General features: G+C 39.3%; 52 protein-coding genes, 1 CRISPR repeat array and 1 riboswitch (2 of these 54 cut by a window edge). Of the genes, 14 read left to right on the top strand and 38 right to left on the bottom strand.

Annotated elements, in window-relative coordinates; translation table 11 throughout:
* Window positions 1-302 carry the start of a glycosyl hydrolase gene (locus BQ2683_RS07290; RefSeq protein WP_069988351.1) on the bottom strand. Its footprint begins 3,520 nt before the window's first position, so 302 of the gene's 3,822 nt are visible here — the first part of the coding sequence; its start codon is at window positions 300-302; its stop codon lies off the left edge, out of view.
* Window positions 303-468: 166 nt separating this feature from the next.
* On the opposite strand from BQ2683_RS07290, the gene BQ2683_RS07285 reads away from it, so the two are divergent.
* The gene (locus BQ2683_RS07285) at window positions 469-1,506 is read left to right on the top strand and encodes an AraC family transcriptional regulator (RefSeq protein ID WP_069988350.1); all 1,038 of its coding nucleotides are present in this window, start codon (window positions 469-471) and stop codon (window positions 1,504-1,506) included.
* Between the two features lie 74 nt (window positions 1,507-1,580).
* Here the strand turns inward: BQ2683_RS07285 and BQ2683_RS07280 are convergent, their stop codons facing one another.
* Window positions 1,581-6,617: a family 78 glycoside hydrolase catalytic domain gene (locus BQ2683_RS07280; protein WP_069988349.1), complete on the bottom strand. Its 5,037-nt coding sequence runs from the start codon at window positions 6,615-6,617 to the stop codon at window positions 1,581-1,583.
* 355 nt (window positions 6,618-6,972) lie between these two features.
* Here BQ2683_RS07280 and BQ2683_RS07275 point away from each other — a divergent pair, with 355 nt between their 5' ends.
* A complete protein-coding gene (locus BQ2683_RS07275; protein WP_069988348.1) occupies window positions 6,973-8,013 on the top strand; it encodes an AraC family transcriptional regulator in 1,041 nt (346 codons plus the stop codon).
* A 228-nt stretch (window positions 8,014-8,241) separates the two neighbouring features.
* On the opposite strand, the gene BQ2683_RS07270 is transcribed toward BQ2683_RS07275, so the two are convergent.
* The 3 genes from BQ2683_RS07270 to BQ2683_RS07260 all read right to left on the bottom strand — a co-directional run bounded on the left by BQ2683_RS07270 (window position 8,242) and on the right by BQ2683_RS07260 (window position 13,639).
* Window positions 8,242-11,391: a glycosyl hydrolase gene (locus BQ2683_RS07270; RefSeq protein ID WP_069988347.1), complete on the bottom strand. Its 3,150-nt coding sequence runs from the start codon at window positions 11,389-11,391 to the stop codon at window positions 8,242-8,244.
* Window positions 11,392-11,470: 79 nt separating this feature from the next.
* Complete coding sequence (locus tag BQ2683_RS07265; RefSeq protein WP_069988346.1) at window positions 11,471-12,517, bottom strand: AraC family transcriptional regulator; 1,047 nt, start codon at window positions 12,515-12,517, stop codon at window positions 11,471-11,473.
* A gap of 345 nt (window positions 12,518-12,862) precedes the next feature.
* A complete protein-coding gene (locus BQ2683_RS07260) occupies window positions 12,863-13,639 on the bottom strand; it encodes a DeoR/GlpR family DNA-binding transcription regulator (protein ID WP_069988345.1) in 777 nt (258 codons plus the stop codon).
* Between the two features lie 394 nt (window positions 13,640-14,033).
* On the opposite strand from BQ2683_RS07260, the gene spoIIID reads away from it, so the two are divergent.
* Window positions 14,034-14,282: a sporulation transcriptional regulator SpoIIID gene (gene spoIIID, locus BQ2683_RS07255; protein WP_069988344.1), complete on the top strand. Its 249-nt coding sequence runs from the start codon at window positions 14,034-14,036 to the stop codon at window positions 14,280-14,282.
* A 111-nt stretch (window positions 14,283-14,393) separates the two neighbouring features.
* Here the strand turns inward: spoIIID and BQ2683_RS07250 are convergent, their stop codons facing one another.
* Window positions 14,394-15,788, bottom strand: a complete 1,395-nt coding sequence (locus BQ2683_RS07250; RefSeq protein ID WP_338061265.1) for an MATE family efflux transporter — start codon at window positions 15,786-15,788, stop codon at window positions 14,394-14,396.
* 245 nt (window positions 15,789-16,033) lie between these two features.
* On the opposite strand from BQ2683_RS07250, the gene BQ2683_RS07245 reads away from it, so the two are divergent.
* From BQ2683_RS07245 to BQ2683_RS07230, 4 genes are all read left to right on the top strand, one after another.
* Window positions 16,034-16,852 carry a M15 family metallopeptidase gene (locus BQ2683_RS07245; RefSeq protein WP_235843900.1) on the top strand — a complete coding sequence of 273 codons (819 nt, stop codon included), beginning with the start codon at window positions 16,034-16,036 and terminating at the stop codon, window positions 16,850-16,852.
* Window positions 16,853-16,894: 42 nt separating this feature from the next.
* Window positions 16,895-17,440, top strand: a complete 546-nt coding sequence (locus BQ2683_RS07240; RefSeq protein WP_268873771.1) for a GNAT family N-acetyltransferase — start codon at window positions 16,895-16,897, stop codon at window positions 17,438-17,440.
* 401 nt (window positions 17,441-17,841) lie between these two features.
* A complete protein-coding gene (locus tag BQ2683_RS07235; RefSeq protein ID WP_069988343.1) occupies window positions 17,842-18,354 on the top strand; it encodes a ferritin in 513 nt (170 codons plus the stop codon).
* A gap of 36 nt (window positions 18,355-18,390) precedes the next feature.
* The gene (locus BQ2683_RS07230) at window positions 18,391-19,182 is read left to right on the top strand and encodes a ZIP family metal transporter (RefSeq protein WP_069988342.1); all 792 of its coding nucleotides are present in this window, start codon (window positions 18,391-18,393) and stop codon (window positions 19,180-19,182) included.
* Between the two features lie 64 nt (window positions 19,183-19,246).
* On the opposite strand, the gene BQ2683_RS07225 is transcribed toward BQ2683_RS07230, so the two are convergent.
* Window positions 19,247-20,728 carry an N-6 DNA methylase gene (locus BQ2683_RS07225; RefSeq protein WP_069988341.1) on the bottom strand — a complete coding sequence of 494 codons (1,482 nt, stop codon included), beginning with the start codon at window positions 20,726-20,728 and terminating at the stop codon, window positions 19,247-19,249.
* Between the two features lie 194 nt (window positions 20,729-20,922).
* On the opposite strand from BQ2683_RS07225, the gene BQ2683_RS13640 reads away from it, so the two are divergent.
* Both BQ2683_RS13640 and BQ2683_RS07215 read left to right on the top strand, forming a co-directional pair.
* Window positions 20,923-21,564: a hypothetical protein gene (locus BQ2683_RS13640; RefSeq protein ID WP_069988340.1), complete on the top strand. Its 642-nt coding sequence runs from the start codon at window positions 20,923-20,925 to the stop codon at window positions 21,562-21,564.
* Between the two features lie 84 nt (window positions 21,565-21,648).
* The gene (locus BQ2683_RS07215) at window positions 21,649-22,614 is read left to right on the top strand and encodes an alpha/beta hydrolase (RefSeq protein WP_069988339.1); all 966 of its coding nucleotides are present in this window, start codon (window positions 21,649-21,651) and stop codon (window positions 22,612-22,614) included.
* 527 nt (window positions 22,615-23,141) lie between these two features.
* Window positions 23,142-23,634: direct repeats of the CRISPR family, unit length 32 nt; unit sequence GTTACAATACACACCCGCCAGGGTACGGAAAT.
* Window positions 23,635-24,012: 378 nt separating this feature from the next.
* On the opposite strand, the gene BQ2683_RS07210 is transcribed toward BQ2683_RS07215, so the two are convergent.
* Window positions 24,013-24,555 carry a GNAT family N-acetyltransferase gene (locus BQ2683_RS07210; protein WP_069988338.1) on the bottom strand — a complete coding sequence of 181 codons (543 nt, stop codon included), beginning with the start codon at window positions 24,553-24,555 and terminating at the stop codon, window positions 24,013-24,015.
* Window positions 24,556-24,672: 117 nt separating this feature from the next.
* Window positions 24,673-25,590 carry a thioredoxin-disulfide reductase gene (trxB, locus tag BQ2683_RS07205; RefSeq protein ID WP_069988337.1) on the bottom strand — a complete coding sequence of 306 codons (918 nt, stop codon included), beginning with the start codon at window positions 25,588-25,590 and terminating at the stop codon, window positions 24,673-24,675.
* A gap of 379 nt (window positions 25,591-25,969) precedes the next feature.
* On the opposite strand from trxB, the gene nth reads away from it, so the two are divergent.
* Together nth and BQ2683_RS07195 are read left to right on the top strand one after the other, a co-directional pair.
* Entirely contained in the window at window positions 25,970-26,605 is a 636-nt protein-coding gene (gene nth, locus BQ2683_RS07200) for an endonuclease III (protein WP_069988336.1), read from the top strand.
* Window positions 26,606-26,640: 35 nt separating this feature from the next.
* A riboswitch (TPP riboswitch) is annotated at window positions 26,641-26,740 on the top strand.
* A gap of 102 nt (window positions 26,741-26,842) precedes the next feature.
* Entirely contained in the window at window positions 26,843-27,397 is a 555-nt protein-coding gene (locus tag BQ2683_RS07195) for an energy-coupled thiamine transporter ThiT (protein ID WP_069988335.1), read from the top strand.
* 95 nt (window positions 27,398-27,492) lie between these two features.
* Here BQ2683_RS07195 and BQ2683_RS13225 read toward each other — a convergent pair whose 3' ends face one another.
* The 3 genes from BQ2683_RS13225 to BQ2683_RS13735 form a co-directional block, all read right to left on the bottom strand.
* Window positions 27,493-27,738 carry a manganese catalase family protein gene (locus BQ2683_RS13225; RefSeq protein ID WP_069988334.1) on the bottom strand — a complete coding sequence of 82 codons (246 nt, stop codon included), beginning with the start codon at window positions 27,736-27,738 and terminating at the stop codon, window positions 27,493-27,495.
* A 2-nt stretch (window positions 27,739-27,740) separates the two neighbouring features.
* Window positions 27,741-29,318, bottom strand: coding sequence for a recombinase family protein (locus BQ2683_RS07185; protein WP_069988333.1), 1,578 nt, complete (start codon window positions 29,316-29,318; stop codon window positions 27,741-27,743).
* 79 nt (window positions 29,319-29,397) lie between these two features.
* Window positions 29,398-29,532: a hypothetical protein gene (locus tag BQ2683_RS13735; RefSeq protein ID WP_268873770.1), complete on the bottom strand. Its 135-nt coding sequence runs from the start codon at window positions 29,530-29,532 to the stop codon at window positions 29,398-29,400.
* A gap of 373 nt (window positions 29,533-29,905) precedes the next feature.
* Between BQ2683_RS13735 and BQ2683_RS07180 the strand changes: the two genes are divergently transcribed.
* Window positions 29,906-30,319: an N-terminal phage integrase SAM-like domain-containing protein gene (locus BQ2683_RS07180; protein WP_069988332.1), complete on the top strand. Its 414-nt coding sequence runs from the start codon at window positions 29,906-29,908 to the stop codon at window positions 30,317-30,319.
* On the top strand, window positions 30,313-31,035 hold the full coding sequence (locus BQ2683_RS07175; RefSeq protein ID WP_069988331.1) for a tyrosine-type recombinase/integrase: 723 nt from the start codon (window positions 30,313-30,315) through the stop codon (window positions 31,033-31,035). Before BQ2683_RS07180 ends, BQ2683_RS07175 begins: the two co-directional genes overlap by 7 nt.
* Here BQ2683_RS07175 and BQ2683_RS07170 read toward each other — a convergent pair.
* From BQ2683_RS07170 to BQ2683_RS07080, 18 genes are all read right to left on the bottom strand, one after another.
* A complete protein-coding gene (locus tag BQ2683_RS07170; protein ID WP_069988330.1) occupies window positions 30,981-32,504 on the bottom strand; it encodes a recombinase family protein in 1,524 nt (507 codons plus the stop codon). The genes BQ2683_RS07175 and BQ2683_RS07170 overlap by 55 nt on opposite strands.
* Window positions 32,501-34,144, bottom strand: coding sequence for a recombinase family protein (locus BQ2683_RS07165; RefSeq protein ID WP_069988329.1), 1,644 nt, complete (start codon window positions 34,142-34,144; stop codon window positions 32,501-32,503). Before BQ2683_RS07165 ends, BQ2683_RS07170 begins: the two co-directional genes overlap by 4 nt.
* A gap of 1 nt (window position 34,145) precedes the next feature.
* Window positions 34,146-35,765, bottom strand: coding sequence for a recombinase family protein (locus BQ2683_RS07160; protein WP_069988328.1), 1,620 nt, complete (start codon window positions 35,763-35,765; stop codon window positions 34,146-34,148).
* A 136-nt stretch (window positions 35,766-35,901) separates the two neighbouring features.
* A complete protein-coding gene (locus BQ2683_RS07155; protein ID WP_476703390.1) occupies window positions 35,902-36,144 on the bottom strand; it encodes a DUF6870 family protein in 243 nt (80 codons plus the stop codon).
* A gap of 566 nt (window positions 36,145-36,710) precedes the next feature.
* Window positions 36,711-37,136 carry an RNA polymerase sigma factor gene (locus BQ2683_RS07140; RefSeq protein WP_069988324.1) on the bottom strand — a complete coding sequence of 142 codons (426 nt, stop codon included), beginning with the start codon at window positions 37,134-37,136 and terminating at the stop codon, window positions 36,711-36,713.
* A gap of 493 nt (window positions 37,137-37,629) precedes the next feature.
* Window positions 37,630-37,860, bottom strand: a complete 231-nt coding sequence (locus tag BQ2683_RS13815) for a helix-turn-helix domain-containing protein (RefSeq protein WP_338061264.1) — start codon at window positions 37,858-37,860, stop codon at window positions 37,630-37,632.
* 294 nt (window positions 37,861-38,154) lie between these two features.
* Window positions 38,155-38,784 carry an ATP-binding cassette domain-containing protein gene (locus tag BQ2683_RS07130; RefSeq protein ID WP_069988322.1) on the bottom strand — a complete coding sequence of 210 codons (630 nt, stop codon included), beginning with the start codon at window positions 38,782-38,784 and terminating at the stop codon, window positions 38,155-38,157.
* 17 nt (window positions 38,785-38,801) lie between these two features.
* Entirely contained in the window at window positions 38,802-40,019 is a 1,218-nt protein-coding gene (locus BQ2683_RS07125; protein ID WP_235843899.1) for an ABC transporter permease, read from the bottom strand.
* Window positions 40,020-40,113: 94 nt separating this feature from the next.
* Entirely contained in the window at window positions 40,114-41,466 is a 1,353-nt protein-coding gene (locus tag BQ2683_RS07120; RefSeq protein ID WP_069988320.1) for an FtsX-like permease family protein, read from the bottom strand.
* A 127-nt stretch (window positions 41,467-41,593) separates the two neighbouring features.
* Window positions 41,594-42,976 (bottom strand): sensor histidine kinase, encoded by a 1,383-nt coding sequence (locus BQ2683_RS07115; protein WP_069988319.1) that lies wholly within the window; start codon window positions 42,974-42,976, stop codon window positions 41,594-41,596.
* Window positions 42,960-43,637 carry a response regulator transcription factor gene (locus BQ2683_RS07110; protein ID WP_069988318.1) on the bottom strand — a complete coding sequence of 226 codons (678 nt, stop codon included), beginning with the start codon at window positions 43,635-43,637 and terminating at the stop codon, window positions 42,960-42,962. Before BQ2683_RS07110 ends, BQ2683_RS07115 begins: the two co-directional genes overlap by 17 nt.
* Window positions 43,638-43,896: 259 nt before the next feature.
* Complete coding sequence (locus BQ2683_RS07105) at window positions 43,897-44,370, bottom strand: winged helix-turn-helix domain-containing protein (RefSeq protein WP_476703389.1); 474 nt, start codon at window positions 44,368-44,370, stop codon at window positions 43,897-43,899.
* Between the two features lie 57 nt (window positions 44,371-44,427).
* On the bottom strand, window positions 44,428-44,796 hold the full coding sequence (locus tag BQ2683_RS07100; protein WP_069988317.1) for a response regulator: 369 nt from the start codon (window positions 44,794-44,796) through the stop codon (window positions 44,428-44,430).
* Between the two features lie 204 nt (window positions 44,797-45,000).
* Window positions 45,001-45,132 carry an LPXTG cell wall anchor domain-containing protein gene (locus tag BQ2683_RS13220; protein ID WP_141720194.1) on the bottom strand — a complete coding sequence of 44 codons (132 nt, stop codon included), beginning with the start codon at window positions 45,130-45,132 and terminating at the stop codon, window positions 45,001-45,003.
* A gap of 3 nt (window positions 45,133-45,135) precedes the next feature.
* Window positions 45,136-47,151, bottom strand: a complete 2,016-nt coding sequence (locus BQ2683_RS07095; protein ID WP_069988316.1) for an FtsX-like permease family protein — start codon at window positions 47,149-47,151, stop codon at window positions 45,136-45,138.
* Window positions 47,138-47,908, bottom strand: a complete 771-nt coding sequence (locus BQ2683_RS07090) for an ABC transporter ATP-binding protein (protein WP_069988315.1) — start codon at window positions 47,906-47,908, stop codon at window positions 47,138-47,140. Before BQ2683_RS07090 ends, BQ2683_RS07095 begins: the two co-directional genes overlap by 14 nt.
* 126 nt (window positions 47,909-48,034) lie before the next feature.
* Window positions 48,035-49,051, bottom strand: coding sequence for a sensor histidine kinase (locus BQ2683_RS07085; RefSeq protein ID WP_069988314.1), 1,017 nt, complete (start codon window positions 49,049-49,051; stop codon window positions 48,035-48,037).
* Window positions 49,048-49,710: a response regulator transcription factor gene (locus BQ2683_RS07080; RefSeq protein ID WP_069988313.1), complete on the bottom strand. Its 663-nt coding sequence runs from the start codon at window positions 49,708-49,710 to the stop codon at window positions 49,048-49,050. Before BQ2683_RS07080 ends, BQ2683_RS07085 begins: the two co-directional genes overlap by 4 nt.
* A 317-nt stretch (window positions 49,711-50,027) precedes the next feature.
* Between BQ2683_RS07080 and BQ2683_RS07075 the strand changes: the two genes are divergently transcribed.
* The gene (locus BQ2683_RS07075; protein ID WP_069988312.1) at window positions 50,028-51,275 is read left to right on the top strand and encodes an IS110 family RNA-guided transposase; all 1,248 of its coding nucleotides are present in this window, start codon (window positions 50,028-50,030) and stop codon (window positions 51,273-51,275) included.
* A gap of 134 nt (window positions 51,276-51,409) precedes the next feature.
* On the opposite strand, the gene BQ2683_RS07070 is transcribed toward BQ2683_RS07075, so the two are convergent.
* The 8 genes from BQ2683_RS07070 to ltrA form a co-directional block, all read right to left on the bottom strand.
* Window positions 51,410-52,765, bottom strand: a complete 1,356-nt coding sequence (locus tag BQ2683_RS07070) for a sensor histidine kinase (RefSeq protein WP_069988311.1) — start codon at window positions 52,763-52,765, stop codon at window positions 51,410-51,412.
* Entirely contained in the window at window positions 52,756-53,415 is a 660-nt protein-coding gene (locus BQ2683_RS07065; RefSeq protein ID WP_069988310.1) for a response regulator transcription factor, read from the bottom strand. The genes BQ2683_RS07070 and BQ2683_RS07065 overlap by 10 nt, the downstream gene beginning before the upstream one ends.
* A 17-nt stretch (window positions 53,416-53,432) precedes the next feature.
* The gene (locus BQ2683_RS07060; RefSeq protein ID WP_069988309.1) at window positions 53,433-53,798 is read right to left on the bottom strand and encodes a YccF domain-containing protein; all 366 of its coding nucleotides are present in this window, start codon (window positions 53,796-53,798) and stop codon (window positions 53,433-53,435) included.
* Window positions 53,799-53,815: 17 nt separating this feature from the next.
* On the bottom strand, window positions 53,816-54,562 hold the full coding sequence (locus BQ2683_RS07055; RefSeq protein ID WP_069988308.1) for a lantibiotic immunity ABC transporter MutG family permease subunit: 747 nt from the start codon (window positions 54,560-54,562) through the stop codon (window positions 53,816-53,818).
* Window positions 54,555-55,286: a lantibiotic immunity ABC transporter MutE/EpiE family permease subunit gene (locus BQ2683_RS07050; protein ID WP_069988307.1), complete on the bottom strand. Its 732-nt coding sequence runs from the start codon at window positions 55,284-55,286 to the stop codon at window positions 54,555-54,557. The genes BQ2683_RS07055 and BQ2683_RS07050 overlap by 8 nt, the downstream gene beginning before the upstream one ends.
* A gap of 3 nt (window positions 55,287-55,289) precedes the next feature.
* Complete coding sequence (locus tag BQ2683_RS07045; protein WP_069988306.1) at window positions 55,290-55,991, bottom strand: lantibiotic protection ABC transporter ATP-binding protein; 702 nt, start codon at window positions 55,989-55,991, stop codon at window positions 55,290-55,292.
* Between the two features lie 233 nt (window positions 55,992-56,224).
* Window positions 56,225-57,118, bottom strand: coding sequence for a hypothetical protein (locus tag BQ2683_RS07040; RefSeq protein WP_420806771.1), 894 nt, complete (start codon window positions 57,116-57,118; stop codon window positions 56,225-56,227).
* A 210-nt stretch (window positions 57,119-57,328) separates the two neighbouring features.
* Window positions 57,329-57,671, bottom strand: the final stretch of a protein-coding gene (gene ltrA / locus BQ2683_RS07035; protein WP_002610947.1) for a group II intron reverse transcriptase/maturase. 1,475 nt of this gene lie beyond the right edge of the window; the window shows 343 of its 1,818 coding nt (coding positions 1,476-1,818); its start codon lies off the right edge, out of view; it ends in the stop codon at window positions 57,329-57,331.

Genomic DNA, 57,671 nt, shown 5'->3' with positions numbered 1-57,671 from the left:
GTGCCCCAATCAATGGAATCACCACCTTCTCCACCAGTAGAAACTGGTACAATTTCTGCACCGCCAAATCCAGCTTCAGACATGGATTTGATTTCTGTTTCAATTTCTGATTTTGTCATATGGGAACCTGGAACCCACCACCTTGTCTTTGGGCGATTTTCGCCGGATGGGTCCTTAAATTCTTGTAAAAAGGAATTTTCTGTTGTTGAATTGGAAGAATCTACTGCAAATACAGAAGTAGTAGAGCCTACCATTAGAGCAGCTAAGCAGATAGCAACCCCTTTTTTAACCATATTCTTCATTTATTTTCCCTCACATTCATAAAAAATTACCTGATCAGGATTGCTTGTAGTTTATAAACGATTTCTGTTGACATGTCTTTGTTTGTATTATACAATAATTACAATTAGAAAGATATTTCTTAACCAGAAAACATTTATATCATTTTCGGAAATTTGAGGATAAAAAATGGAACAAATATTTAAAGAGGTAAGAGAATATATTGCACAAAACAAAAATGAATATGGACCACCAGTCAAATTTGATTTTTCTAAAATCGATTATGGCACTATTATGGAAAATTTTTTGCAAAAAAATAAAGTCCCCTATTTTATTTTTTCAGAAAAACAATATTTTTTGAAACATGAATTAATCCACATTAGTATAGATCAAATAACCAATAGGGATTTAAAATATAATTTGGCGGGACGGCAGAACATGGTTCATCAACATGAATTTTTTGAGCTATTTTATGTTTATTCTGGAAAATGCATTAGTACAATTGATGAAGTACCAGTGGAATTCCACCAAGGAGATATTGGTCTTTATTCTCCAAAGGCCATCCACAGTATGAGAACACCGGATGATGGAGATGTAGTCATCAATATTTTAATCCGGAAAAAATTATTTGAACAAACCTTTTTGAGTATGGTGGATAATAATGATTTAATTACTGGGTTCTTCATGGATGCCTTGTATAACCCAAATAGTAACCAGAAACACGTTGTTTTTAAAAAAGAACAGACTACCATTGCCCCAATGATTGTTATACAAATGTTGTATGAATACAAAAAGAATGATAGTTTTAGCCAGGATATATTGGCATCTTATTTTAGTTGCCTATTATCTGACCTGGCAAGAAGTTATACACATAAATTATCTCGTACCATAATGCGCCGAAACAATATTGATATTTCTATTCTGCTTACTTATATTAATGTCCACTATCAAACAATTACATTAGAAAAACTGGCAGAACATTTTCACTATTCTTCACGTTCAATCAGCGACTTTATTTTAAAGGAAACGGGTAGAACATTTCGGGAAACCTTGCAAAATTATCGTCTCGTCCATGCATGTCAGTATCTTTCCAAAACGGATATTTCACTGAATGATCTGCCAGAATTAGTTGGATATTCCCAAAGAAGTACTTTTGAGCGGGCGTTTAAAGAATATTTCCATTGTACGCCAGCACAGTATCGGAAAAACCACCAATCATACGGATAAAATAGTAGCAAAAAATAAGGGAATCCATATTGGATTCCCTTATTTTTATTTAAAAAGAGAAAGAGAAGATAAAACTATTTTTTCTTTCTGGAAAGGATCAATGTCATACCAGCGATTGCTATTGTTGCAATACCTGCAATTGGGGCAAAGTCTCCTGTTTTTGCTGCATTCGCTTTGGTTGTCGTCGTTTCCTGTCCTGTCTGTACTCCTTCTTCTGTTGGTTTTGTAGATGGTGTTTCTGTTGTTCCACCTTCTACTGCTACTAAGCCATCCATGGCAGCCCGTATATTTGCTACTGCTGTATTTACTTCTTCTTGGCTTGCATTTTCATTTGCCATTACTTCATTCGCTTCCGCTATTGCTGTTTGTAATACTGCATAGCTTTCTTCTGTGTATGCGTTCGCATCTATCTTATTGGCTTCTGCAAGTACTTCTTCCAGGATGGATTTATCTGCTTTGTATCTCAGATTCAACATTGCGTTTAACAGGTTGTCCGCTGCTTCATTTACTTCTGTCTGCATAGCGTCTCCATCTTGGTATACTGCTTGTGCCGCTTCTAATGCTGCTGTAAATTCTGCTTTGCCTGTTTCTACATAACGGTCAAGTTCCGCGTTGATTCCGTTTGCTGCTTCGATTAAGGATGCCAATGTTGTTTTATCCCCTGCTACAAAGCCTAGTTTGTGAATTTCATTCAACAGGGTTTTCCATGCTTGGTTAATTGTTTCCTGGCTTGCATTATGATCTGCTGCTATTGTTTTTGCTTCTTCCAATGCTTTATCAAAGGACTTTTGTACCGATTCGATGGCATTGTCATATTCTCCACTTGCTTTTGCATTTTCTGCATAGGTAATCACAGCATCTAGGATTGTTTTATCTGTATCGGATGGTTCAGCATCCTCTGTTACATAGCCATCCGCAATCGAAGCTACTACTTTTCCATTCTGTACAGCAAAATCATATCCACCGGATACTAATTCAAACTGTGCTACTTCAATTCCATTATGTTCTGTCATTCCCACAAAAGTAACACCAGAAATTGCTGTAAAGCCTTCCATCTTATCAGCAGAAACTGGTAAATACAACGTAGAAGTTGTGTTTGCTGGAATTACTGCGTGATAAGTAGACAGTTGATTCTGGTCAGAAGTCCAGTTAGATTCAATCAGACCATAATAAGAATCGTATGACCCATTTACAGTATTAATTCTGTTTTGATCATTGTATTTTTCTCCAGTATCCAAAGTTGGTTGCAGGATAATGTGTTTAAATCCTGGATTTTCAATATCGGAATCAATTCCCACCATATATTGGTACATCCATTCCGCAACAGAACCGTAAGAAAAATGGTTAAATGAATTCATTTCTTGGTCGCCAAATCCATTTTCAGGATCGTAAGAGTTCCAGCGTTCCCAAATCGTAGTTGCTCCTGCTTTTACTTCAAATAACCAGGATGGCATAGAATCATTCAATAACAAATCATAAGATACATCAGAGTATCCACTATCGGTTAAAACAGGTGTAATTACATTAGAACCTAAGAACCCTACCGACAACGTATTTTCACCATATTTGGCACGGATACTGCTTGGGTCTGGATCTTCATTTTTAATATTTTTTACCAGTAAACGGATCGCTTCATCTTTCATGTCGTCACTAGTATAGTAACCTAATTTTAGCATCCACAACAATGCAGTTTGGGAATTATCCTCATATTTTCCACCTTTGTTTTGCATTACTGGGCTACCAGTTCCAGATTTAATCACCAATTTATCTGCTGGTTTGTTATCGGTTGCAAAACGTCCAATGGTAGTCCAATCGGTACCATTTGAAGAAACTTCAATCGTATAATCTTTTGGATAGTTTACACAAACACCTGTCTCCATGGATTTATCATAGTTACGGCAAGTAATACCAATCTGGTTAAAGGTTTGTTCCTGACCTAAATCAACTGTAACTGTAATTGGATTTCCAGTGAGAGTATTTCCACCGTTATTCACAGAAGAATAACCAGTTTCTGTGTTGCCATCGGTTAAATAAGCATTCCCCCAAGAAGTACCCCAATCAAAGGTGTTGGAAGCTTCTACTGATTTACCAAGAGCATAGTTCTCTCCACCATCTTTGGATACATTGAGTTCCATCATTTGTAGGCAGTATTCATTATCATCCGAAGTACCTGGTCCTGTTCTGGAAACAGTAAACCGTACATACTTAGCTGTAGTTTCATTAAAGGTATTGGTAATGATATTGCTAGTACCAGGATTATCTGTAGTTGGTTGTTCAAAAATAGTAGGATCTAATTGTGGCTCATCATTAAAAGAAACATGAGTATTTAAAAAGGTTTGTTTCAAATTTTCGAAACGTTCGCTATAATAGCTTTGTTTTTCAGCATCTCCTAAAATACCCGCCATTTGTTCCATTAACTGGGTAACATAACCATAATAGTAATCCGCGATTACTTCATATCCTGTTCCCTGGAATGCAAGCCAGTCACCAAAGCCATTTCTCTGGATAGCCGGTGCCTGATAGGAAGCTCTTTCATTATTTTTCAACCAATCCATATAGTGGTTCATTTCTTCCCAATTGGTTTCTAAAACAGAACGGTCACCTGTTTGCTGATACAGTATCCATGGATAAATCACCTGGACATCGCTCCATCCAGAAGCCCAGTGATTAAACCATCCCCACTGGGAAGTAACCGCACCAGGATAGCCTTGCTTCATTGTCAATTCAGAAAGCATATCTTGATAACCAATCATAAAGGATGCGGCGTCAAAATTGTAGATACCAGTTTGAGCGAATACTTGGGCATCCCCTGTCCAACCTTTTCTTTCGTCACGTTGTGGACAGTCAGTTGGGATGGTAAAGTAGTTACTCAATTGTCCATATAAAGCGTTTAAGAATAGACGGTTAACATCTTCGTTGTTAGTTGTAATATGTCCAGTTTGTTCACTAATCGAAGAAAGTGCTCTGGAACGCATGGAATAAATGGTTACATCCTCCGTTGCGGTAATTTGGACATACTGGTAACCGAAGAAAGACATCTTGGTCTGATAAGTTTCTATCGCATTGGTGGCAAAGGTATAATGTGCTTCTGAGCGTGCGGAACGCAAACTCTTGGTATATAAGGAACCTTTTGGACCATTTGCCTGGAAAGCTCCATTTCCCACAGAACTGCCGTCATTGAGCATTTCCGCAAACTTCATGCTTACAGTTGCACCTGGAACAGATTGAAAACTGATTTCAGGAATTGCAGTCATATTCTGTCCAATGTTTACAATCATGGTCTGACCTTTTTTTAGGGTAATACCATTTTCAAAAATTGGTTGTCCTTCTGGCACCTGTACAAAACCATTCTGATACAGTTCATCCTCAGAAGGTTGATATGCATAATAGTTATCTACTGCAATTTCTCCACCTTCGTATTGGGACTCAGCTGCTTCCCCTGTATATAAGGTAACGGAAACTGGTTGATGTTCAAACGCATCTACAATTTGTCCAGAATCACCACGGCTGGCAATAATTTGTCCAGGATATTCTGTTGTAGTAATACCGGTTGTTTGCAGGAAAGAATTCTCTACACGGCCAGCATCGTAATCTGTTACAACATCTCTCCAGTTCTGACCATCATCTGAAACCTGGATGGAGTAAACCTTTGCATAGTTTGGGCAAACCCCATTAGTAACAGAGGCGATACCAGTACGGCAATATAGTTTTAAACTTGCCAATTCAGTTGGTTGATCAAACGCAAAATCCACTGTTAAAGGTGGATCTGAATGGAAAGCTTCCAGGCCTTCTGTTCCGAGGATAGCGGAAGTATAACCATAGTCTGTTTTGGTTCCATCGTCACCATCTGTCATATTGGCGACATTCCATTGATCCCCTACTTCCTGGTTGCTGCTCACTGTTGCAAGCTTGCCTTTTACAACATTGTTGCCAGCAGTATCCAGAGCCTCCAATTCCATAATCTGCAAACGGTTTTCTTTATCGTTGCTGGTTGCTGGGCCGGTTTCTGAAACTGAAAGGCGGAGGTGTTTGGTAGTTACAGGAGCAAATGTATTCGTGAGAATATGGCTATCTGTCTGTTCTTTAGAACCGGAAGAAAGCCAGTTACTATCATCGTAACCCACATTTTTATAATCACCCAAGGCTGCTTCTTTACGAGCATCATAATCTTCCCCATAAAAAACGCCGTTTACAGTGATTGGACCATCCAGTGTCCCCTTCCAATCCTCTGTATTGGTAGCAACTTTTTTCTGTTGCTGGTTGCCATCTTTATCGGTATAATTGATTACCATCATGGCTTTTACTGCTGGCTGTCCAGAAGTGCTTCCCATGGCGCCATCGCCTTTTCCATCGTTCCAACCAGTGCCAGCCAAAATAGAAAGTGCGAATGGAGCATCATCGTTTAAATACGAGGTAACATCATAGGTTTCATATCCAATCGTGGTAGTCCCATTTCCATAACCAGGGTTCATATGGTGGTATGTAGTGGTTCCATCTTTATTTATTTTCCCTACTTGTTCTCCATTGATGTATGCTTCATACACACCAATCGCAGTAATATACAAACGGGCGGAGTCTACAGTACCATCCACTGTTTGCTCTGTGCGAAAAATAGGTGCTGCGGAACTTACTGGAAGTTGGATAAACTCTGCGGCATTCCAATCCTGTTCATTGGTAACACCTGTTTCAAAATAAGCTGGGTCAGAAACATATGTTTTACCTTGTTCGTCCCAAACAGTTACCACCCAATTGTAGCCTGTAGTGGCATCTAACGGTTCTCCGTTATAGAGAATCCCAGTAGAAACGCCATCGTCTACTTTACCGGTTGTCCAAATTGCTTTGGAACTATCACTAGCTTTATAAAGGTTGATTTCATATGCAGCCTGTTGCTGACCAATCAGGTTGGATTCCATTCTCCAGCCAAAACGCAGGGAATCCGTATCAATCCCAATTGGATTTTCACGGTAGTTGGTGGTAGTATCCACAATGCTGGTTAGCGCAACACTGTAGTTGGCACCTGCTGCATTTGCAACAGTTGGTACCGCAACCGTTGCCATTAAACAGGATGCAACAATGCATGCCGCCAACTTTTTTACAAATTTTGAGTTCAATTGCCTCTCCTCCATTTTTAAATATTTATAACCTTAGGTTTTTTAATTGATCTTAAATCCCCTATTGTTACCCTCCAAATACGCCCTTTATCAGCATAAAAAATATATACAAATAGTATGCTTTATCGTTCTATAGAAAAACAGGAGAAAAAGCCTTATTTTCTATAGAATTTTTTACTAAATTTGATATGAAAGATAAAGTATAATTCTACATAATTTCTTATTGAAATCTTATATTTTTTAGTATATCATAGTAATAAACAAATAGCTATGTCGTATTTTTTCTATTTTTATGTTCTAATCAATACAAAACATAGCAATTTATTAAAACAGAAGAAAAGGAAACCATGTAAAAATGTACGATTGCTTAAAACAGGAAGTAGAACAGCTAATTGCTGCTATGAAGCAAAACCCTACTCATATCCTGCGGTGGAGAAAACAAGAAGAAGAACTAAAAAAAACACCCGAACTTTATTTGGAACACAAAAATATTTATTCCGAAGAATTTGTATTCCAACCAGAAGAAGACATTATGGTGTACCCTGATTTTCCTTATATAGGCTATCCTGTAACTGACTTGGAAGAACAAAAAAAGTTTGAACAGACCTATTTCCATCGCCACGAATTTTTTGAGCTTTTTTATATTTATGAAGGAACATGCTATTGCTACTTTAACGAAAAAGAATATGTATTGGAAAAAGGTTCCACATGGATTTTTAATACCCAGTGTCGCCACGCAATTGTTGTCCCCAATGATGGAAGCCTGCTAGTTAATATCATTGTCCGTAAATCCACCTTTATCGCCACTATGCTAAATATCATCCAGCAAAACGACCTATTTTTAGAGTTTTTCTTGAACTCTATTTACAGTAACCAGGATCAGCCACGTTATATGAAGTTCAATATCCATCCTGGCGACATGGCTGAGTTTTATATCTTTAATATCATACGGGAGTATTACCAAAAATCAAGGTATAGTCAGAGCGCGATGAAGCTCTCTTTTTCATCGCTGTTAATCGAACTATCTAGGCTGTATTACGAAACTCACCACTTAATTAAAAATGATGTAAAACTGAATATTGTGGAGATTATTTCTTATATCAGTGACCATTTTTCAACTGTCACATTAAAATCTCTCTCTGAGCATTTTCATTATTCCACAGCATATCTTTCCCGCTGCATTTCCAACTACACAAACATGACTTTTTCAGAATATGTGAATCAATATAAAATGGATAAAGCACGCTATTTATTAAAAAACTCCGAGCTCCCTATTGATCAAATTGCCCATCTGCTGGGATATCATCAAAGAAGTTCCTTTGAAAAAGAATTTAAAAAACTGGCGGGTAAGACCCCAAGCCAATACCGTAAAATTTTTTCCGATACGTACCTATAAAAGCGGAAATTGGGGTAATTTAAGTGCCACAAAAGCGATTGCTCAACTCAAAATTATTTTCATACTAGCAAATATGACATACCAATCTACGTATTCTTGCGATATTTTCATGGTTTTTAAGTTTTAAGTAATCATAATTTTTGGATATCCCATCTAACTTATTTATCAAAATAAGTACAACAAAAATAAGGCTCAAAATTGAGCCTTATTTTTATTTAGAAAATGTTTTTATTTGCGTTTTTTGAAAACGGTAAGGATAGTTGTTCCAGCAATCCCTGCAAATACAATACCAAACAATACATTGGTATCGCCTGTTTGTGGAATAGAAGGATTAACCGGATTGGTTGGATCAACTGGATTTGGACTAATTGCCGGTTGAATTGCCACTACTTTATACGGGGAAATTGTAGTTGTACCAATAATCCCATATTCTTTTGGATCGCCATTTGTTCCAACAGCGTTCTGTAAAGAAGAAGCTACCACTACAGTCAAAGTATTTTCCCCTTCTTTTAAATAACCACCCAAATCAATTTCTTTGGTTACCTGGTTTGCGGCAGGCAATTTCTCTCCATTTAAATATACTTGAAAGGTTTCCCCAATTGCTTCAAAGGAAAGGGTTGCTCCATATCGCTCCACATTCTTCATGGTAAAGGTTGTAGTATAGGTCCCAATACCAGAAACATCTTTGCCTACTTCTGGAATCTCACTCCAAGCTACTGCCTCTGTCTGATCATGGTAGATGATATCTTTTGCAGTTACTGCCGCATCATTTGGATCTCCTGATGTCCAACTTTCTACCTGTAAATTCCATTCATGAATTGGAGTGGATGCAGGAACATCAGTACATTCTTCGCTATACAATTTTCCATCATTTGTTTGTACTGAATAACTTCCATTTTGCTCAATATGGGCAACTAAAACACCGTCCTGGTAAGTAACAGCGGTATTGCTATCTACAGCATGGACATCATATCCTGTTCCAAAAGCAGAACCAATCCCAAACAAAATGGCATCATTGCCCGCTAATGTAATTGTAGTTGTAACAGTAGAACCATCCGTGATATAGTTTGCAAGTGGAAGAATTTCCCCTGTCCAAGTATCTAGGACAAATGGTGCTCCATCTCCTTGCATCGTTACGGTTACAGACTGTTCTTCTTCTGATGTATTATAGAAGAAATAAATTTCCCCATCTTCCATAGAACGATGGATTGGCAAAATAGAGGTATCCTGTTCCGCTTTGTCTGCGGATGGAACAACCCCCAATTGAGCCAAGGCGTTCCCTACCTTTTCAGTGGAGTCCACATGGATTACATTTTCTTTTTCCAGTAAAGTGTCCATCAATGCAGTAATCTCTGTATTATCCTCTGTATAAGAAGTAGAGATACATGGCAGCTGGTTCGCAAATACTAACGCAAGGCCATTATCTGCAAATTCCACCAATTTTTTCATGGCATCTACCGAGATAGCGGTTTCATTATCAATGACCATTGCCTTGTAAGCTGGTCCATTTTCATTTAAAACGCCATTTGTAACTTTGGCAGAATCCATTGTTAACAATCCTGGAGTAAATAGTTGATAAGAATATCCTTGCGCTGTAATAGAACTACCGTCATAGAAAGGTCCACCGCCCTGAGCATTTCCTAAGCTTTCATATACAGCTACATCAGTTTTTTGAACTCCCTGCTGCAACGCATATTGGGTACGACGAAGATTTCCAGATAATTCATCAATCTGAGTCCATTGTGGATCACGGGAACTCCAAGTACCAGAACAGGAATTTCCAAAAGCATTAAAACCTGGCCATTGGGACTCTGGAGAATACATATAACTATAACCATGGAATACCAATGAGTTGACGCCAGCGGAATAATCTTTATACGCTGCTTTCATCATATCATCCCAAGCATATCCATAAGCTCCGCCTACGCTAAAGCTTGCACCAAATTCAGAAGTCAGCATAGAGGTGGTTCCTCCCATATCCCTGCCGGCTGCCAACATACTAAATCCGTCGAACTGGTCTGAAAATCCAATTGTTTCCCCTTCTGGAACAGTAACATTGGCAGCACATAATCCTGTATCAATACTGCCGCCATAAGTTTGGGTACGGAATCCCATACCAAAGGTTTGTTCTGCCCATTCCTTGATGGTTGCGATATGCTGGTTTAAATAACAGCTTGCCCAGGAATCAATCATATCCGCACGGATACGGTTGTATTTGTATTCCGTGTCATTGGCAATGACAAACGGAGCAGTAGATTCCAAATCAATTCCAGTGCTGTTCCGTTCGGAAGAATGCCCATTGGATGGAATCCCTAGTGTATATGGTAGAACATCCATCATATCATAGCCACAATTTTGGTTAAAAGTATCCACTAAACTGGAAGTCCAAATATTTTTTGCACTATAGCTAAAATTGTCTTCAAAGAAATTCCCACCTACTTCTTTTAGCAACTGAGTAATTTCATCATCCATAACATGTTCCTCAAAATATCGGATAAATTCTTCCACACCAGCGGTATTATACATATCCAAACAATAGCCAGTATATCCTGTATCCGGATTGTTATAAGTGCTGTATTTAATCGTTGCGCCGGTGGAATGCTCATAGACTTCCATCACTACGTAATGATCATCTGGAGCGGTAAAATGATATTTTCCATTTTCATCTGGTTCCAAACGGGTTAAGGTGCTGTCATCAACCGCATATTGCGTCCATGTGGTTGTAGTAACATTATCGCCATAACCAGATGTTTTACTGCATTCCTTGGTACTCTCAAATTTTGCAGCATATACACCCAACAAATTAACAGAAGCGTTACTCTGTGTGATTTCTACATAATCCCTCTGCAAATCCGTGTATTCCTGCCCCGCTTTTAATTCAGTTACTGAGTAAACAGCTTCTTTCATCACAGCGTCGCTTTCCAAGCCAACTTCATCCGAAGCGGCAGGCCAATGGGGTCCCATGGTAACATCTACTGTCATCCCATATTTTTTCGCAGATTTCAATACCTGGCGCAAGGTTTCTTTCCAATAGGAGCTCCCAAACAGATAACTTTCAGTTCCATCCCCTTGTTCCAAAGTCTCGTATTCGCTATCGGTTAGGTGTTCATACACATTCGCTACTTCTACTGTACTATACCCCGCATCGGACAGTTCCTTCATTTCACGGTCAATCTCCTGCAATAGTTCAGGAGAGGACGCTGGATAACCGGATGGAATCCAATACCTTACCTTTAACATCGAATTTTCTTCTAATGGATTGGCAAATGTAGTGGCAAAATTGGACTGTTGTGCCGATACTGGTATCGTAGTAGAAATACAAGTAGCTACCATAGCAACAGACAACAAAGCCGCCAACATTTTACGTATGCGTTTCATTCTTTTTTTCCTCCTTAATTTAGAATATAGTAGCAATTATTTTTTGTTGCTATAATTTATTTTAGCAAAAACAACCAATTTATTTTAGTGGATTTTTTATGTTATTTTTGGCTTTTTTTAAGGTATTGTTCTGTTTTCGATATTGGTTAGGAGAAACTCCATATTTTTGTTTAAATACACGGTAAAAATGGCTAACATCTGTATAGCCTACAAGTTCAACTACCTGGTCAATTGGCAATGAAGAATAGCCAAGATACCGGCAGGCGTATTGTAAGCGGATTTCCTGTAACAAGGTAGAAAATTTTTTTTGGAATTGCTGTTGTATCAGTTTGGAAAGATAGCTTGGGGTATAATGAAAAAATTCCGCCATTGAAGACAATGTAGCTGTACTGTAATTTTGTTCCAAATATGTTTCGATCTGCACCATCAATTGGTAAGAATCCGTCTCACCTAATTCTCTATTCTGCTGCTTATGCATTCTGGAAAGTCTTGAGAATAATTCTGTTAATTTGGATTTAATAATACTTTGATAAAACTCCTGTTGACCAAAATATTCCTCAATCATACTATGGATTAAGGAGATCAAAACATTATCGCATTCAAAAAAGAGGTAAGGCTTTTGCTGCCGTACATTATATAGGGAATCCAGAAAAAACCGGCAGACTGGTTCAGATTCCGAAAACATCTGCAAAAAAATATTTTCTATTAATTCCCTCTTAATTAAAAAATTAAAGACAATATCTTGATGGTTCACAGTATCACAGCAGTGTTTTGCCTGGGGGGAAAGCAAAACAAGAGTATTTTCTGGCTGCTTAATGGTATATCCTTCTATTGTATTATGAAATGCCCCACGATAAACATAGCTCATCTCAAAAAAATCGTGGTTATGTGGATACTCGTTTTCTTTATGGTATTTCTTTTCTTCCCATGGACATCCATGCATCATAATAAAAATTGGACTTCCAAACACAAACCATTCTTCATCTGGTATGGTGCTGTAACCATATTTTTTATTTTGTTCTTCTGCTCTTTTGCGATTGTCAATTCCTCTGTCCGCCATTATCTTCTGATATTCCTGGATTTGTTTTTGTGCTGCCTGTAAGTAATTGTTAATATCCTGTATCACCTTTTACTCTCCTCCTTCCTTCTTATCATATCATAGAAAGTAAATGGATGGTAGGAGGGTTGGTTTGTCCAAATTTTGTTGTTTTGTTGATAATATATTTCACAAATTTAGTGGTTCACCTATTTAGCTTATTTCGCATATTTTAAATAGGTCTTATTTTCTATCTACATAGCAAAACGACATGATAAAAAACCAGAATTCTTTTATTTATGTACACTTATGGAGTAAGATAATCAAAAGTACCCTGTTTCACAGGAATAAAAACGATTCCTATGGAACAGGGTTTTCTTATACAAAAATAAAAAACTGCCTAATGTGAAATTTCACATTAGGCAGTTTTTTCATTTAATGATCATCTGCTGGATCGGGATAAATCAACTGGCAGCCATCCTGTTCAAACTGCTCCATATAATTCTGCGGAGGTTTTTGGTCAGTAATAATATAATCCAGTTTTTTAATATCACATGTCTTACTAAAAAACCGGTTTCCAAATTTGGTATGGTCACACAGTAAAACTTTGATTTCCGCTCGGTCTAACATTGCATCTTTATATCTAGACTGCCCTACAGTCGCCTCAGTAACACCATCTAACGTAAGGCCAGTACAGGAAATAAACGCAATATTGGCATAAAATCGAAAAATATCATCTATAGTATCGCTTCCTGTTGTACTCCCAGATTGTACTTCTATTTTTCCAGATGGAAAAAAGATATCCCAATTTGTCTGTTGGGAAAGCAACAATGCACAATTTAAACCATTGGTAATCACAGTTAATCCACAAATATGTAACAAACTGGATGCAGTATAATAAACGGTACTGCTACAATCTAAAAATACAGTACTACAATCCTTTACTAAGGTTGCAGCTAACTCGCCAATTCTACGTTTTCCATATATATTTTTGTTTTGCCGGATCGAAGCAGCTGGCTCGTTGCTATCGCTTTCGTATAAAACAGCTCCCCCATGCACTCTCCTGATTAAATGGCATTTTTCTAGGGTCGATAAATCTCGACGTATGGTAGCAGGGCTAGCATATAGCAGTTCGCAAAGCTGTTGTACAGTAACCGCCTTTTTCTCTTGGATATAATCTAAAATTTGACGATAACGTTGTGTTAAGACCAATGAACTTCCTCCTTAAATTTATTCCCTCTCTTTTCATTAAAACGATCAATTTGTTATGCAGAAAATAGTACTCATGATACAAGACGGTTTATAGTTGTAAAATTGACATTCTCAATCAACTATCCTATTTTATCCTGATATGCCATTACATAATTAGATAAAACGGTCAATTATACTGGTTACATTCACTATTTTGTACCAATTCGTCCCAAACTTATATCCTTATTATATAATTTAATGTAATATTTGTCAAATAAAATCATAAAAATATTACACAAAATTACGCTAATATTTTTTGTTATCTTTTTTGAAAAGCAGCCCTTCCCTTGCATACTATTACAACTTTTTACATAAATATGAATAAATGCAAACTGACAGGAAAGGGTGAAACCATGTGAACATCAATACAGATGACAGATGCGTCCTGCTAGGAAGATATATCGCCGAACATCGGGCAACAGTACGCACAACGGCAAAAGTATTTGGAATCAGTAAAAGTACCGTACATAAAGATGTATCTGAAAATTTAAAAAAGGTAAATCCACAACTATATAAGCAAGTGAAAAAAATCCTAGAAATCAATAAACAGGAACGGCACATTCGAGGAGGCATAGCTACCCGTAAAAAATATAAGGGAGTTTAATAAAATACCCTACTATAAAAATTCTAATATTGTATTTTTTTGACAAAAAGGTCAAATCAATGAAAAAACAAAAACAGGTATCAGTTAAATCAATCTGATACCTGTTTTTTATTAAGATAAGCTGCTATTTTGTGATTCGTATTTCCGATAAGTACATCTTAATAAAATATAAGCTACAACTGTAGCGATACATTCCGATATTGGGAAAGAAATCCAGATTCCTAAAGGCCCTATCCATTGGGATAACAGAAATCCTAGTGGAATAATAATTACAAATTGACGTAATAACGAAATAGTAAGAGACTCTTTTCCTTTTCCCAAAGCCTCAAAAGTACCAGAATATACCACCCCAACAGAAGAAACAAGAAATCCAAGGCTGATTACTTGCAACGCAACCACACCATATTCGATTAGTTTTGAATCGGAATTAAAAATAGTTAAAATCTGTTGTGGAAAAGCCAATGCCCCTATTGTTCCAATCAGCATAATAACGGCAACAATCAACAAACTGTAATTGACGGTTTTCTTGACACGATGGATTTCTCCTGCGCCATAATTATAGCTAACAATTGGACGCATCCCCTGTACAACACCGCTAGCAGGCATATAAATAAACGTTTGCAATTTAAAATAAATCCCCAATACAGCAACATATACTTGGTTAAACTGCGCCAAAATCCCATTTAATATTCCCACCAAAACCGATGGCAATGCCAACATAATCGAAGAAGGAATCCCTACAAAATAAATCTGTTTTATAATCGCTTTGTCAAAACACAGATATTTTCTATGAATTTGCACACTAATTCTTTTCTTTTTATAAACTATAATATATAAAAAGAAAGCGCAAATTTGCCCAATAACAGTAGCAACTGCAGCACCAGCTACTTCCATTTTAAGCACAAAAATAAAAATTGGATCTAAAATAATATTGATAATACATCCACTTCCCATTAAAAGCATGGTAGTTGTCATATCCCCAATTGCCTGGAAAATCTTTTCCATCGCAATTTGCAGTAATTGCCCAAAGGAGCAACATAATACAATATAGGTATACTGGCTTGCCCATTGCATAGTTTGGACATCTTTTGTAAACATACTTAAAAATGGATGGGTAATCAATAAGCCAAAAATAACAAATAAGACACAATGGATTAGTGTTAAAAACATTCCAATTGTCGCGGCCTTATTGGCATTCTCATATTTTTTCGCTCCCAGATTTATCGCGATGGCTGAGTTAATCCCCACACCAATACCAACTGAGACAGAAAGTAGTGCATTTTGTAAAGGAAACGCCAGCGAAACAGCTGTTAAGGCATCCGTCCCTAGCTTTGCTACATAAATACTATCCACAATATTATACAATGATTGGATAAACATGGAGAGCATCATCGGAACTGCCATAGAAACTAACATTCGAAAAACAGGCTTTGTCCGCATAAATTCCTGTTTTGTATCCACCAAATCAACATCCTTTCTTCTATAACCACTCAATAAAAAAGCCATATGTTTCCCTGTATCTTCAGGCATACATATGGTCTTTTATAATAATATTACTATAAAGATTGAAAAAGGTCAAGTAATTGGTTATAATGATATAAATAAAAATTTATTTGGTATACTATAACATGTCTTATAAACCGTTACAGATTATTGATAAAAAGGCTACAGCTTGGTCAGTTTTCCGCAAAGAACCCGTTATATCCATCTGATATTATTATAATATGATAAAAGAGATAGGAGGAACCATCGTGAGTCAATATCCTAGCCGTCCCCCAAAGAAAAAGAAAAAAAATAATAGCTCTAAAATTTTTTGGCCTATTGCAATGGTCATTACTGTTTGCGTCGCCGTATATTTTATTGGGACCAACTATCTAATTCATAATTTAGACCAAAAATTGGATATCCAAACATCCAGCCAATCCTCCCAAAATGACCAATCATCCAAGACACAACAATCGGAATCCAATTCTACCAAAGATACCCAAGATTGGAAGCTGACTCTCGTAAACCAAAACAATTTAATTCCAGAAAACTATACAATAGAAGTAACCGAATTAAATAATGGACAAGCTATTGATAAACGCGCCTACCCTTATTTACAGGAAATGATGGACGATGCTCGAGCAGCGGGATTATCCCCTATCATCTGTTCTTCCTACCGCAGTATGGAAAAGCAAACCCGACTGTTTGACGAACAGGTAAAAGGCTTACAAAACCAAGGAAAAGATTATGTAGACGCAGTAGCGGAAGCGAAAACAGCTGTTGCCTATCCTGGCACCAGTGAACATCAATTGGGGTTAGCGGTAGATATTGTTTCAGAAGATTATCAATTATTGGATGAAAAGCAGGAAGAAACCCCAGAATATATCTGGCTATCCAAAAATTGCAGTAAATATGGGTTTATTGTCCGGTATCCAAACGGAAAAACTGATATTACAGGCGTTATTTATGAGCCATGGCACTTCCGTTATGTTGGAAAAGAAGCTGCACAGGAAATTATGAGCAAAGGGATCTGCTTAGAAGAATACTTGGAAGGTTCCTCTTCTTCCAGCTCAGCGAAAAGCTAACTATGCTCTGGTTTTAAACGAAAAATAAAAGAAGATGATTGCATGGAACTTGAAATTAGAAAACTGAGAAAAAAGGACGCTAAAAAAGCGATTGAATTTGCTATTGTGGGTATGCATTTTAATTGGTACATGGACAACAAATTATTACTAAATTTGTATGGACGATACTTTTGGTATTTAGAAGTGACCCGTGCCACACAGATCATTGCTGTATACGCAGGAGACCAATTAGCTGGGATATTGCTTGCGGAAATAAAAGGAGAACACAAAAAATACTCTTCATTTTGGAAATCGTGTTATATTAAGGCCTTCCATCTTTTACAAAATCTTTTTGTAAAAGGCGGTGTGGATGTTTATAATCAGGCAAATAAAGAAATGTTTTTGCAGTATTGCCATAATAACAATCCAGATGGTGAGATTATCTTCCTGGCGGCAAACCCGAACATAAAAGCCAAAGGTATTGGTAGCATTCTACTCGCTGAATTAGAACGCAGGGAAAAAGGGAAAAAATTATATTTATATACTGACAACGCCTGCACTTATCAATTTTATGAACACAGAGGATTTGAATGTGTTGGAAAAAAATAAATTGTGTTAAAATTAGGATACAAAAGGGTACCACTCCAATGTTTTTTATATAGTAAAACTATTGGTAAATAGTTAAAAAAGTAATACCTGTTTTTTAAGATTTAAAAGCTATAATAGGTGTTACTTTTTTATTTAGGTATATTATAATTTCAATTTATATGATTTAGTAGAGAAATCAGCGTTTTAATGAAAATAAGTAAAATTTAAATTATCAATATCCAATATTTTATTCTATGTTTCTCTTTATGATAAAATAATGTAATTTATCCTTTTTAACATCAAAAATAGGAGCCATTATTGACATTGCTATATCATAGTGATATGATATGTTTAAGAGAAAAATTAGTTTTCCTCTTAGAATAATGATTTTATTTGAAAAATTAGAAAGAAGGCATTTGTTTATGTTAAACCAAAAAGTAGTAGCATTATTAAATGACCAGGTGAATAAAGAGTTTTTTTCCGCTTATTTGTACTTAGATTTTTCTAATTTTTATGAGGATAAAGGATTAGAAGGATTTGCTAATTGGTATAAAGTACAGGCACAAGAAGAAAGAGACCATGCCATGCTGTTTTATCAATACCTGCAGAATAACAACGAAAAGGTTCAATTAGAGGCAATTGCGAAGCCCGATCAAACTTTAGTTGAATTAATGGATCCATTAAAAGCAGGATTACAACATGAAGAATATGTAACAGGTTTGATTTACAATATATACGCTGCGGCGCAAGAGGTACATGATTTCCGCACCATGCAGTTTTTAGATTGGTTTATTAAAGAACAAGGCGAAGAAGAAACCAATGCCCATGATTTAATTACAAAAATGGATTTATTTGGAAATGATCCAAAAAGCCTTTATATGCTGGATAATGAATTAAAATCCCGTGTATACGCAGCGCCTTCCTTGGTATTATAAAAAAATTTTTGAAAGTATAATAGAAAAGAGGCGATTATGAATACTGCGATTACATGGGCTGCTATCGGCACAGGTTTTACCTTTTTAATGACAACATTAGGTTCGGCATTGGTATTTTTCTTTAAAAACGCAATTAATCCTAAAATACAACGGATTTTTCTTGGTTTTGCCGCTGGAGTAATGATAGCGGCATCTGTATGGAGTTTGTTAATACCCGCAATTGATCAAGCGGAAGCTTCGGGTGTTCCCGGCTGGCTACCTGCTGCTGGTGGTTTTATTTTAGGAATTGCCTTTTTAATGTTAATGGATACCTTGCTTCCTCATTTACATCCAGGCTCTGTTTCTCCAGAGGGGCATTCTTCTTCCTGGAAAAGAACCACCTTGTTGGTAATGGCAGTTACTTTACATAATATTCCAGAAGGAATGGCTGTTGGATTATCTTTTGCGTTAGCCGCACAAAATGATCCTTCCGCTTCCATTTCAGCCGCAATGGCCTTAGCCTTGGGAATTGGAATTCAAAATTTTCCAGAAGGCGCCGCCATTTCGTTACCGTTACGTCAGGAAGGAGTTTCTAGAATCAGGTCATTTGTATACGGAAGCCTATCCGGCATTGTAGAACCGATTTTCGGAATCTTAGTTGTGTTGGTAGCGGGATTTTTACAGCCTGTTATGCCTTGGTTATTAAGCTTTGCAGCCGGTGCAATGGTATATGTTGTTGTAGAAGAATTAATTCCCGAAGCGCATTTGGGAGAACACTCCAATGTTGGAACCCTAGGTGTTATGGGTGGATTCCTTGTGATGATGATTTTAGATGTTGCGTTGGGATAATAAATTTTAATAACAGAAAAACACCTTACTATTTTTATCGTAAGGTGTTTTTTATTACAAAAATTTATTCTGTAAGTTCTAACTGCCCTAACTCCTGTTCATAAAAGTGAATTTGCTCTAATAAAGTTTGATGTTGCGCCAAAAAATCTGCCTGTTGGGAAAGGGTTGGTAAATAAAAAATTTGATTTTGAATCATAGATTGGGTAATGTATTGTTGTCCCCCACCACGTCTTTTGTTTTGAAAATGGGCGGAGTACAATAACAAAAAAAGGAAATCAGGTATCACTTTTTCTCGGTCTGGTTCTACCCAAATGGCATTATTGGAAAGGAATCCTGGCTGGCAAGTCCAATACACGTTTCCACAAAAGTTCCCTACACGACCGATAACAATTCCGGTACTTTGCGGAATATTACAAGTATTTGTACTGCCATAGATCCCACCAGCGCCATAGCAGGGATATTTTCCATTTTTATGGTCAGTAGGACATAAATCCCCTGTTTTTAAATGGGCTAGTGATTTTCCCATTTCTTTGGTAGGCTGGATATGCCCACAATAGAGCAACAATTCACATTCTAAAAGGCCATAGCCAGTTTGAATTAATTTTTTCAATTGGCCTTTTCTGGTGGAAACACACTGGGCAGTATTGAAGATACTGGTTTGACCGTAATGATCTTCGTATAAACGAGAATCCTGATTTTTTTGTAGTTCGCTCCATAATGCGTGTAAAGATTTTTTTCGGGATGGAATTTCCTCAAAGTCAAACGATTTTGAAGGGATATACTCTTCTGGGAGAAAACAATATTGGTGTTCTTCTAATTCTTGTTGTTCTAATTGCCAGTTTGGTTCCGAAGAACGATATAATTTGAGAAAACTGTTTATATTCTTTTTATTACGGAAATCGTATAACGGAATCTTCTTAGCTGGCGCTGTTTTGGAAAAATATAAAACAGAAGTAAAAATTTCAGAAGTAGAAAGGATTGATTTCGGCAATAAAATGATAGATTGCAAATGGTGATTTAACGAAATATTTTTTCTAAGCTGGATATTATCAAAAGATTGACGCCCCAAAAATCCGTTGGGGAGAAAAGCAGTACAGAATCCACCCTCTTTTAGACAATTTAACGCATGGGATAAAAACAGATTTTCCAAACGTTCTTTCTTTTTTTCAATATTAGAATAACCAAATGGAGGGTTTAACATAACGTAATCAAAAGTTTCTGTTATGCCTTGCATCCATTCTGTTAAAGGGATGTTTTTGATTTCCAGTTGATCCGATTTCATATTGCAACAAAAAATTGTTTCCGTTTTTGGATTCCAGCTTTCTATCCTCATCTCAGTACCTTGCTCTAACTGCCTCCAATAAAATGAAGTTTGGGCTATTATTTTGTTAGTTCCGTAGTATGGATTTAAAATCTCTTTTATCGGATTTAATGGAAATAGTAGTAATTCCGTAACCTGCTCAGGAATATTTCCACAGAGGGCGTTCTCTTTATGATTCTGCTCTAAATAAGATGCATAGATAGCGGATAAATAATTTAAGTTCAAGTGACTCACCTCTGTACGATCTCAAAATTTATATCTATATATATTATATCTTATGATTTTGTTAGAATCAATAAATATATCATTTTAAAGTTTATATAAAACATAAATGTCGTTTTTTGTAGATTTCGATTCAAATTAATGGTATAATATAAATAAATAAAAAGTTGAAAAATTATAAAAAGAAGGTGCTATCAATGAAAAGAAAGCAACATAGAATTATAGCCTTTATTTTGGCTTTTATCACGGTAATACTCATGGGATGTTCTAGCACATCATATCACAACGATTTAACAGAAAAACCTGTTATTTATCTTTATCCTGAGGATATAACAGAAGTATCCGTCCAGTTAGAATACAGCGGTGAGTTAACCTGTAGCTATCCTCAATATCAAAATGGCTGGAATGTAACTGCTTATCCGGATGGGAAACTCATAAATCATTCGGATAAAAAGGAGTATTCCTATCTGTTTTGGGAAGGCGTTGACCAAATCCAATATGATATGAGGAAAGGATTTGTGGTTAAAGGAGAAGATACCGCTAATTTTTTAAGGGAAAAATTGGAGTATATAGGACTGACTCCCTCAGAATACAACGAGTTTATTGTGTATTGGCTCCCTAAAATGCAGGATAACCCCTATAATCTGATTACATTTCAGGGGGAAACTTACACGGAAAACGCCAAACTGAATATTACACCAGAGCCAGACAGTATACTAAGGGTTTTTATGGTGTATCAACCATTGGAAAATCCTATTTTAGTGGAGGAACCAATCTTGCAACCTATGAAAAGACAAGGATTTACAGTGGTAGAATGGGGCGGTACAAGGATAGCATAGAAGGGATTGAGTTCACACTTTTTCACATGAATTCGTATATCGGAATAGATTAAAACAAGATCTATTTTGGAAAGGTGTGACCATATGAACCGGCGTATACCATTAGAAAAAGCTGCTGAACAGATTTGCATAGAAAATTCCAATCCACCATTTATTTTCCAGCTTCCACCTGAACAAGGAAGAAAAATTTTGGATAAAGTACAGGATACCCCTGTATATAAATTTCCTGCTCATATTACAAAACTGGAAGTAAATGCTGGATATTGGGGAAAAATTAACGTTTACCTTATTGTGCCTGAGGAACTTTTGGATCCCGCAAATGTCATTTTATATTTACATGGCGCTGGATGGGTATTTGGCAATCTACATACTCATGAAAAACTCGTGCGGGAATTAGCTGCACGAACCCGTTCAGTTGTTGTGTTTCCAGAATACAATCGAGCCCCTGAAGCGAAATATCCAATTGCCATAGAGCAATGCTATGCTACCTTATGCCAATTAACCCAAATTACGGAACAGGTTCATATCAAGATGAACCCTAATACACTGACTGTAGCTGGAGATAGCGCAGGAGGAAATTTAGCTATTGCTATGACAATCTTAGCAAAGCGACGGAACGGTCCAAAGATACAAAAACAACTATTGTATTACCCGGTGACAAATGCCCGTTTCGATACTAGTACATATCAAAAATTTGCCTGTGGCTATTATCTTTACCGTACTGGTATGAAATGGTTTTGGAGCCAATACGCAAATTTTGAATCAGACCGAAAAGAAACTACAGCATCCCCTTTACGATCGACTATTGCGGAATTGAAAGGCCTTCCAACCGCAATGATAATCAATGGGGAAGCAGATGTTTTGCGGGATGATGGAGAAGGATATGCGAAAAAACTTCGGATTGCCGGAGTAGAGGTAACCTCCATTCGGATACAGGGTACGATTCATGACTTTGTGATGTTAAATGCCTTGGACCAGACTGATGCCTGTCGCACCGCAATGGATGCGTCTACTGCTTGGATTAATCGGAAAAATTGTGAAAACAATTGAATTATGATTCTTATCTTAAGCCTTTTTTGCAAATGGACAAAAAGGGCTTTATTTTATAAAAATCACCAATGATATCCAAGGAGGAGTTCCATAAAAATTCCCAATTTCACTATTGAGCATAGCAAGCTGTCCATAGTCTAATAATGGAAAATTTCCAGCAGAGCAACGCTTCCTCCTCACAAGACATGTAACACACCTTAGCAGTGGATAATTAAACCGTAAAAACTAAAAAATATAGCTGGATAGAATCGTCTATCAAAAATTGCTTGCACTTTTTAACATTTAAGATTATAATAAACAGAGATAAAATTTTTGATTAAATAAAGATTATTATATCCAATTTTAAACATCATTGCCAGTGCGAATGGTAAGTAACCATAAAAAATACGTATTGTTCGCACTAGCTATAACTTGTAGCTTTGTGAGTAACAAGTCGATTTATTTAGGTTAAAAGGAAAGTGGAAATGATCAAGTTCGCACTATAATGGCTGTGAACCCCCGAAAATCAAGGGCGCATTCATGCCGCAGTTACAATACACACCCGCCAGGGTACGGAAATTTCTTCCGTTAGTTTATGACCAATTTCTCTTTTTGTTACAATACACACCCGCCAGGGTACGGAAATCATTATTCGCATCCTCCTTTTGCTGATCTGTAAGTTACAATACACACCCGCCAGGGTACGGAAATAGCTCTATGTATAACCCATGATATGCACCACGGGGTTACAATACACACCCGCCAGGGTACGGAAATCTTTCGATTAAAATAATTTACACTAAAAAGAACAGGTTACAATACACACCCGCCAGGGTACGGAAATTACACCCCAGAAGGCCAGGAACGCCAGGCGGATGTTACAATACACACCCGCCAGGGTACGGAAAACTGAAGTAAGTAAAGCAAATATGAACCAAAGTGGTTACAATACACACCCGCCAGGGTACGGAAACTTAGCCATTTTTCCTGTCTCCCAAAATGAGAGCGAGTTACAATACACACCCGCCAGGGTGCAGTCTCATTAGATTAGAGATACACCATCTCGAAAAGAAGCTTTTTAACCCTTTTTATCTCCACATTAAAAAGCTACTGATAAGTTTAAGATTAAGCCTTCCATGGATGACAGATCACATTTTAGGCAGCAAAAAAGCTGGTATTACAATTTTGTAATGCCAGCTTTTTTGCGTTGTCCATATAGATAATTGTTATGCCACTCCACCTTATACAATAACCCAAAATCGAACATAGACCTTTTTCCTACAAAATATAAAGGTAAGCTAAATGAAATATTCCTAGATTTTTATCGTGTTTTTTTATTGTAGTATCAATAAATGATTGAAAGTAAGGAAAAGTAAATTTATCTTTTGCTATAAAATTATACCAAGAAATCAATTCATTTCATTCTTTCTTATTGATGTATTCTTCTTTTAATATTGAAAAACACAGGTGGTCTTTTATATCAGTTGGGGAAACTTGCTCTGCCATACGTAAATACCCCTCATAATAAAATCCAGATTTCTCTAAAACACGTTTTGAAGCAGGATTATCTGGATAACAATTGGCAGAAATCAAATCCAATCCCATGACCGAAAAGCCGTAGTATAATACAGCCAGTACACTTTCCGTCATATAACCATTGCCCCAGTAAGTCTTACTTAGGGAATATCCTATCATCCTACTGTTCGGAAAATTCCGGCTTATATCCGGAACCAACCCAATCGTACCAATCAATTTATTCTTTTCCGGAAAGATAATCCCCCATACTGATTCCTGGTTTAAAAAAATTTTTTTCATAATTTTATAGCTCTCTTTTTTGCTTTGATGGGGTAGCCATCCGGCTTTTGGTCCTACTTCCGGTTGACTGCAATATTCATAAAAATCATCCAAATCTCCCTTTACCATTGGACGCAACAACAATCTTTTTGTACGTAATACAGCCATTAATTTCTCCTTTTTCCATCATTGTTTCATGATACTATTAGCAATCTCTTTCTTATCATCCTATTTTTACTATACAAAACAAAAAGGCATAGTTTTGCACCATACCTTTCCGATTATTTAAAAAAATGAATGGCTAATGAAGTTTGCGCATCCAGTTGCTGCTACTGCTCCATCAGCTGCCGCAGTAACTAACTGACGTACTTTTTTGGTACGAGTATCCCCTGCCACAAAAACACCTGGAATATTGGTCTTACAATCTTCCCCTGCCACAATATAGCCATACTTGTCCATCTCAACCCAGCGGGAAAACATTCCATTGTTTGGTTGAGAACCAATTGCTACAAATACACCTACTACTGAAAGGCTTTCTTCCTGCCCTTTATGGGAAATCATTACCTGCTGCACTTGATCCGTTCCCGAAATCTTTGTAACTTCATATTCTAGATGGAATACAATATTATTGGTATTTTGTGCTTGCTGTACATACATAGGGCTTGCTTTGAACTGTTTGCTACGATGGATTAAATGTACAGTACGGCAAAATTTCGATAAATATAGAGCATCCTCTAAAGCGGTATTGCCACCCCCTACGACACACACGTCCTGTCCCTGAAAAAAGTTTCCGTCACAAATAGCACAATAGGAAACCCCTCTACCTTTCCATTCTTCTTCTCCAGCACAACCTAAATCCCGGTGTTTTGCTCCGGTTGCAATAATAATTGTTTTCGCATAATAAGTTTGAGTACCAGCAGTAATCGTTTTTATTCTCCCCAATAAATTAAGGTCGGAAATCTCTTCATAAATAATTTTTGCCCCTAAATTAGTTGCATGTTGGTATAGTTGGTTTGCAAACTCATACCCAGATATTTTTTCAATTCCAGGATAGTTTACAATATCCGGTGTATTAATAATTTGTCCTCCGTGCATCTGGCTTTCAACCACTAAAACGGAAAGGCCTGCACGCACACCATAAATAGCGGCAGAAAGCCCCGCTGTACCTGCTCCAATAATCACAATATCATAGTTAGAATTCAAAGTATATTCACCTCAGTTACGATTGATATTTTTATAAAAAGATGTAGTTTGTCCAACATGTTAACGACATACTAAAAAATTGTAGAAGCCAAATAGTATTCAAAGCATCTCGTTCGATGGTATCGTGTTCATATTATAACAGCTTTACCATACACTAGAATCGCTTATATAGAAAGACATAGATTTGTATGAAACAAATTGTTACTTTATATTATACTACAAACAAACAAAAACAATCAAGAAAAATTTTAACTAGCCTTATGATACCAATATTTTTGCAAAAATAATCATATTATGTCGATAAAAAATAACTTGTGTAACTTTTTTCATTATGGTATAATAAATAATAATAATTACTAGTTTAAAAGAAGGTGGACATATGACAAAAAAAGACCGTGCGTTAAAAGCAGTGGAATTATTAAAACAACGGTATCCAGACGCTATTTGTTCCTTAACATACCAGCATCCTTATCAGCTCTTATTAGCAACCCGGCTTTCTGCCCAATGCACCGATGCAAGAGTAAATATTGTAACAAAAGATTTATTTGAACAATATCCCACCATGGAATCCATTGCTCAAGCGGATGTAAATGATATTATAGCGATTGTCAAACCCTGCGGATTGGGAAATACAAAAGGAAAAGATTTGGTAGGAATTTGTCAAAAATTAATCAGCGATTATCATGGCGAATTGCCCGATTCTATTGAAGAACTTACAAAATTACCAGGGGTAGGAAGAAAAACGGCAAACCTAATTATGGGGGATGTTTTCCATAAACCTGCTGTTGTAACCGATACCCATCTAATCCGTATTTCCAATCGTTTGGGGCTAGTTTCAGTAAAAGAACCAAAAAAGGTAGAAATGGAACTACGCAAAATACTGCCACCAGAGGAAAGCAGTGATTTTTGCCACCGTACAGTATTATTTGGGCGGGATGTTTGTAAAGCACGGGGACCAAAATGTGAAGGCTGTGACTTAGCCGAAATTTGTAAATCTGCTGGGAAAACAGGTTAAACTTGACAAATCATCCAAAAAAAGATAAACTAATAATTAGAAATCGGGGGTGCCATAGGGCTGAGAAGGAACTATTTCCTAACCCTTATACCTGATCTGGGTCATGCCAGCGTAGGGAGTATTATGCTGTAAAAATTCCAGCCTTTCTGCGTATTTGTAGAAAGGCTATTTTTATTGTTTTTTAATACAGCAAAATCTGTTCCGATTTCAAAAAATCATATGAACAGGAGAATTACTATGAAAAAACTCTTTTCTGTCAAATTAACTGTTAAAAATATGGCTTATATGGCGCTACTTTTAGCAATGCAAGTAGTGCTAACCTATGTAGACAATGTTATTCCAGAAATGCCACAAGGCGGTTCCTGGATATCATTTGCAATCATTCCAATCTTTTTAACCAGTTATTTAATGGGGGTTGGCTATGGAGTTATCGTTGGTTGTTTAGGTGCCATAATGCAATTTATTTTAGGATTAGCAAAATATTTTGGCCCTTGGTCTGTATTGTTGGATTACTTGCTTCCATTAGCTGTTTGTGGCTTAGCTGCCCTTTTACCAAATATTAAATTAAAAAAACGGGAAATATGTATCGGAGTAGTATTATCAATGGTTTTAAAATTTTTAAGCCATTACCTTTCTGGCGCGTTGCTTTTTGCTAGCTCTGCTCCAGAAGGACAAAATCCATTTTGGTATTCGTTTTATTATAACCTTCCTTACAATGCTATTACATTAGTTTCCAGTATTATTATTGTATCCTTGATTTATCCTCCGCTTAAAAAAGCAATTAAATTATAACAATACAATAGCATGCAAAAAGGGCCTTTCATCGATGAATAAACCCAATAAAATGGGTCTATTCAAAGATGATAAGGCTCTTTGTATATCTCAAGCTACTTTCTTTTCTTCTTGCGGTCAAATGCAGGGTTAAACGCATAGAAATTCTTGCTATTTAATTCATCTTGCACTTTTCTCAAGCTTTCACCAAAGCGTTGGAAATGTACAATTTCCCTAGCACGCAAAAATTTTAATGGATCCCTTACATCTGGATCATCAACTAAACGTAAAAGGTTATCATAGGTGGTCCGTGCTTTTTCTTCTATAGCTATTAGAAATGACCAACAAAAAAGTAAAATCAAGGTTAAAAATTCCAATGAATTACAATCGGACGGATTCTCGTCCCTTTTTTTCTTGAACCGATTTCTATGTAGTCTATTAGTGTTACGACCATATCTCTTGTTAATTCTTGAACATTACTATACTGTTCAATTAGTTGTTGTTTGCTGGTGCTTTCTTCTTTTTGATTTTCAATTTTTTCAATATTAACTAATACATCAGTTGCGAGTTTTTCATACTTCATTTGTTCTTTTTCAAAATCGCTTATAATCTCATCTAAATCAATGGATTGTATAACCCCGTTTAATTTATCCAAATAAACCTGTTTGATGGAAGTTTTACATTTATCAATCTGTTTGTGATAAAGTTCTAAAAGTTTTTTATTTTCATCTAGTTTCGTTTTTGTTTTGTCCTCTAGTTCCAGTTTTCTTTCCAATTCGTCTTTGTCCAGAAATTCTTTTGCTAATTTATGAATTTCATTTAATATGTAATTAGAGAGCCTTTTTTCAGAAATCATAGAACCAGAGCAGGATTTTTTATCATAAAATCTGGAGGAACATCTTAAATATCTCTCATCATGATATTTCGCAGCTCGCATTGTATAACCACAGTTTAAGCATTTTACTTTCTTACTAAACAGCCCAATTTTCCCAGTGGTGTCAAATGCTTTTGATTTCAATTGGATTAATTTTTGCGCCCTGTTCCATAAATCAATATCAATAATCGGTTCATGGGTATTTGGTACAATAACCCAATCTTCTTTCGGTATCATTACCTTTTTACGGCATTTATAGGAAAGGTTTTTCTGACGGCTCTGCACCATATTGCCGATATACATTTCATTTGTCAACATATTGGAGATGGAAAAATATTTCCATAAATGTCCACAACTACCGCCATTAATTTTAAATCTAAGCCCCTGCTGTCGTTTATACTCGCTGGGGTTTGGAATTCCCTTTTCATTCAAATATCTAGCAATCGCTGTCTTTCCCATTCCGTCAACAAATAATTGAAAAACCAATCTGACAACTTGGGCGGCTTCCTCATCAATAATCAAGTGCCCTTTGTGTTCTGGGTCTTTTTTATATCCATATACAGCAAAGGAACCAATATGTATACCCTCCCTCTTTTTGTGGTCAAAAACTTTACGAATATTAATAGAAGTGTCTTCCAAAAACCATTCATTTACTAGACCATTTACTTGACGCTGTTTTTTATTATATGGGTCTTCGGTGTCCGCATGGTCTACAATGCTGACAAATCGAATTCCCCATAATAAAAATTTTTCATGAATAATATCTTCAACAATTTTAATTTCTCTAGTAAATCTGGATTGGGACTTGCAGAGTACAATATCAAATTTTCTTTCTTCCGCATCTTTTAACAACCTGTTAAATTCTGGTCTATCACGGTCGGCACCGCTATAATCTTCATCACAGTAAATGTCATAAATATTCCATCCTTGGTCGGAAGCATATTTGATTAGCATATTTTTTTGATTGATAATGCTTTCGCTTTCATCACCTTCTTTTTTAAACCTATCTTCATCGGATAAACGGGGATAAATCGCAACCAACGGTGTTCTATTTTTATAACTTTTCATATCAGGTTGTTTCTCCTTTCAAAGAAACAATCCCACTAAATATTATTATACAACAATATTTTGCGGGTTTGCAACAATATTAAACATTTTTTTTAGACTTTTGAGCATGGCTTATAATGTCAAACATTTTTTGATTGAATTTTATTTTTATTTCTTCTTTCGTTTCCGATTTAAAAATATTTTTAATACCATCTTTTGAAAATTCTTTTGACATGTCTATCACCTCTGTAAAATATATGTCAAAAGAACTAATTTAAAAACCAAAAAGGGGTTGAAACACATTAAAAGTGTTTCAACCCCTTTTATATAAATGGAATAAAAGTTGTAGTTATTTCATAGTTATAAGTAGTAAAATATGTGCTTTTCCTTTCGTATAGCTTGTAGCTATACGAAAGGACTTCACGACTATTGATACCCCTATTTTATATCAAAAAATGTCTTTTGTAAATGCTTTTTGTCTACTTTTATGAACTTACCGAACCATTTTTATGTTATCTTACTATCAAACACTTTATTTTCTAGTAGATTTTTTTCTATTAGGGGTCAAATAAGGGGTCAATTTTTTATAAAGAAAGGAGCTTTTAAACATGGCTAAACATGGCGAGAATATCCGTAAAAGAAAAGATGGTCGCTGGGAAGCAAGGGTCGTTGTTCCCAACTTTGGAAAAACAAAATATAAATCTATTTATGCCAAAACCTACTCTGAATTAAAACAGAAATTACAAACACAACAGCCAACCGAGAAAACACCCTATCATAATCCAAAGGAATTTGAGGAGATTTGTTCTGAATGGCTGGCAAATATACAAATAAAAAATAAACAATCTACTTTTACAAATTACCAGTACATCTTAGAAAGGCATATCCTACCTTACTTTAAACAAATAGATAGAAATGAAATCCAACAAGAAACAATCCACGATTTTATCAAAAAAAAACAGAAAACGGCAGGCTGGACAAAAAAGGCGGGCTGTCCCCTAAAACAGTCCTTGATATGGTAAAGATATTAAAGCAAATCCTTCATTATGGAGAAATAAAGGGGTATATCCCCCCTATCCAATATGAAATTACAAAGCCTAGTGTACCAAGGAAAGAAATAGAAGTATTAACGGAAGAAGAACAGGTTAAATTGGTAAAATATATAAAAGCCAATATTAGGAACGAGATAAAAGGGGTTGGTATCTTATTATCCCTATATGCTGGTACTAGGTTAGGGGAAATCTGTGCTTTGCGATGGAAAGACTTGCGACTGGATATAGGTATTATTAATATTACAAAAACAATGCAAAGGGTCAAAAATACAGATAAAGAAGCGGATACAAAAACAAAGATTGTTATAGATACCCCAAAAACGCAAAACTCTATCCGTCAAATACCTATCCCCGATTTTTTATTAACAGAATTAAAAATATGGTCTGAAAGATACCCAGAAAATGCTTATATTTTAACAGGGGACACAGAAAAATATATTGAACCTAGAAGCTATCAGAATAGTTTTAAAAGGTATTTAAAACAAACAGGTATTAGGAATATTAATTTCCATGCGTTAAGGCACCCTTATGTCAAGTCCACGACAAAAAAATATGGAGATTTTTTTTCAACTTCTAAAAGCCAGTTAAGAACCGCAATTCCTAACTGGCTTTATCAATATACCCTGAGCTGTTATGCCAGGTCATTTTTTATTTTTAGCACGATTTCAACCCTCTTGTCAGGGTAAATAAAGATTTTTTCAATCAGCATATCAACAAGTTCAGAAGTCAGTCCTTTGTTTTCAACCAAAGACTGTAACACATCTTTTTGTTGGTGCCGACGTTCTTTTTCCTCTTGTTCAGCCTCCAGCCTTGTCATTACAACAGCTTTTATATTCTGCACTTCAAGCAATCGCTGTTCGATAAGCACTTTCTGTTCTTTATAGAAGTTAACATCAATCTGCTTTATTACAAGCGCCTCATAGAGTTTACGCTTTTCTTCCTGCAGCTCAAAAATCTGATTATCAAATTCAGCTCGTCTCACCGCAGCCTTATCGACGGGTTTTAATTCATTCGGTCCATCAATCCCTAAAGATACTTCAAACTGTTTACAGAGAAATTCATATACTATGGCTTCCAATTCCTTTTCCCGGATCGTCATACCATAGCAGGGCTGTGAAGAATCCATATAGGAAAACCTGCAGCGGTAAATGGTCTCATTGGAACGGTGCATAGCATGTTTGCAGGATCCGCAAAATACTTTTCCTCGAAGGGGATAGTTATGCTGTTTTCGTTTCGGAATTTTAAACCGCTTAACGGAAGCATTGGCTTTCTCAAAAAGTTCTTTGCTAACCAATGGGGCGTGATGATCGGGAATCTTGATCCATTCGCTTTCATCTTTTGTCCGCATACGGTTCCCGCCTATCTCTGTTACAGCCTTTTTTCCTATCACATAAGTACCGATATAACGTTCATCCGCTAACAGCCTCAAAATAGTTGAATTAGACCATACGCCATTTGTTCTTGATACATCGTGATACTTTTTGCCTTTGAGAGCCTTGTATTCACCCGGTGTAGGAATTGCCTGACTATGAAGCTCTCTGGCAATCTGCGCACTGTTCATACCGGACGCAGCATATTCAAAAATCGTCTGAACAACACCGGAGGTCTCTGGATCGGGAACCATTCGGTTGTTGTTACCTTTACAATATCCATACGGACAGATCTTACTCTGATATTCACCGCGGCGCATCTTCATGTACTTTGCTGTTTTGGTCTTAACAGACATATCCCGGCTGTAATATTCACTGATAAGATATTTGAAAGCAACTTCCATACCGCCGGTATCGCCTTTGAGTTTTTTTGTATCAAAATCATCACCCACAGAAATGAAACGGGTATGAAAAATTGGAAAAACACGTTCAATGAAATATCCGGTTTCCAGGCTATTGCGTCCAAATCTTGAAAAGTCCTTTACCATGATACAGTCAATCCGGTTCGCACGAACTAGATCAAGAAGCTCCTGGACAGCAGGGCGTTCAAAATTTGCCCCGCTGTACCCATTATCTACAAACTCCATCAATTCTGCATTTCCGTATTCTTCTAAGCCGGCAGCATGTTCTTGAAGTATCATCCGCTGACTTGAAATACTTAAGCTGTCTGTTTTGAAATCTTCCAAAGACAGACGGATATATAAAGCAATCACATATTTTTTCATTGTGCCACCGCCTTGCTGTATTCTTGAAATTCTGTACGGAAGCGGAATTTTATAGAAACATGTTTATCGTGATCCACTTCGATACGCTCAATCAGACGCGATACCAGTTCTGCGGTCAAGGTGCATCCTGCCTTCAGTTCCTTTTCGTCTTTTTCAAGCGTCTTATACTGTTCAAACTGTTTTTTAATCTTTATGGCTTCTTTTTCACATTCTGCAAGTTCTGCTTTAGCAGAGCTCATTTTATTTTCATAGTTCTTTTTCCAGAGAAAGAAATCGTCTTTATCTACCAGACCGCTTACCATATCTTCATACAACACCTGAATGCGATCCTGGTTCTGTCGGATTGTACGGTTAGCGGTATTACGACGATCCTGCAATTCTTTTTCCTTTTTACGCCATTGGGTTCCATCCTCAACTAAAAGGGCATAATCTCCTAAAGCAGCGGAAAGCTCCTTTTTCAGAATATCTATCACGGTATCAATTAGTTCATTTTCTTTTATGGAAATACCGACACATTTTTTCTTATGGACCCTGCTAGGAGTGAGGCAGTGAAAACGGTAAACATCCTGCTTTTTCCGTTGCTCCCTTTGACGGTGCAGACTCTTTCCACAATGAGCACAGAATACTAATCCTTTAAAAATATTGGGGGAATACGGAACCTTTTCCTTCATCTTGCATTTTTCGGCAACTTCCATTCTGTATTGCTGAACTGCCTCAAAAACTTCCCTGGAAACCAGGGCTTCATGGGTACCGGCAACAGAAATAAGGTTTTCCTTTCCGGCCGGTCTTTGTTTATGGGCGATTGTTTGGGTATGGCCCTGAACCATATCACCGGTATATTTTTCTTCTTTGAGAATCTTCATCACAGTACGTGTCTGCCAAAAGCCGCTACCCACTAAATTTTCATGCGTGATTTCCCCGGTAGAATACTTATAATTGCTTGGCGCAGGATAGCCGCCTTCATTCAGCATCAGTACAATGCGGTTCAAAGCGATTTTTTCATAGGCCCACTGAAAGATCTGCTGGACGACCGGAGCTGCCACCGGATCTACAATCAGCTTATGGCAGTCATTGGGATCCTTTTTATAACCAAAAGGGGCACGGGCACCAATGTATTTTCCTTCTTTCATATCCTGTCTTGCCTGCGCTTTGATCTTACGGCCAATGTCAATCGAATAGGCTTCATTTATCATATTTTTCAGCGGAAGGATAATGCCGCCATGCAGGTTATCAGGATTTTCAGAATCAAACTGATCTGTTACAGCGATAAACCTGACATTATGAGAAGGAAAATATTGTTCTATGTAGTATCCGCTGTCAATAGAGTTACGTCCAAGACGAGACAGATCCTTCACGATCACGCAGCCGATTTTTCCGGCCTCAATGTCGGAAAGCATACGCTGAAATCCCTCACGATTGAAATTGGTCCCGGTCGTGCCGTTATCTATATAGGTATCATAAATACGAAATTCCGGTTTATTGGAAAGGTAGTCCTCCAGAACCATTTTCTGTGTTTCGATGGAATTACCACGCTTTTTGTTATCTTCCACAGATAAGCGGATATATAAAGCAGTATCGATAAACGGAGAGACCGATGTAAAAATAGGTTCTGCAATATGTTTTCTGCTCTTTCTTGCCATCTTAGACCACCATCCTTTCCTGTGCCGGAGCAATCAGAGAAATTGCTTTCTCATATTCATTCTGATAGTTAAATTCAATTTGAAATTCATTTTTCCCAACCACCTTGATACTATGAACAAGCTGGATCATTACTTTACGGTCAAGTTCTTCAATTTCAGAAAATCTCTTGAAATTCTCAATCCAGCGGTTCCGTTCGCTGCGATTTTCCATAACATCTGTCCGTTTTTCTTCCAAAGCGGATATTGCCTGTTCAAGCTGAGTGATACGAACATTATAGGTGTTCTTCAGGTTTAAAAACTCATGCTTCTCAATCAATCCGCTTACCATATTTTCATAAAGACTGGTTTTGAATGTCTGTATCTGCTCCAACTGCTGATTGTTCTGCGCAATCTGCCGGCTGTATTCCCGGATCAGTTCTTTATTGATACGGCTCTGATTGATACCGGACAGAATTTCTTCCAAAGAAACAACATTATTAACAAATCCCTTTACACTGTCCCTGACACATTCCATCAAGTCGCTTTCTTTTACCATAACAGGGTTTGTGCAGCCACTCTTCTTCCCGGTAGGGCAATAGTAGTAGTGGTACTCTTTGTCTTTATAACGGTTTGTCTTTCGGATCATACGGGCGCCGCAGCAGCCACAGATCAATATGCCGGAAAATAAATAGACTTTATTTTTACCGGGAGAAGTACGGGTATCCAGTTGCCGGATCTTCTGTACCAGGTCAAAATCGTGAGGCTCAATAATCGCCTCGTGAGCGTGTTCTACACGAATCCATTCGGACTGAGGGCGGTTTTCAATTTCTTTCAGCTTGAAGTGCTGTGAGCCTTGTTTTCCCTGAACCAGAGTGCCGGTATAGGTTTCGTCCTGCAAAATACGGACAATCGTAGTAGAGGACCATTGACAATCTTTTCTATCGGTATATCCGTTTTTAGCACAAGGCAGACCATTCATTTTCTTATATGCAAGAGGGGAAAGTGTGCCTAAGCGGTTCAACTCATTTGCAATGGCATAAGGGCTGAAACCTTCCAGGCGCATCCTGAAAATGTTTCTGACTACCTGAGCGGCATATTCATCTACCACAAGGAGATTATGATTTTCTTCGGATTTACGATAGCCGTACACGGTAAAAGCACCGACAAAGTCTCCATTTTTACGCTTTGTTTCAAGAGAACTGCGGGTTTTCAAAGAAATATCACGTGCGTAAGCCTCGTTCATAATGTTTTTTACAGAGACAGTAAGGTCATCCCCGGCGGACTCATTGATCGTGTCGATATTGTCGTTGATAGAAATAAACCGTACACCATAAGCCGGAAAAACACGCCTCATATAACGGCCGGTTTCAATATACTCACGTCCAAGCCTGGAAAGATCCTTTACAATCACACAGTTGATCTTTCCCTCCATGATGTCGTCCATCATTTCTTTGAAAGCAGGGCGGTCAAAAATCACACCACTATAACCGTCGTCCACACGTTCCGAAACAAGTTCGATCTCCGGGTGATGGCTGGCAAATTCCTCAATCAGCTTTCTTTGGTTTCCAACACTGTCACTTTCGTTTGACTTATCATCCGTATAAGATAATCGGATATACTTCGCAGCTTTATAAATCTGCATACAAAAACACTCCTTTCATTACGGAAAAATCCCCGCAATTCAAGGAGTGCAGTATGCCTTATTGTTATTCAATTCCTTTTCCGATTCTTATTATAACGCTCCATGCGGGAAAAAACAGCCCCTAAAATGTAAATTTTTATCGTAAGATGCCATGCAGACATTCTTCTAATGTAGCCCCGTCCGTACAGTAAGTAGCACGCACAATAAACTTTCCACATCTAAAATGACAGGGGTTCTTGATCTGTCTGACGAACTCGGCGATCCGTTCCTCACGCGGAAGTTCCTTGTTAACGGATACACTGCGAATATCCACCAGATTATCAGCATAAGAAGTTTTTTGTTCCATTTTTCCAGCTCCTTTCCGTAAATTGATCCTCAATCAAAATCACATGGATAAAGCCGGACCTGGACTTGTAATCTAAGCCCGGCTTCATAGTATCTGATTTCGATTTTATATGCCGTATTTGCCACGCATCCCCGGCAGTTCTGTTGACACAGAACAGGGATTGCTATGGGCTGCGGGAAGCTTGACCGCATCATAGCCCCGCAGTCGCCGCCGCTTTGCCAGAGCAAGCGCACGCCGCAGGAACTCCCCCCAAGTCTTTAGGAGGCCGTGAAGAAGTACCATTGTCATCTGCGCCGTCATCGCGCCCGAACCTGCCACAGCCGGGTTAATAGGTTGCGTGGATCGCTCGGACAACCAGGTTCATCACCTCCTTTGGCTGTCTGTCATGGCGCCGCCCTATATGCCGCTCGGTACGCAGAATGATGTACCCATAGCAACGTATATTCACTTGTCAAAGAACTATGAGGGAGAAAAGGCAATCAAAGCAATCCAAATTGGAAATGTATCGGAACGGTTCTGTCCGATCCAACCACAATGGCTTGTCCTGCCAATAGGTCCCTTCATAATACAGTACATTTTCAGGGTAAAAGTTAGTGGGCCTATAAATTATTTTTAAAAAAATATTCTTGAAGCTGTTTTAAACCTCTGTTAATGCTCTGATGAACTGAGATTTTACTGCAGTTTTCCACTCTGGCAATTTCCGTTTGGCTCATGCCGAGAAAATAATGTGCGTAGATCCTCTGACGTTGTTTTTCTGATAGAGTAGCAAGTCCCTTATAGATCATTTCAGTCACCCTATGCTGTTCATAAATATCTGCAGGTGATTTTTGGTCTACAAGGGCTTCATATTCAATTCCATCTCCAAAATCCAAAGAAAAATATGCTTTGTGTCGATATGTATAAATCCGATATGCTTCGTCGCGTAATTTATAAGCTCTTAAAATATCGGCAACTTCATCCGGTACTTCTACGATTGTGTCTGTTGTGTAAAATGGGTAATATTCCTTTAAATTGATTTGTTTCATATGTAATCCTCCAATTTCGATTTGTTTGTGAGTGAACAGCTAAAATCGAAATCAGAGGGTGGGGAGCGACACCCTGAAAAAAATAGAAAGACGAGATATTTTCCTATAAACGCAAAAGTGCGCGTCTGTCCGGTGACAGGCGCGCACTCATACAGCCCTAATGATTGACTGAAAGGGAAATATTGAAAAATATAATATTTTGTCGAATGGAAAAACCCCGCAATCCAAAACCAGATTACGGGGCATAATGATAGATTTGGCCGACAGCATCGAGGCCGGCATGATGACCTCGGTAGCATAACCATGCCCTCCCTCCAAATCAAGGAGGGATAGACAGGCTTGTCAGTTATCAGCCTCCTTCTATCTATTTGAAGGAATTATATATAGTCTTTTGCTGATTTTTTCCGACAAATCTTCCAGAAGTATCCTTGTTGCGGCAAAATCTATCATAAATATAATTTTATATATGTTTTTTTGTGCATAATACATAAGGTTAGTCTAAATCAAATTTATAGCCAACCCCATATACACTTTTGATATAGTCTTGCACATCCGGTGAGATTTTGAGCTTTTGACGGAGATTGCTCACATGATTACTGACTGCCTTGCGGGAATAGGAGCCATATTCTTCATTCCATACTAATTCCGTTATCATTTCATAGGTAAATACCCGTTTTGGATTCATAATGAGAAGGGCAAAAATTTCAAATTCCTTGACGGTCAATTCGATTATCTGTTCACGAATTATAACAAGCCTTTGCTCCAAGCAAAAGTATATTTCAGCTTCTCGTATTTCCGTTAGAGGCTGACCTGTCCACTTTGAAACAAAATATTTACCATGAAAAACAGGGTAGCATGGAATGTCAGCCGAATTGATACCGCCCGTTTTATCTTCAAGAACAAATTGCGTCAGTTCCTTTTTCTGATCTACTGTAAGTAAGGCAAACAGCTTTTTACCAATCTGTCTGCCATTCTCCGCTAAATCAAGTACGCATAATTTCCCAAAATGATATTCCTCCTATTCGTTTTGTAACTGTCCACGTTTTAAAAAAAATACCACATCAGCTTGTTTTGCCAGTTCACTCGAATGGGTAACAACTACCACGCACTTATTCATTTTGTGTGCACTCTCTTTGAGAATCTCTGTAATGCCTTGAGCAGTATCCTCATCTAAATTCCCGGTAGGTTCATCTGCCAAAATCACCGGAGCCTCGCTTGCCAGTGCCCGTGCAATCGCTACACGCTGCTGCTGGCCGCCGGAGAGTTTTAATACATTCCGCTTGGCTTCCTCTTTCGTCAGGCCAAGACGCTCCAAAATCGGTAATGGCGGCAGCTTGGAGGTTAAAGCCACATTTTCCATTGGTGTGAGATAATCGATCAAATTGTATGCCTGGAAGATAAAGGATACATGGTTTTTCCGATGATCTGCCAGCGATTTTTCCGAGATATTCTGTCCGTTGAACAAAATCTGTCCGCTTGTAGGGCTATCTAAACCGCCCAGCAGAGAAAGCAGGGTGGTTTTGCCACACCCGGATGGGCCGAGTATGGCATACATCTTTCCCAGTTCCATTTGGCCGCTGATTCCTTTCAAAACCCCTTGTTTTCCGTCATAGCTGTATTTCAGATTTGAAAATTCTAAAATGCTCATATTATCTGCCTCCTGTTTTAATCCATTTGTGTTAGAATCGCTTTCGGTTTCAGACGGATTACCGCCACCGACGCTGCCAGTACTGCCAAAATCAAGATCAGTGCGCCGATGCCATATACTGCCGCCATATCCGCAGAATGAATAACCACGCTTAATCCGTGAACATCACTGGCAGTTTGGCTGACAAGAAAAGCACCAACCTGATCCGCCAGCAGAGCAGACAAACCAAAGGAAGCTGCCGCCGCAGGAATGGCGATAAAAAGGTTTTCCGACAAAAACTGCAGCACGATCTCCACCTTGCTTCTGCCTACTGCCATTAAAATACCCGCCTCTTTCTTCCGGCCCCGTGTCCAGAGGATCAGCAAAAGGGTGATGATTGCCGCTCCTGTAATGGCAATCACCGTGACCGCCGTATTCACCATTTTTTGGAGAGAAGAAAGGGGATTGGAAATCAGGTCAAAATCCGCTGTATCCGTGGAAAAGGTGAAAGTCTTGCCTTTGATCTCCGGCAGGTTTTGTATGGTCTTGAGGATGTCCTCTACATTTGCAGCCGAATCCACATATATCTCCAAAGAGCCGAGTTCCAACACCGTTTCATTCCATATCTTCTGATAGCTGTTCATATCAATATATCCTTGATTGGCGGGAATTTGGTTTGACATCATCGCATCTTTGGACATTCCCTCGGTGCCGCTGAAAATCCCCACAATTTCAAAGGTATTTTCAGAATCCGTGTCCAGATCGTACATAGATATATGATCTCCTACGGAGAGGTCGTTTTTATCCGCAAGTTCTTTAGAAATCATTACAGCAAAAGAATCATCCTCTTGAATGTGACGCCCTTCCATCAGCGTATAAGTACCGTCCATAAATTTTCTATTCAAGGCCGAATTAAACGTGACGGTGTAGGAGGAAGGATTGTAGGAATCTCCGAAATTAAACGCCCCAGGAAAGTATTCAAAATCGATCGCACTGCCCCAATAATCACTGCTCTCTGCGCTGTATGCAACAACACCGTCTACTTTACTAACAGCATCGATCACTTCCTGTGTGATAAAATCGCCATTATACTCATATGAAAATCCATATTCATCTCGTGTTCCAGAATCATAGTTTTCCTGGTTGTCACTGTCGGTTTCCATATGAATCGAAGCTCCGACAGTTTGTTTTACTTCGTCTGTTCCCTCCGCAGCAGCGTGCCCTACGGATAAGGCAATCAGCGCAGCAGAAGCCAACAGCGTAAAAACCAGCAGCAGGATGATACTCCTTATTTTTTGCCGCCAACAGTAGCGGACTGCCCGTTTCAAAAAATTCATGGGAAATGCCTCCTTAACTCATTTTTGTTAAAATCTCTTTTGGATTTAAGCGGAGAATGGCACCACTGGCCGCCAGCACTGTCAACAGGACAGCCGCCAGCTCTCCGGCAAGCAGCGCACCGGAATGAAGCAGATCCGGCTGCAAATAATTTACTCCGCCGCCACCTGTCTGCAGTGCCGCAGTTCCCGTTCCCTGGGCCAGCGTGCCAAACAGCAGGCCATTCACCGGGCCGGAGCAGAACAGCCAAAGTAGAAAAGCGCTGAGAAATCCAGCGATCAGAAGCCCCCAAGCCTCCAATGCAAACTGCCCGATAATTTCCATTTTAGGCTTGCCCACGGATAGGTAAATCCCGGCTTCCCGGATGCGCCCCCGTATCTGCACCATGAGGATCAGCATGAGAATGACAATCCCCAAAGCGACAGCAAGGGCGATTAGTGCCACAGCTAGGTTTTGAAGATTTTGAAGCTGCCCGGCGATCTGCTCGTATTGGAAATCATTTTCTTTTAAGATGTGGTTGTCCCAATCAATGGATTGGATGGCCTCCACACGATCCATCAGGGTATCCAGCTTCAGAGGGTCAGCAATGTAAAAGGCGATTTCCCCCTCGAAAACGCCTGCCTGCTGCTCCTGCAAATTCACCAGCAGATGGCTGTCGGAATAAATATGGTTGACCGCTTTTCCGGCGGTGGGGGCGTCCATACCGTCGTCGGCCCCATCGGCTTGGAAAATGCCCACGATTTCCGCTTCCGCAAACGCTGTCTTTTCTGGGATCGTGTCAATATACGTCCCATCATCCTGCTGATCCAAACCGGCATGGGTGAGGGGGAGTATGTCCCCAACTTTTAGGTTGTTTTCCGCCGCCAGTTCTGCGCTGATAAGGATTTTATTCTCATCCTCCGGTTGGATATGGCGACCAGAGATCAACGTACATTCCTCATTCAGAAACACATCGGTCAACTGGGAATCTCGCACAGCAGTCACTTGGCCCATATTGCTGACCTCATTGTCACCAGCTCCCGGTAGAAAATGCAACTGTTCGCTTTTGGCATACCCATAGTGCTCCGTGTTGTAGGCTTTCACTTGTCCTCCGGCAGCGTCCACGATCTCGTCTATGCTCTTTTGGGAAATGGTGGGCGTCGCTCCTTCACTGACCGCGCCGCCCTCAAAAATCATCTGCTGGTAGGGGCGGACATAAAAGGCCGCGCCAATATTGGAGCGCAGATCCTTTGCTGCCTGTTCCGTGCCGTTTAAAACGGAAAAGCAGACCAGCAGAAGGGCTGATACCAAAAAGAAAATCAAGAAAAGCAGCGTCGCTTTCCCCTTCTTGCGGGCTAAATACAGAATGGCCCGCTTGTACATGTGCATAAAAACACCGTCCTTTCATTTGATGGTGCTTCCATCATACAAAAGGACGGTTTATTTTTGATTTAGATTTGATTTAATTTTGATTTAGTTTTTTAATGAGAGCAGGTAAAATCTGACGGACAAATTACTATTTGTTGCTAACTAGATTATAACAAAATTCCACCGTAAACTCCACACCCTGTTCCGTGTTCTGCACGCGATACCGGAACCCGTGCAGTTCCAGAATCGTCTTTACAAGGTACAGCCCTAGGCCGCTGCCGCCGGTAGATTTGTTCCGGGATTTTTCCACCCGGTAGAAAGGCGTGAACAGCATGGATAGATCTTCCTCCGGGATAGAAGCGCCGGTATTGGTTACAGTTAGGGAAGAAGGCGTGAGATGGATAAAGACCTCCGCGCCCTCCGGCGAATGGCGGATGGCGTTGCTCAGGATGTTGTGAACGGCCTTTTCCAACAAGGAGGCATTGCCCCATACCGTGACATCCCATGCAAGCTGGGAATGGATGGCGACTTGCCGCTCCCGGGCCAGCGGGAGCAGTGCTCCCGTGACTTTTGAGAATGTATCCGTCAGCGGCACCTGCTTCGTTTTTCCCGCCAGGCCCTCCATCTCGATTTTGGAGATGGCAAGGATCTCCTTGACCAGCCGCTCCATGTTTTCCACTTCCTTGAGGGTCCACGGCAGCACATTCCCTGTGTCCTTGTATTTGCCGATGCCCAGGATCATGCTCTCAATCTGGCCTTTCAGTATGGTGATAGGCGTTTTCAACTCATGGGAAGCAGCGGCGAAAAAATCCCGGCGCTGGCGGGAAAGCTCGGTAATATGCTCCATGTCCTCCCGCAGCTTTTGGTTGGCATGCTCCAATTCCTTCATAGCGGCGTCCAGGCGCTTTGCCATAAGGTTCAGGCTGTTGGCGAGGACGCCCAATTCATCGTTACGGTCCACTTTGCACTCCCAGGTCATGTCCAGGTTCGCCATCCGTTTGGAAACCCAGCTGATCTCCAATATGGGCCGCACCAGTACCCGGCTGCATAGGAACGCTCCTAATGCTGAGATAAGCAGAATCAGCAGCAACAAAAGGGGCAACAGCTCCAGAAAAGCCATAGTCAGTTCCTTACCGGCAGAAACAGCCGCTGTAATGCTGAGATAATAGTTCCCATTCCGATCCGCAAACTTCACATCTACTGCGGTCGTCATAACTTCTCCACGCTCTACACTCTGCTCATCCACTGTGCCGAAGGTGTACATATTGATTCCATCGTTCAAGATCACAGAAGCCCGATTGCTTTGACAGAATTGTTCGATAACATCCCCGGCGTCGTCATAATCGGTTTGAGAGAGTGTATCAATGAGTTGTTCCATTTCTGCCTCAACCCGGCTACTTGCCACTACCGTGTAGCTTTGGGGCAGGAATATCATCACCATGCCGTAAATCAGCAGGCTGCACAGGATGAGCAGACCTGCAATCCACAGAAAGACCTTCGCGCTTAAACTGTTTTTAATCTTCTTTCCCAAGCCGGTATCCCACCCCTCTGATCGTTTCAATAATATCTGTTCCTAATTTTCTTCTCAAATTCATGATATGGATGTTGACGGTTTTTTCATCCCCGATAAAGTCATACCCCCATACCTCGTTGAGCAGATTGTCCCGTGTAAACACACGTCCAGGATAGAGCATGAACCGTTCCAGCAGCCCATATTCCGTATGTGTGAGGGACACAGGTATTCCATCAACAGAAACTAAATGACTTTCCCGATCCAGCCGTACCTTTCCATAGGTAAGGATGTTTTCTGACATTTGTGATTCGCGTTCTTTTACCCGCCGTAAAACTGCCTCAACGCGCAGCAGTACTAATTTTACAGAAAACGGCTTTGTGATATAGTCATCTGCTTTCAATTCAAAGGCTTTGATCTGCGCTTCTTCCTCATCCAGTGCAGTCAACATAATAATCGGAATGCTGGATTCCTGACGGATGATTTCACACACTCCATATCCGTCGATTTTCGGCATCATAATATCTAATAGGATCAGATCAAATTTCTGCTTCTGAAATAATGTAATACCTTCCAGTCCATCACTGGCAGCAGTTGCTTCATAACCCGCATCCGTTAGCAATTCCTTTAATATATCCTGAATTTCTCTTTCATCTTCTATGATTAAAATTCGTTTACCCAAAATATCACCTCAATCGCATTATAACATGCCTTTATTTAGATTTGATTTAGAAACTATTAAAAAAAGAATATTTATGTGGCTGGCAAGCAATGCAAACATGTACATGTTTACGATTTTTTGCAGGTAGAAACCTGCAAAAATGCTTGTTGAGGGATAACCCCCAAGCCCCCAAGATCGTTACCACAGGTAACGGCTGCGCGTCCTTACGGACACTGAAAAAACAAAGAACACAAGGTCACAATGCCTTGTGTTCTTAATTTTAAGGATCGAATTTATAGCCAATCCCATATACACTTTTGATATAGTCCGGTGAGTCAGGAAAGATTCTCAATTTCTGCCGCAGATTACTCACATGATTATTGATTGCCTTGCGAGAGTAGGTAGCATATTCTTCACGCCACACCATTTCTGTTATCAACTCATAGGTAAATACCCGCTTAGGATTACGGATCAGCAGGGCAAGAATGTCAAATTCCTTAACCGTCAGTTGAATTATTTGTCCATGAGCCATTACAATGCGTTGTTCCAAGCAAAGAGATAAGGGATCATTTTTAGCATCTGGAACATTAGTAACTTTCTTTTCAGAGAAAGAAAAGAAATGGGGACAATCAGTTACAACACAAGTGTGTTTATTCTGAAAGATGAACTGCATAAGTTCTTGTTTCTGATTTTCATTGAGTAGAAATAATAGTTTTTCGCATATTTGTGTTCCTGATTCTTCAATATCTAGCACAACTAATTTCCCATACTACCACCACCTTCTTAATCTTCCAAAATCACTGCTATGTCATTAAATACAATGAACAAATTTGTTGGATAACAAAACTGCTTTAATATTCTTCATCACTGACTGGCTTCCTTTCGAAATAAAAACAGCCCCTTTTTTAACTGCTAATTTAATTTCTATACTGTCCTCTCTGCCGGAGAGAAGAATGAAAGGAACATGCATCCCTTTTTGTTTTACCTGTTCCAACAAATCCAAACCTGTACCGTCTCTCATGTTCAAATCAGAACAGATACAATCTACACTTTTGTCTCTGAGAACAGATAAAGCATTTAACACCCCAGTTGCAGTATAAACCTCGAAATCTTTGGAGAGTACATCGGATAAGATTTCTAAAAATGATATTTCATCATCAACAATCAAAATCTTTTTCATTCCCGTTTTCCTCCTTTTGTATGACTTTTTTACAAAATTAAAGTTCCTTTTCCTTTATATTAAATCCTATTTTTGAAGATTTCATAGAGATTTATAAAAAGCAGAAAATACAGCGCCAGCTTTAATATTCAAAGCCGACGCAGGATAAAATAGGCACACCCTAGTCGAATTTTTACTGTTGCCGTTGTATGGCTAATTTTAGGACTATTTTTTCCTTTTCTTCACAATATAGACGATTACAGCAACCACGATAATTACTGCAGCCACACCAATCAATGGAAGCCATGTATCTACTATACTTTGAAATACAGCATCCCAATTTATATTCTTTGGCATTGTTTACACCTCCAAATTTTTTTGTTCTGAAACCATTCGTTTACAAGACAGATATGTTACAAGAAAATAGCTTCCATAAATAACAAGAAAAAGAATCACCGTAAGTACAATGTTTGTTGAGATATGGATATTCATAAAATTTTCAACAAGTTCCATTGCTTTACTCATTAGTAAAGCAGAGTAGGCTCCCGCAACAAGTAAAGGAATTCCAAAAAATAACACTGTTTGGATAAAAAGATTCTTGTTGATTTGTCCGCGATTTGCTCCAAGTTTTTGAAGCAGTCCATACCTATAAATGTTATCGGTTGTTTCTGTAAGCTGTTTTAAAGCTAAAAGTGCCGCACAGATTAGTAAAAATACCAAGCCAATATAACAGCAAAGAAAACTTACAAGAGCATTAACTCCATAAAACATATCATACATCATGTTCTTTTCTGAATACCGATACCCATGTGTTTCATCCAATCCTATCGGTATCATCTGTTGCAGAATTTTATCAGGATTTGTATCTGATTTGTATTGTACTAATAAAACATTAACCTCTTTTTTGAGTGCAGTTACAACACGATCAGGAACAATTAAAGTTCCTCTGTCATTGTTTCCAACAGAAGTCATCATATAGGTTTCCTGCAAAGGTTCATTTGATGCTCGTTCTAAATTGGTTCCTCTTATAGTGATTTCCGGGTGATTTTGCAACGCCGCTAGAATATACTGATAAGTTCCTTCATAATTGCAGTTTATCAAATATTTTCCATCATCTAAATCAATAGGTTTTATTCCCTGCATCGACAACGCCCGATTAAAATCAGAAACAGATACAACAGATACCGCTATAGCTGGAATGCTTTCATCAATTTTCCAAAGGTTAACTTTCTGCCCTTTAAATAAATCAGCATAGGTAATGTCGGCTTCGTAAACACTGATTTGTTCCATATTCTTCGCATAATCAGCTATTGGTATATTGCAGGAAGTAAGATAATCCTGAATACTAGTATCTCCATCAATTTCTACATTAGAAGTTACATTCAAATCATAGGGTGTCGAAGCCTGTGCCAGTTCATTCATAGTGATAGCTGTGCTACCGCCGATTGATACCGCACTAATTGTAACAGTGAGCAATATGCAGATAACAGTCATGATAAAATAATTTGTCCGGAGTTTACTTCCAATCTGGCGTACCAGAAAAGTGTTTAATCCTTTTAAGTAAAACCATTTTCTGGCTTTGGCTGCCTTCATAAAAATAGCAGACAGTGAATAGAACAACAGAAATGTGCCAATAATTAAAGCCCCTCCTGCAATTTGAAAGGATATATTCTCTCGTGAGGGCATAATGCCGTTCTTTTGAAACAATATACCAGAAATCACAATACAAACCAATGATAGTATGAATAAAACAACTGGTACAATATGTCTGTCCGTATTGATGTCCTCATTCTTACGGTTTGCGGTCAATAAATCAATCAATTTTACACTAGATACAGACCGAACATTGAAAAGCATTACAATAACAAAAATAATAGCAAAACAAAGAACTGTCTGCTTAAATGCACTGGCTGAAAACACAAGCTGAAATTTATTCAAATTGACTGCAAAAAGTTTCAATGATATTAGCGAAATCACTTGTGAAAAGACAATGCCTAAAAGTAGACCGATAAGCAGCGCAATCACACCAACGCACAAGGTTTCACCTGCAAAAATGCGAGAAATACGGCCCTTTTTCATACCGAGCATCATATAAATGCCTAATTCTTTTTTTCGCCGTTTCAAAAGAAACTGATTAGCATAAATAATTAGAAATGCCAATACGATTGCAATCACCATAGAAAGCGCAGAAATCATAACACCCAGTTGTTCGTATAAAAGGGTGCGTGTCATTCCCATTTCTGAAAAAAACGGTTGATTGGAAATGGAATTAAACGCATAGAATAAACTGACCGAAAGTGTCAAAGTAAGAAAGTAAATCAAATAATCCTTAATATTTTTGTGGACATTTTTGAGAACCAACTTAAAAAAGGTCATTCTGCTCACCTCCCAAGACGGAAACCACCTCCAAAATCTTCGCAAAAAATTCTTTGCGTGTATCCGTCCCACGGTGTAATTCATTAAACACCTTCCCATCTTTAATAAATAGAATGCGGTGGCAATAGCTTGCGGAAAATGCGTCATGGGTAACCATGAGAATCGTTGCAGCAAGACTCTCATTCAACTCGGTGAGCATGGTAAGTAGCATTCGGGAAGAATTGGAATCCAACGCTCCAGTCGGTTCATCAGCCAATACCAACGCTGGATTCGTCACCATTGCTCTCGCAGCGGCCACACGCTGCTGCTGTCCGCCGGACATTTGATAGGGATATTTGTTCAGAACTTCTTGAATATTCAGTGCTTCGGCAATTTGAGGAACACGCTTTTGAATTTCAGATGGTTTTGTCCCAGAGATAGACAAGGCCAGAGAGATGTTTTCATAAGCCGTCAGCGTATCCAAAAGGTTGAAATCCTGAAATATAAATCCCAGTTTCTTTCCCCGGAAATCGGCAAGCTGCGAACCATGCAGTGTTGTAATATCTTTTTCCTCTACATAAATACGGCCGCTAGTAACGGTATCAACCGTGGAAATGCAGTTGAGCAACGTGGTTTTTCCGGAACCGGAAGAACCCATAATACCAAGAAATTCACCCTTGCGCACAGAAAAAGAAACATGGTCAATGGCTTTTGTCAGATTTCCTTTATTGCCATAAAACTTTTGAATGTCATCCACCCGTAAAATTGTATCATCCATTATTCGTCTCCTTTCTCAAAAGCATTTTACTTTTGTGTTTTTTAGTTTATCACAGAGGATTTTATGCTGCCATTATATCAGATTACATTTACATTACCAGAATGTAAGGTTTGAAAAAGGCGGGGTTCACACCCCCGCCTCCTGCAAATAACTCTCCGTTGGAAAAGACATAGTTATGGTGGTTCCCTGTCCGAGAACGCTAGAAACAGAGAGATATATATTCATTTTTCTGCATAGCTTTTGACTTAAATACAATCCGATTCCGGTTGATTTGGAGCAATGGCGTCCATTATATCCGGTAAAGCCTTTATCGAAAATACGGGGTAAATCCGCTGCTAAAATACCAATACCGTTGTCCGAAATCGTGAGAATTACAGCATTTTTCTCCTTTTGACCGGAAAAAACAATTTGCAGGCTGTCTTTCCGGTATTTGATAGCATTTGAAATAATTTGCCCAATCACAAAGGTACAGCTTTTGCTGTCAGCAAAAACTGGAATGTCTAATCTGCAAAATACCGGTTTCCCGCCCGCCTGAATCAAAGGCTTGGAATAATTTTTTAATGCTGCATTTACAAGGATCTGCAGCGTAGTTTTTTCAACCTTGAAATCTTTTTCAACATCTGTGCTACGAGCATAATAAAGCACCTGTTCCACATAGGTGTCTATTTTGCGGAGTTCATCATCAATTCGTAATGTTGTAGGATTTTTTTCATTCTCAATCATCAGTCGCGCCAAAGTAATAGGTGTTTTGATCTCATGCACCCATGAATCAATGTATTCACGATATTCACGGTTGGCCTGCTTTGCGTCAGAAATCTGGTCGTTCTGATATTTATTGCAACGCCTCAAAATATCCACCAGAATCTGTCCTTCTAAAAAATGTGGTTGTGTTAAAAATTCTCCCAATAGAGTCTTTTCATCTACCTGTTTCATCATTTTATATAGCAAATTATAGTAGCTGCGTTTGCGAAAAAAATCATATACCAGCAAAACAATAAAGGTTATAACAACGATAGCTTCTGCCAACAAGATAAAAACTACTGGAATATCAATCAGCCAGAGCAGGCCAAACAGCAAGAGAGCTGCCACCAACATACAGATCAATGAAAAAAAGCAATCCAAAATATATGCTGTAAACTTCATACGCAATACCCTAATCCACGTTTGGTTTCCAGATAATCCGGCAGTCCTATTTCAACAAGCGTTTTCCGCAGACGAACAATATTCACATTCAAAGTGTTTTCGTCTATAAATTCCTCACTTTGCCATAACTCGTCAATAATAGCGTCACGGGGAATGATATTCCCTTTATTCACCATGAGCAGACGTAAGATTCCCATTTCATTTTTGGTGAGCGTTTTCTTCTGTCCGTTATAACTGATTTCTGCTTTCAGCAGGTTTAAGGCTAAACCCTTATGGATGAGAATCATATTGTTCTGCACTTCGGAGGTTCGCGCCAGAAGTTTTTGTATGCGCGCCAACAAAACCTGTGCATTATAGGGCTTTGAGATAAAATCATCAGCTCCAATATTCAGGCTCATTAGTTCATCAAAATCGCTGGTTCTGCTAGTAAGCACGATAATGGGAATATTCGATTGTTGACGGATTTCTCTGCACACTTGAAATCCGTCCTGATAGGGCAGATTGATGTCTACCAATATGAGCTCCGCCCCCGATGACAACGCACATTCTGTAATATTGTGAAAATCCTCGCTACTGCGGCACTGGTATCCATATTTTTCGAGAAACTGAGTAAGCTCCTCACGGATAGCCGGTTCATCTTCTATAATAAATATTTTCATGTTTATATCCATTCCTTTCGCTTCGCTCAGGCACAAAACGTAATGAAAATGTTTCCCTGAGCCTATTTTTTCTTTATAATTCTTCTTGTAGGGAACTCGGTATACTACAAATCACGAGGAGGTGAGTGGGCTGTCCGGTTTGTCGGATGACCGTATGTTTATATGTGTAGACTGTCTTCTCAGGCACAAATAAGTGTGACACCAAGCACGAAATCTTATCTCTGTTTAAACAACTTCGTTTATGGCTTAGACAGTCAGTCAATTCCGTCTCTCCCTATAATCTTTAGCGAACCGCTCCGGTTCTGAAAGGAGTCCCTATGGCTTTAAAAATCGTGTACAAAATCTGTTGTGGCATTGATGTCCACAAGACTTTTGTAGTCGCCTGCATTGCTTCTACTAACAAGCAGGGCGTTACCTCTTACGAGCGCCACCGTTTTTCTACCTACACGAAGGGTCTGAAAAATTTGTTACAATGGCTGCTCGACCGGAATTGCAAGGATGTCTGCATGGAATCTACTGGTAAATACTGGATTCCTGTTTATAACATTCTCGAAAAAGATTGTTCCATTGTCCTTGCTCATCCAAAGTATGTTAAGGCTATCCGTGGAAAGAAAACTGACAAGAAAGATGCCAAATGGATTGCTGACCTGTTTAAGCATGACCTTGTTGCCGGTAGCTTTATGCCTCCCGCTGACATCCGCCAGCTTCGTGACCTTATGCGTTACCGTTTCAAACTGACCTGCTTCAAATCAAGCGAAAAGAATCGTTTGCAGAACTGTCTCACGGTTTCCAATATCCAGTTGGGAAACGTTGTTTCGGACACCTTCGGCAAATCTGCTCAGGCAATACTGGATAAGATTTTAGAAAACCCTGAAGATACTTCCTTTGACCTTGAACCCCTTGTTTTCAAAAGTTTGAAAAAGAAGCTTCCCGAACTGCGTGATGCCATTGACGGCTATATCACACCGGAACAGGTGGGAAAACTCAAGGTGATCAAAGCTCATTATGAAAGCCTTGAATCCCGGAAAGCAGAGCTTGAAGAACTCATTCTTGCGCTCGCCGCTCCCTATCAGCAGGAACTTGCCATTCTTCAAACCGCTCCTGGTATCCGCAGTGACTTCACTGCCATCGGAATTATTTCCGAAATCGGTACCAATATGGAGGCTTTTCCTTCGGCGAAACACTTATGCTCATGGGCTGGTCTTACTCCGACCAGCAATGAAAGCGCAGGGAAGAAAAAATCTGTCCGGGTTTCCAAAGCCGGATGCTATATCAAGCCGCTTTTAGTACAGTGCGCAAACGCTGTTGTGAAAAGCTCAAAGCATCCTGAAATGCGTAACCGTTATCTCCGTCTCAAAAAGCGTCGCGGTCACAAGAAAGCAATCATTGCCATAGCAAGAATGCTTCTTACCGCATTATACCACATGTTAAAGAACGGTGAAAACTATAATGCAGAACTTTACAGGAAATCAGACCTGCCTCCAGTTGACCGTGAAATTACGGTAGAACAGGCAATCCTTATCGTAAGAAATCAGGGTTATAAAATCAAGTCAGCAACCGCATAACCTTAACTTCTCAATATTCAATTTTTAAAGCAGCCACCGAAAGATGGCTTATTTATCATGTGCTTAAGGTAATGGATACCCTCTACTTCTCATTTTCAATCTTTCCCCCTTTGTATAATATAAAAGCCCTTTTATTAAATTGGTATTTCCAGCGTGACCTTTGCACCGCCTGTTAACTTATCGTTGCTCAAAAGAAGTTCTCCCTTGTGCTTTTGAGCAACAGAAGCGGCTACATACAAGCCGATTCCGTAATGGGATTTTGAACTGCGGCTTTCATCCTCCATAAAAAATTGCTCCGTTCCATGTCGCAAAGTCTCATCAGAAAAACCTTTGCCTGTATCGGTAATCACAAAAGAAAGCATTTCTCTATTTTCCGATACATCGAATTTAATTTCTCCGCCCTGCGGCGTGTGTTCAACAGCGTTCGACAGCACATTCATCAGTGCCCGAATCAGAAAATCGTGATCAGCCGAAATCGTGGCGGTGTTCTGCCTGCAATCCCAACGGAGCGAAATATTGTTTACCGCGCATAAACCGTTGATCTGGTTCTTTATTTCCTGTAAAAACGAATCCAGATCAATGCTTTGAAAATTCAGCCGGGTACTTTCCCATGACTTCGTAACCTCAATCAAGGTTTGCACATAGTTTTGCATCTGCATAGCGCTGTTTTCAATATAATCCGCACATTCTTTTTGTTCTTCTGAAAGAGGAAGATCTAAAAGTAGTTCCGTATTGCCTCGGATAATAGTCAGCGGCGTTTTTAAATCATGCGCCAATGCGGAAAGCTGTTCCTGCCGCATTTTGTCATCCTGCCACTGCTTGGCAAGAGACTGTTTGAGTGCCAGCTTCATGTGGTCGAAGGCGTCCAGCACACGATCAATTTCCACAATCTTGGTTTTACCAACGGTAAAGTCTAAATCCTGCTGCTCTATCCTGTGAGCGGCAGTTAATAATGTATCCATTCTTCTTCCGAGATACTTTCCAAACAGATAGGAAACCACTGCCAGAAAAAACAGGATTTCCAAAAGGACAATGACAATCAAGAGTATATCCACAGACGGGATAATATGCCGCAGCGTGGGATTGGCAAACTCCGCCGCTGTGTGGTATTGTAAAACAAGCACTTCGTTTTTGCGGTCAATCACGGTGTAAAGATGCGACTTATCGCTTGCCTGACTGTTTTCAATACACAATTTCCAAACGGCGGCACTATCCTCACGGCTGATTGAGCCGCCCTTATACTGTCCGTCCGTCTGGAACAATATATACTCGCAAAAAGGTGGAATATCCTCTTTGTCAACCATTTCGGTTGTTTGAAGCTGCCCTTTTGCGCTCTCTATGGCGACGCTCTTACTGTTCAGCGGATAAATTATATCCGTGTCAACACAAAGGATATAGACACCAATATTTACCCCGATTACTAGCAGAACAGCAAAAATAAGGACAAGTACATACCGTAGGAATACAGAATGCAATTTCTTCACACCCATTTGTATCCTACCCCCCAAACCGTTTCGATAGGAGCCAAACGACAGGTCGCCAGCTTCGCACGGATATTCTTTATATGGGTAGAAATAACCGAGCTATCGCTTTCACCGTCATACCCGAAAACTGCTTCATAAATTTGTTCTCTTGTAAAGGTCTGCCCGTGATGAAGCGCAAGATACTCACAGATTTCATATTCACTTTTGGTAAACGGCAACTTTTGCCCCCCGGCTTCGGCTTCTTTCGCATTTAGCTGAAACACAACGCCAGAAAGGGAAAAGGCATTTTTCTTTTCCCTCGTATCCCGCCGCAGGTGAGCATTGATCCTTGCTCGCAGTTCTGCCATGCCAAAAGGCTTGGTGATATAGTCGTCCGCTCCGATCCCCAATCCCTGTACAATATCATTTTCCTGCGTTTTCGCCGTCAGGAACAGAATGGGGCAATCTACACGGGAACGGATTTGACGGCAAAGGTCAAACCCGTCCAATCCCGGCATCATAATGTCCAGCAAAATCAAATCAAAGTTTAAAAAATTCATAGTTGGAACGGTAGTGGCATCGGAAACCAGAGTACTGATATGACCGTCTTTTTCCAATACCCTCCGAATAAGCTGAAGCATTGCCGGTTCGTCATCCACTACTAGAATACGCGCCATCTCAATCCCTCCCTTCTTTATGTATGAATAATAACAGCACCAAACGGTGACAGCGCCAGCTTTGCAATCTTAAAACATTGAAGACCAAATGGTATCCCAATAATCGTACAACACAGCAGCAGTCCGTTCAAAAACGCTCCTATGGCTAACAGAATCCCGCTGAATATCATCCAAAGGAAATTAGCCAGCACAGAAAATGTGCTACCTCTGTACTGTATTTCTTTACCGAATGGGAAAAAAGCAAGAGATGCCAGCTTGAAGCATTGTCGCCCAATAGGAATACCGATTATAGTGATACTCCATAATACACCGGCAAGCACCCACGAAAAACCCTGCCACAATCCGCAGCATAAAAACCAGATAGCGTTTCCCAAGCATCCCATAAGGCTCACCTCCTATATTATTCTGTGTACATACCACTATATCTTTTAAACCAAGCAATCATCCCTATTATTATAACATAGGTGCAAAGTATACAAAAGAAAATACCGAACTGTATTTCGGTCATTCCTGCCACCGGAATATGAAACAGCCATGCCAATGCACTTTCAGAAAAACGGATACACCAGCCGTAAGGAATGACATACCAGATTCCCGTGCCGAGCCCGGTCTGAAGCAAAGCAGACAGCAGGCTCCCCACAGCCCCAACGCTGACTCCAAGGTTTCGTCCGAATCGAAAGGCTAAAATCGTATGAAAGCCGTACAGCGGGATATTGCTGGTCCAAAGTACGAGAGGGATCACAATGAAAAATCCCATCGGTACATTTGAGCCGGTAATAAAGGGAAAAAGAGTCCCGAAAATTGCGGTGCTTATCACAATCGCTATGAATCCCGATAAAATCAGCCATGTAAATTTGGAAACAATGGTTTTTACCCTGTTGGGTTGTGTGAGCATATTTTGAAAATGCCCCGCCCGCATTTCCTGATCGGCGGCAATTTGACAGACAATCGAAATCACAAAGGGATAAGCGATGGCGAGAATCTGTGCAAAAGCCACTAGCTTATTCAAGTCACTGCTACCGGAAATTCTGGCATAGAGCAGCATGAAGGAAGCGCCGCAAACAGGAAACAGCAGATGAAGCAGGAAAAATCTAGTGTGCTGCAGTTTATACCAATCACTTTTCAAATAACGGAAATACTCAATCATGTTTCTGCACACCTCTCAAAAAAAGCCGGGAACCAATCCAAAGCATTACTGCGGCCAACATTAAACTAACCAGCATCGCGGGAAGAATCGTGCTCGTGTCCAAAAGCGGAGAGCCGCTTTCAAGGGATACACCGTTGGGGTGCATTTTGAAAAACGGGCAGACCACTCGTGCCGGTATTGCATACGGATCAAGGAAGAACCAGCTTTTTTCCGCCCATGCAGACGAAAGAAGCAGATTAGCACCCACGGACAGAATCACCGCCGGAAGATAGCCCATAAAGCTAGCAAGCAACATGATAAACGGAATCTGCCACAGATAGGTCAGGAACAACAGCATACAGCCGATGAAACCGTCTAAGGGAGAAACCGCCATATTCGCTGCAAATCCTACGGCGGTTGTTATTAGCCATAAAAAGAGGTTTGACACAAATATCAATAAAGTGAGGGCGAGGCATTTTCCGATCCATACTTTCGTAAAAGGAACCGGCAGACAGACAATATTCTGCATACCGCTATTCCTTTCCCGGACAATCATGTTGGCAGACAGCATAGAAACGAGAATAGGCAGTATAATTGTGTACCACCAGTTGTATGCCGAAAGCTGCGCATAGCTTCCGCTCAAAATATATCCAAGCAACAGCGTTGTCAAGGGCGCAAAAAGAATGAGTTTCATGGCAAAAGTGTGTTGCATTTTCAAAAGTTCCGATCTTACCATTCCAAACATAATTTATTTTCCCTCCTGACTACTTCCAACTACTTTCATAAAGATGTCCTCTAAATTGGCGTCCTTATAGATTTTCGCTTCGTAGCCTAATTTTCCGTTTGCCAGAATTCCTATGTGGTCGGCAATCTGTTCAACTTCCGACAGAATATGGCTAGATAAAATCACGGTGATTCCCTGTTCCGGGAAAGAGCGGATCAGTTCCCGCAAATCCTGAATCCCAATAGGATCTAATCCATTGGTCGGTTCATCGAGTATCAGAAGCTTCGGCTGCGCAAGTAGCGCAAGGGCAATGCCAAGGCGCTGTTTCATGCCGAGAGAAAAATTCTTTGCCTTTTTTCTTCCGGTATTCTGGAGCTGCACTACATCGAGAACCTCATAGATTCGGCTTTCCGGCAATCCCAAAGCTAACGTTTTGGCTTTCAGATTTTCGTAAGCTGAAAGGTTTTCATACAATGGCGGTGTTTCAATCAGCGCACCGATTTGAAGTAAGTCCTTTCGGCTCCATGCGTGTCCGTCAAACAAAATCTCACCGGATGTCGGACGCAAAATTCCGGTAATCATTTTTAAAATGGTCGATTTTCCAGCACCATTGGGGCCTAACAGACCATAAACGGAATTACGTTTAATATTCAGTGATACACCATCGACCGCCATCTGTCCTTTGAAGTTTTTACACAGGTCAGTTGTTTGTAAAATAAAGTCCATATTCTCAAATCCTTTCTTTATGTTATAAGGATATGATAAACTTTAAATTTAAAGATTTTATGGAGAATTAAAATAAAAATTAAATAGGATTGTTCCCCAATTTATAAAATCATTACCTTAGATAACAACTATGCTTCATTAGAGACGCTGAAAAAGCACAAATTTCATCATGTTGGTTTATCTCTTTTTTAATATGTTCATTTATACTGCCTTTTTTACAGCAGCGCACATTTTTAATATTCTTTTTCAATTTGATGTTTATCAGGACCTCCCAATAAATAGTCAATGTTAGCTTTCACATTCTGCAGTTCCCGCATTTCAGTCCGTACCTGCTTATATTCCGTATAGGCTTTTCGCTTCTCCTGCAAAACAGAAGCATATTCTTCACGGAGCATTTTTACGGTAGGCAGTTTTTCTACCTTTAAGCTGTCAAAATATTTCTTTGCCGCCTGATGGATCAAAATATCGGCCTCATGCTCGGTCCGGAACTTCTTGCTGTATCCGGCCTTTCGATATTCCATATAGACCATTCTGGTTTTGGAATAGTCGACGATCTGTTTTTGAAGTTCGCCGTTATCACTCAACTGTTTTTCCATACTCTTGATCCGATCAGACAGCTCATTGAATCGGAAAACAGCAGCCGAAGTCTTTTGCTCCAAATCCGAATAGCTCATATTGCCGTGTTCCTTTAAATAGCTGACCGCCTGAGCAAGCTGTTTTAGATTGAATACCTTAGCCCAACGCTCATATCCAGGACCTTTACCAGCTCTTACCGCGGCTTCAATATCAATCAGCATCCTTACATTACCGGTAGGGGAACGGGAGGGAAAAGGCGTATAGTTTCCGCTGATCCGGTCACGTATTGCCTGTTCGGTATAGTCGCCTTTTAAAGTGTTGCAGCGTGTAGCTTTCTTCTGTCCGGGAACACAAAAGCTGATACTTCTACCGCGCCGGATAACAGCAACACCGTTTTCCTCCATCATCCGAAGAAATTCATCAAAAGTGGAAGGCGATTTTTCCAGTACCAAGTCAATCGTCTGCTTGATCTGCTTCTGAAAAGAGCTGACTGCCTTACTGCCGGAAAGCCAATTCCCGTAATGTCCGCGGCTCGGCTTGGGATCTTCCACGATGGAAAGCCCGTGTTCCAGGCACAATTTATCACTGATACGCCGTACCGCCCAGGAGGAGCCCCAAAAGTTTCGGAACTTTCTTTTACAGTCTAAGTTTGTCGAATTGAGTAGGCTAAGTACCCAGCGCCTTGCCGCATTGCTGCGGTAGGTTTCCGGACACTCGCCCCCGAACCGGACTTACAACTCTCGCTGTATCCGGCTCTCCATTCATTCACAGTCTGCACTGTGTATTTTAGTGTGACAGCTTTCACAGACTACCAGTGTTTTCCGGTTAATCTTTTTCATAAAAGCTGCCCACGGTTGACTTTCATCCAGCTCTTTCAGCGTTCTTACCTGGTGCATCACCAACACTGAAGTTTCTTTTCCACACCATTCACACCGATTTGCTTTCAATCGTGCGCCAAGACTGGGCTTCTTCAGAATGCCTTTTGGCTTATGGATAATATCCGCTTCTTTTCCCAGAGGATAGGGGTCTCTGGCAAGACTGCCTTGCCACAGTAGTCGAATACGCTCCTTGCCATGTTTGTCCTGAAATTTCACACCGATGTCT

The organism is Massilioclostridium coli, from assembly GCF_900095865.1.
GTDB classification, from domain to species: domain Bacteria; phylum Bacillota; class Clostridia; order Oscillospirales; family Ruminococcaceae; genus Massilioclostridium; species Massilioclostridium facile.
This window is presented reverse-complemented; position numbering and strand designations above follow the sequence as displayed.

What these genes read in the sequence shown, in the direction of transcription:
- BQ2683_RS07285 (WP_069988350.1), top strand. Translation starts at nt 469, where the DNA reads ATGGAACAAATATTTAAAGAGGTAAGAGAATATATTGCACAAAACAAA.
- BQ2683_RS07275 (WP_069988348.1), top strand. Translation starts at nt 6,973, where the DNA reads ATGTACGATTGCTTAAAACAGGAAGTAGAACAGCTAATTGCTGCTATG.
- BQ2683_RS07270 (WP_069988347.1), bottom strand. Translation starts at nt 11,391, where the DNA reads ATGAAACGCATACGTAAAATGTTGGCGGCTTTGTTGTCTGTTGCTATG.
- BQ2683_RS07250 (WP_338061265.1), bottom strand. Translation starts at nt 15,788, where the DNA reads ATGGCTTTTTTATTGAGTGGTTATAGAAGAAAGGATGTTGATTTGGTG.
- BQ2683_RS07240 (WP_268873771.1), top strand. Translation starts at nt 16,895, where the DNA reads ATGGAACTTGAAATTAGAAAACTGAGAAAAAAGGACGCTAAAAAAGCG.
- BQ2683_RS07235 (WP_069988343.1), top strand. Translation starts at nt 17,842, where the DNA reads ATGTTAAACCAAAAAGTAGTAGCATTATTAAATGACCAGGTGAATAAA.
- BQ2683_RS07230 (WP_069988342.1), top strand. Translation starts at nt 18,391, where the DNA reads ATGAATACTGCGATTACATGGGCTGCTATCGGCACAGGTTTTACCTTT.
- BQ2683_RS13640 (WP_069988340.1), top strand. Translation starts at nt 20,923, where the DNA reads ATGAAAAGAAAGCAACATAGAATTATAGCCTTTATTTTGGCTTTTATC.
- BQ2683_RS07215 (WP_069988339.1), top strand. Translation starts at nt 21,649, where the DNA reads ATGAACCGGCGTATACCATTAGAAAAAGCTGCTGAACAGATTTGCATA.
- BQ2683_RS07210 (WP_069988338.1), bottom strand. Translation starts at nt 24,555, where the DNA reads ATGGCTGTATTACGTACAAAAAGATTGTTGTTGCGTCCAATGGTAAAG.
- nth (WP_069988336.1), top strand. Translation starts at nt 25,970, where the DNA reads ATGACAAAAAAAGACCGTGCGTTAAAAGCAGTGGAATTATTAAAACAA.
- BQ2683_RS07195 (WP_069988335.1), top strand. Translation starts at nt 26,843, where the DNA reads ATGAAAAAACTCTTTTCTGTCAAATTAACTGTTAAAAATATGGCTTAT.
- BQ2683_RS07185 (WP_069988333.1), bottom strand. Translation starts at nt 29,318, where the DNA reads ATGAAAAGTTATAAAAATAGAACACCGTTGGTTGCGATTTATCCCCGT.
- BQ2683_RS13735 (WP_268873770.1), bottom strand. Translation starts at nt 29,532, where the DNA reads ATGTCAAAAGAATTTTCAAAAGATGGTATTAAAAATATTTTTAAATCG.
- BQ2683_RS07180 (WP_069988332.1), top strand. Translation starts at nt 29,906, where the DNA reads ATGGCTAAACATGGCGAGAATATCCGTAAAAGAAAAGATGGTCGCTGG.
- BQ2683_RS07175 (WP_069988331.1), top strand. Translation starts at nt 30,313, where the DNA reads ATGGTAAAGATATTAAAGCAAATCCTTCATTATGGAGAAATAAAGGGG.
- BQ2683_RS07170 (WP_069988330.1), bottom strand. Translation starts at nt 32,504, where the DNA reads ATGAAAAAATATGTGATTGCTTTATATATCCGTCTGTCTTTGGAAGAT.
- BQ2683_RS07165 (WP_069988329.1), bottom strand. Translation starts at nt 34,144, where the DNA reads ATGGCAAGAAAGAGCAGAAAACATATTGCAGAACCTATTTTTACATCG.
- BQ2683_RS07160 (WP_069988328.1), bottom strand. Translation starts at nt 35,765, where the DNA reads ATGCAGATTTATAAAGCTGCGAAGTATATCCGATTATCTTATACGGAT.
- BQ2683_RS07140 (WP_069988324.1), bottom strand. Translation starts at nt 37,136, where the DNA reads ATGAAACAAATCAATTTAAAGGAATATTACCCATTTTACACAACAGAC.
- BQ2683_RS07130 (WP_069988322.1), bottom strand. Translation starts at nt 38,784, where the DNA reads ATGAGCATTTTAGAATTTTCAAATCTGAAATACAGCTATGACGGAAAA.
- BQ2683_RS07120 (WP_069988320.1), bottom strand. Translation starts at nt 41,466, where the DNA reads ATGCACATGTACAAGCGGGCCATTCTGTATTTAGCCCGCAAGAAGGGG.
- BQ2683_RS07100 (WP_069988317.1), bottom strand. Translation starts at nt 44,796, where the DNA reads ATGAAAAAGATTTTGATTGTTGATGATGAAATATCATTTTTAGAAATC.
- BQ2683_RS13220 (WP_141720194.1), bottom strand. Translation starts at nt 45,132, where the DNA reads ATGCCAAAGAATATAAATTGGGATGCTGTATTTCAAAGTATAGTAGAT.
- BQ2683_RS07095 (WP_069988316.1), bottom strand. Translation starts at nt 47,151, where the DNA reads ATGACCTTTTTTAAGTTGGTTCTCAAAAATGTCCACAAAAATATTAAG.
- BQ2683_RS07090 (WP_069988315.1), bottom strand. Translation starts at nt 47,908, where the DNA reads ATGGATGATACAATTTTACGGGTGGATGACATTCAAAAGTTTTATGGC.
- BQ2683_RS07085 (WP_069988314.1), bottom strand. Translation starts at nt 49,051, where the DNA reads ATGAAGTTTACAGCATATATTTTGGATTGCTTTTTTTCATTGATCTGT.
- BQ2683_RS07080 (WP_069988313.1), bottom strand. Translation starts at nt 49,710, where the DNA reads ATGAAAATATTTATTATAGAAGATGAACCGGCTATCCGTGAGGAGCTT.
- BQ2683_RS07075 (WP_069988312.1), top strand. Translation starts at nt 50,028, where the DNA reads ATGGCTTTAAAAATCGTGTACAAAATCTGTTGTGGCATTGATGTCCAC.
- BQ2683_RS07070 (WP_069988311.1), bottom strand. Translation starts at nt 52,765, where the DNA reads ATGGGTGTGAAGAAATTGCATTCTGTATTCCTACGGTATGTACTTGTC.
- BQ2683_RS07065 (WP_069988310.1), bottom strand. Translation starts at nt 53,415, where the DNA reads ATGGCGCGTATTCTAGTAGTGGATGACGAACCGGCAATGCTTCAGCTT.
- BQ2683_RS07060 (WP_069988309.1), bottom strand. Translation starts at nt 53,798, where the DNA reads ATGGGATGCTTGGGAAACGCTATCTGGTTTTTATGCTGCGGATTGTGG.
- BQ2683_RS07055 (WP_069988308.1), bottom strand. Translation starts at nt 54,562, where the DNA reads ATGATTGAGTATTTCCGTTATTTGAAAAGTGATTGGTATAAACTGCAG.
- BQ2683_RS07050 (WP_069988307.1), bottom strand. Translation starts at nt 55,286, where the DNA reads ATGTTTGGAATGGTAAGATCGGAACTTTTGAAAATGCAACACACTTTT.
- BQ2683_RS07045 (WP_069988306.1), bottom strand. Translation starts at nt 55,991, where the DNA reads ATGGACTTTATTTTACAAACAACTGACCTGTGTAAAAACTTCAAAGGA.